The sequence below is a fragment of the Candidatus Zixiibacteriota bacterium genome (assembly GCA_026397505.1).
GTDB lineage: Bacteria > Zixibacteria > MSB-5A5 > GN15 > PGXB01 > JAPLUR01.
Genome location: JAPLUR010000053.1, coordinates 1 through 51,606 on the forward strand (window position 1 = coordinate 1; position 51,606 = coordinate 51,606).

50 protein-coding genes are annotated in these 51,606 nt (G+C 50.0%); 13 read left to right on the forward strand and 37 right to left on the reverse strand.

Features of this window, described 5'->3' with window-relative positions; all coding sequences use genetic code 11:
* The 22 genes from NT002_04850 to tilS form a co-directional block, all read right to left on the reverse strand.
* The coding region (locus tag NT002_04850; protein ID MCX6828592.1) for an adenosylhomocysteinase at positions 1-398 on the reverse strand (398 nt) is incomplete at its 3' end.
* Between the two features lie 3 nt (positions 399-401).
* Positions 402-1,565 carry a methionine adenosyltransferase gene (metK, locus tag NT002_04855; GenBank protein ID MCX6828593.1) on the reverse strand — a complete coding sequence of 388 codons (1,164 nt, stop codon included), beginning with the start codon at positions 1,563-1,565 and terminating at the stop codon, positions 402-404.
* A gap of 25 nt (positions 1,566-1,590) precedes the next feature.
* On the reverse strand, positions 1,591-2,577 hold the full coding sequence (locus NT002_04860) for a sugar phosphate nucleotidyltransferase (protein ID MCX6828594.1): 987 nt from the start codon (positions 2,575-2,577) through the stop codon (positions 1,591-1,593).
* A gap of 133 nt (positions 2,578-2,710) precedes the next feature.
* The gene (locus NT002_04865; protein ID MCX6828595.1) at positions 2,711-3,349 is read right to left on the reverse strand and encodes a hypothetical protein; all 639 of its coding nucleotides are present in this window, start codon (positions 3,347-3,349) and stop codon (positions 2,711-2,713) included.
* Positions 3,346-4,182 carry a hypothetical protein gene (locus tag NT002_04870; GenBank protein ID MCX6828596.1) on the reverse strand — a complete coding sequence of 279 codons (837 nt, stop codon included), beginning with the start codon at positions 4,180-4,182 and terminating at the stop codon, positions 3,346-3,348. Before NT002_04870 ends, NT002_04865 begins: the two co-directional genes overlap by 4 nt.
* Position 4,183: 1 nt before the next feature.
* The gene (locus NT002_04875) at positions 4,184-4,894 is read right to left on the reverse strand and encodes a hypothetical protein (GenBank protein ID MCX6828597.1); all 711 of its coding nucleotides are present in this window, start codon (positions 4,892-4,894) and stop codon (positions 4,184-4,186) included.
* Between the two features lie 3 nt (positions 4,895-4,897).
* Positions 4,898-5,704 (reverse strand): hypothetical protein, encoded by an 807-nt coding sequence (locus NT002_04880; protein ID MCX6828598.1) that lies wholly within the window; start codon positions 5,702-5,704, stop codon positions 4,898-4,900.
* A 139-nt stretch (positions 5,705-5,843) separates the two neighbouring features.
* Positions 5,844-6,647 carry a hypothetical protein gene (locus NT002_04885; GenBank protein ID MCX6828599.1) on the reverse strand — a complete coding sequence of 268 codons (804 nt, stop codon included), beginning with the start codon at positions 6,645-6,647 and terminating at the stop codon, positions 5,844-5,846.
* A gap of 99 nt (positions 6,648-6,746) precedes the next feature.
* Positions 6,747-7,595: a pantoate--beta-alanine ligase gene (panC, locus tag NT002_04890; GenBank protein MCX6828600.1), complete on the reverse strand. Its 849-nt coding sequence runs from the start codon at positions 7,593-7,595 to the stop codon at positions 6,747-6,749.
* Between the two features lie 12 nt (positions 7,596-7,607).
* The gene (locus NT002_04895; protein ID MCX6828601.1) at positions 7,608-8,324 is read right to left on the reverse strand and encodes a UDP-2,3-diacylglucosamine diphosphatase; all 717 of its coding nucleotides are present in this window, start codon (positions 8,322-8,324) and stop codon (positions 7,608-7,610) included.
* Between the two features lie 131 nt (positions 8,325-8,455).
* Positions 8,456-9,520, reverse strand: a complete 1,065-nt coding sequence (locus tag NT002_04900) for a bifunctional phosphoglucose/phosphomannose isomerase (GenBank protein ID MCX6828602.1) — start codon at positions 9,518-9,520, stop codon at positions 8,456-8,458.
* 9 nt (positions 9,521-9,529) lie between these two features.
* The gene (ptsP, locus tag NT002_04905; protein MCX6828603.1) at positions 9,530-11,278 is read right to left on the reverse strand and encodes a phosphoenolpyruvate--protein phosphotransferase; all 1,749 of its coding nucleotides are present in this window, start codon (positions 11,276-11,278) and stop codon (positions 9,530-9,532) included.
* A 60-nt stretch (positions 11,279-11,338) separates the two neighbouring features.
* A complete protein-coding gene (locus tag NT002_04910) occupies positions 11,339-11,614 on the reverse strand; it encodes an HPr family phosphocarrier protein (protein ID MCX6828604.1) in 276 nt (91 codons plus the stop codon).
* Positions 11,615-11,623: 9 nt separating this feature from the next.
* Positions 11,624-12,733 (reverse strand): DNA-processing protein DprA, encoded by a 1,110-nt coding sequence (dprA, locus tag NT002_04915; GenBank protein ID MCX6828605.1) that lies wholly within the window; start codon positions 12,731-12,733, stop codon positions 11,624-11,626.
* Positions 12,693-13,694: a GTPase ObgE gene (obgE, locus tag NT002_04920; GenBank protein MCX6828606.1), complete on the reverse strand. Its 1,002-nt coding sequence runs from the start codon at positions 13,692-13,694 to the stop codon at positions 12,693-12,695. The genes dprA and obgE overlap by 41 nt, the downstream gene beginning before the upstream one ends.
* A gap of 114 nt (positions 13,695-13,808) precedes the next feature.
* Positions 13,809-14,570 (reverse strand): diadenylate cyclase CdaA, encoded by a 762-nt coding sequence (gene cdaA, locus NT002_04925; GenBank protein ID MCX6828607.1) that lies wholly within the window; start codon positions 14,568-14,570, stop codon positions 13,809-13,811.
* A 1-nt stretch (position 14,571) separates the two neighbouring features.
* The gene (gene folP / locus NT002_04930; protein ID MCX6828608.1) at positions 14,572-15,408 is read right to left on the reverse strand and encodes a dihydropteroate synthase; all 837 of its coding nucleotides are present in this window, start codon (positions 15,406-15,408) and stop codon (positions 14,572-14,574) included.
* Positions 15,409-15,886: 478 nt separating this feature from the next.
* On the reverse strand, positions 15,887-17,077 hold the full coding sequence (locus NT002_04935; GenBank protein MCX6828609.1) for an ATP-binding protein: 1,191 nt from the start codon (positions 17,075-17,077) through the stop codon (positions 15,887-15,889).
* A gap of 432 nt (positions 17,078-17,509) precedes the next feature.
* Positions 17,510-18,067, reverse strand: coding sequence for a GTP cyclohydrolase I FolE (gene folE, locus NT002_04940; GenBank protein MCX6828610.1), 558 nt, complete (start codon positions 18,065-18,067; stop codon positions 17,510-17,512).
* Positions 18,057-20,033: an ATP-dependent zinc metalloprotease FtsH gene (gene ftsH, locus NT002_04945; GenBank protein ID MCX6828611.1), complete on the reverse strand. Its 1,977-nt coding sequence runs from the start codon at positions 20,031-20,033 to the stop codon at positions 18,057-18,059. The genes folE and ftsH overlap by 11 nt, the downstream gene beginning before the upstream one ends.
* Before the next feature lie 69 nt (positions 20,034-20,102).
* Positions 20,103-20,627: a hypoxanthine phosphoribosyltransferase gene (hpt, locus tag NT002_04950; protein ID MCX6828612.1), complete on the reverse strand. Its 525-nt coding sequence runs from the start codon at positions 20,625-20,627 to the stop codon at positions 20,103-20,105.
* Positions 20,614-22,014, reverse strand: a complete 1,401-nt coding sequence (gene tilS / locus NT002_04955) for a tRNA lysidine(34) synthetase TilS (GenBank protein ID MCX6828613.1) — start codon at positions 22,012-22,014, stop codon at positions 20,614-20,616. The genes hpt and tilS overlap by 14 nt, the downstream gene beginning before the upstream one ends.
* A gap of 104 nt (positions 22,015-22,118) precedes the next feature.
* Between tilS and purL the strand changes: the two genes are divergently transcribed.
* From purL to NT002_04970, 3 genes are all read left to right on the forward strand, one after another.
* A complete protein-coding gene (gene purL, locus NT002_04960) occupies positions 22,119-24,350 on the forward strand; it encodes a phosphoribosylformylglycinamidine synthase subunit PurL (protein ID MCX6828614.1) in 2,232 nt (743 codons plus the stop codon).
* Between the two features lie 500 nt (positions 24,351-24,850).
* A complete protein-coding gene (locus NT002_04965) occupies positions 24,851-25,471 on the forward strand; it encodes a hypothetical protein (protein MCX6828615.1) in 621 nt (206 codons plus the stop codon).
* Positions 25,472-25,735: 264 nt separating this feature from the next.
* The gene (locus NT002_04970; GenBank protein ID MCX6828616.1) at positions 25,736-26,524 is read left to right on the forward strand and encodes a hypothetical protein; all 789 of its coding nucleotides are present in this window, start codon (positions 25,736-25,738) and stop codon (positions 26,522-26,524) included.
* A 297-nt stretch (positions 26,525-26,821) separates the two neighbouring features.
* Here the strand turns inward: NT002_04970 and NT002_04975 are convergent, their stop codons facing one another.
* A complete protein-coding gene (locus tag NT002_04975; GenBank protein MCX6828617.1) occupies positions 26,822-27,721 on the reverse strand; it encodes a hypothetical protein in 900 nt (299 codons plus the stop codon).
* Positions 27,722-27,861: 140 nt separating this feature from the next.
* Between NT002_04975 and NT002_04980 the strand changes: the two genes are divergently transcribed.
* Positions 27,862-28,026: a hypothetical protein gene (locus NT002_04980; GenBank protein ID MCX6828618.1), complete on the forward strand. Its 165-nt coding sequence runs from the start codon at positions 27,862-27,864 to the stop codon at positions 28,024-28,026.
* 109 nt (positions 28,027-28,135) lie between these two features.
* Positions 28,136-29,248, forward strand: a complete 1,113-nt coding sequence (locus tag NT002_04985) for a hypothetical protein (protein MCX6828619.1) — start codon at positions 28,136-28,138, stop codon at positions 29,246-29,248.
* Between the two features lie 241 nt (positions 29,249-29,489).
* Here NT002_04985 and NT002_04990 read toward each other — a convergent pair whose 3' ends face one another.
* Both NT002_04990 and NT002_04995 read right to left on the reverse strand, forming a co-directional pair.
* The gene (locus NT002_04990; protein MCX6828620.1) at positions 29,490-30,293 is read right to left on the reverse strand and encodes a metallophosphoesterase; all 804 of its coding nucleotides are present in this window, start codon (positions 30,291-30,293) and stop codon (positions 29,490-29,492) included.
* Between the two features lie 95 nt (positions 30,294-30,388).
* The gene (locus NT002_04995; GenBank protein ID MCX6828621.1) at positions 30,389-30,781 is read right to left on the reverse strand and encodes a DUF2007 domain-containing protein; all 393 of its coding nucleotides are present in this window, start codon (positions 30,779-30,781) and stop codon (positions 30,389-30,391) included.
* A gap of 216 nt (positions 30,782-30,997) precedes the next feature.
* Here NT002_04995 and NT002_05000 point away from each other — a divergent pair, with 216 nt between their 5' ends.
* The 6 genes from NT002_05000 (at position 30,998) to rho (ending at position 34,964) form a co-directional block, all read left to right on the forward strand.
* The gene (locus NT002_05000; GenBank protein ID MCX6828622.1) at positions 30,998-31,345 is read left to right on the forward strand and encodes an aspartate 1-decarboxylase; all 348 of its coding nucleotides are present in this window, start codon (positions 30,998-31,000) and stop codon (positions 31,343-31,345) included.
* 12 nt (positions 31,346-31,357) lie between these two features.
* Entirely contained in the window at positions 31,358-32,104 is a 747-nt protein-coding gene (locus NT002_05005; protein MCX6828623.1) for an NTP transferase domain-containing protein, read from the forward strand.
* Between the two features lie 147 nt (positions 32,105-32,251).
* A complete protein-coding gene (locus NT002_05010; protein MCX6828624.1) occupies positions 32,252-32,731 on the forward strand; it encodes a hypothetical protein in 480 nt (159 codons plus the stop codon).
* 42 nt (positions 32,732-32,773) lie between these two features.
* Complete coding sequence (locus NT002_05015; GenBank protein MCX6828625.1) at positions 32,774-33,280, forward strand: hypothetical protein; 507 nt, start codon at positions 32,774-32,776, stop codon at positions 33,278-33,280.
* Between the two features lie 18 nt (positions 33,281-33,298).
* Positions 33,299-33,646 carry a ribosome silencing factor gene (rsfS, locus tag NT002_05020; GenBank protein ID MCX6828626.1) on the forward strand — a complete coding sequence of 116 codons (348 nt, stop codon included), beginning with the start codon at positions 33,299-33,301 and terminating at the stop codon, positions 33,644-33,646.
* Positions 33,647-33,713: 67 nt separating this feature from the next.
* On the forward strand, positions 33,714-34,964 hold the full coding sequence (rho, locus tag NT002_05025; GenBank protein ID MCX6828627.1) for a transcription termination factor Rho: 1,251 nt from the start codon (positions 33,714-33,716) through the stop codon (positions 34,962-34,964).
* 168 nt (positions 34,965-35,132) lie between these two features.
* Here the strand turns inward: rho and NT002_05030 are convergent, their stop codons facing one another.
* From NT002_05030 to NT002_05085, 12 genes are all read right to left on the reverse strand, one after another.
* The gene (locus NT002_05030) at positions 35,133-36,755 is read right to left on the reverse strand and encodes an aconitase/3-isopropylmalate dehydratase large subunit family protein (protein MCX6828628.1); all 1,623 of its coding nucleotides are present in this window, start codon (positions 36,753-36,755) and stop codon (positions 35,133-35,135) included.
* The gene (locus tag NT002_05035; GenBank protein ID MCX6828629.1) at positions 36,719-37,240 is read right to left on the reverse strand and encodes an HIT domain-containing protein; all 522 of its coding nucleotides are present in this window, start codon (positions 37,238-37,240) and stop codon (positions 36,719-36,721) included. The genes NT002_05030 and NT002_05035 overlap by 37 nt, the downstream gene beginning before the upstream one ends.
* Before the next feature lie 463 nt (positions 37,241-37,703).
* Positions 37,704-40,589: a sigma 54-interacting transcriptional regulator gene (locus tag NT002_05040; protein MCX6828630.1), complete on the reverse strand. Its 2,886-nt coding sequence runs from the start codon at positions 40,587-40,589 to the stop codon at positions 37,704-37,706.
* Positions 40,590-40,657: 68 nt separating this feature from the next.
* Positions 40,658-41,014, reverse strand: coding sequence for a hypothetical protein (locus NT002_05045; protein ID MCX6828631.1), 357 nt, complete (start codon positions 41,012-41,014; stop codon positions 40,658-40,660).
* A gap of 182 nt (positions 41,015-41,196) precedes the next feature.
* Positions 41,197-42,345 (reverse strand): DUF362 domain-containing protein, encoded by a 1,149-nt coding sequence (locus NT002_05050; GenBank protein MCX6828632.1) that lies wholly within the window; start codon positions 42,343-42,345, stop codon positions 41,197-41,199.
* A gap of 261 nt (positions 42,346-42,606) precedes the next feature.
* Positions 42,607-43,401: a hypothetical protein gene (locus NT002_05055; protein MCX6828633.1), complete on the reverse strand. Its 795-nt coding sequence runs from the start codon at positions 43,399-43,401 to the stop codon at positions 42,607-42,609.
* Complete coding sequence (locus NT002_05060) at positions 43,402-43,965, reverse strand: GNAT family N-acetyltransferase (protein ID MCX6828634.1); 564 nt, start codon at positions 43,963-43,965, stop codon at positions 43,402-43,404.
* Between the two features lie 59 nt (positions 43,966-44,024).
* Positions 44,025-44,495: a hypothetical protein gene (locus tag NT002_05065; GenBank protein MCX6828635.1), complete on the reverse strand. Its 471-nt coding sequence runs from the start codon at positions 44,493-44,495 to the stop codon at positions 44,025-44,027.
* 367 nt (positions 44,496-44,862) lie between these two features.
* The gene (locus NT002_05070) at positions 44,863-46,593 is read right to left on the reverse strand and encodes a P-loop NTPase fold protein (GenBank protein MCX6828636.1); all 1,731 of its coding nucleotides are present in this window, start codon (positions 46,591-46,593) and stop codon (positions 44,863-44,865) included.
* An 80-nt stretch (positions 46,594-46,673) separates the two neighbouring features.
* Positions 46,674-48,251 (reverse strand): OmpA family protein, encoded by a 1,578-nt coding sequence (locus NT002_05075; GenBank protein ID MCX6828637.1) that lies wholly within the window; start codon positions 48,249-48,251, stop codon positions 46,674-46,676.
* Between the two features lie 107 nt (positions 48,252-48,358).
* Positions 48,359-49,222 (reverse strand): DMT family transporter, encoded by an 864-nt coding sequence (locus NT002_05080; protein ID MCX6828638.1) that lies wholly within the window; start codon positions 49,220-49,222, stop codon positions 48,359-48,361.
* A 2-nt stretch (positions 49,223-49,224) separates the two neighbouring features.
* Positions 49,225-50,106, reverse strand: a complete 882-nt coding sequence (locus tag NT002_05085) for a DMT family transporter (GenBank protein MCX6828639.1) — start codon at positions 50,104-50,106, stop codon at positions 49,225-49,227.
* Positions 50,107-50,152: 46 nt separating this feature from the next.
* Between NT002_05085 and NT002_05090 the strand changes: the two genes are divergently transcribed.
* Together NT002_05090 and NT002_05095 are read left to right on the forward strand one after the other, a co-directional pair.
* Positions 50,153-51,043 (forward strand): DMT family transporter, encoded by an 891-nt coding sequence (locus NT002_05090; protein MCX6828640.1) that lies wholly within the window; start codon positions 50,153-50,155, stop codon positions 51,041-51,043.
* 131 nt (positions 51,044-51,174) lie between these two features.
* Positions 51,175-51,606 (forward strand): hypothetical protein (locus NT002_05095; protein MCX6828641.1); only part of this gene is annotated, 432 nt, incomplete at its 3' end.

Genomic DNA, 51,606 nt, shown 5'->3' on the forward strand with positions numbered 1-51,606 from the left:
ACCAGATCGGCGCCGTCATCCATGGTGATATGCGGGTGAAAATCGAGCGCCTGATGAATATGCTTATAGTAAGTTGTTTTTTCTTCGGCGTTGATTGCGAAAACGGGAATACCAAAATCTCTCACCAGCGAGGCGGCCACATCATCCTGAGTCGAAAGAGGGTTCGAGGCGCAGAGGGCGGTATTGGCCCCGCCCGCTCTCAGCGTCGCCATCAGGCCGGCTGTCTCGGTGGTCACATGCAGACAACAGGCCAGATTGATCCCCTTCAGCGGCTTCTCTCTGGCAAACCGTTCCCGTATCAGCCGCAGCACCGGCATATTGTGCTCGGCCCATTCGATACGAAGTTTCCCTTCGGGTGCCTTTTTTGGATCGGCAATATCGCAATTGACCTTACTCATGTTTTATGCGTCCTTCAGTAGATCTTTAACCTTATCAGTTTTTTCCCAGGTATAATCGGGGTCACTCCAGCCGAAATGACCGTACGCCGCCGTCTTACGATATATCGGGCGAAGCAGGTCCAGAGAGGCAATAATCCCGCGGGGCGTCAGGTCAAAATTCTTCCTCACCAGTTCTATCATATGCTTATAGTCGATCTTATTGGTTTTGTCGGTGAAGATCATAACGGAAACCGGCTCGGCCACGCCAATAGCATAAGCCAGCTGGATAGTGCACTTCTCCGCCAGTCCGGCGGCCACAATATTTTTGGCGATATAACGGGCCATGTATGAGGCCGAGCGGTCGACCTTGGTCGGGTCCTTGCCTGAAAAAGCGCCGCCGCCATGGCTGGCCATCCCGCCGTACGTATCGACGATGATTTTCCGCCCGGTCATCCCGGTATCCGACTGCGGCCCGCCGATCACAAACTTGCCGGTCGGGTTGACATAATATTTCGTATCGGCATCGAGCATTTCCGCCGGAATAATCGGCTTGACCACCTGGGCGATAATTTCCTGGCGCGCCTTCTCGGTGATTTTCCTTCCGGTTTCATCGAGTATATCTTCGGTGTGATGGGCCGAAACCACGATAGCTTCAATACGCACCGGCTTCTTGTCGCGATATTCGACCGTAACCTGCGACTTTCCATCCGGACCGAGATACGGCAAAATCTTTTTCTTGCGCACTTCGGCCAGACGTTTGGTCAGTTTGTGGGCCAGCATGATCGGAAGCGGCATCAGTTCCGCTGTCTCGCGGCAGGCATACCCGGACATCAACCCCTGATCTCCGGCGCCGCCGATATCCACTCCCTGCGCAATATCGGGCGACTGCGACCCGATCGCATTAAGTATTCCTATCGAATTATAAGCAAATCCAAATTTGGGATCAGTATATCCGATATCGGCTACCAGACCGCGCACCAGTTTTGGTATATCGGCATATCCCGTGGTCGTGATTTCACCTCCCACAATCGCCAGACCAACCGTGACAAAACATTCACAGGCCACTCGTCCCTTCTTGTCCTGCCTTAAAACATCATCCAGAACGGCGTCAGAAATCTGATCGCAGACTTTATCCGGATGCCCCTCGGTTACCGATTCGGAGGTAAAAAGGAAGTTCCCTTCAGGCATGAAAGTGCTCCTTCTTCAGATATTCTTAAAAATTTCCTATTTCCGCATATTTGGCAATATTGATATGACTGAAAGTTCCCCGCACCGTCGCTTTCTCCCCCACCAGCGACTGCTCGAGCAGACTGAACTCGACATGAGCCCTTTTTCCAATTATGGAATCACGGATTATCGAACGATTTATTCGGGCGTTATCTGATACCGAGACATAAGGACCGATGATCGATTCTTCTATGATCGCCGATTCCGCAATATGAACCGGCGGGATTATGATGGAGCCGGGGTAGTCGGCCGACAGATTCGATTCCGTTAGAAGCAAACGGTTGGTTTCGATAAAATTTTCCCGGTTGCCGCAATCATACCAGCCATCAACAACAAATGGGGCAAATCCACAGCCATCGACTATCATCGCCTCCAGGGCATCGGTCAACTGTATTTCGCCGCTGGTTTTTCTCCCCTCGGCAACAATCTCTGCCAGGTGTTCCCTGAGAATTTCCGATTTCTCAAAATAGTAGAGTCCCACTAGGGCCAGATCCGATTTGGGATTCTGCGGCTTCTCCTCCAACGCCAAAACCCGGGCTTCCTCCACAACCGCCACGCCGAAACGTCGCGGGTCGGTAACCTTTTTCAAGCCTATAACGTTGGAGCCAGACTTAATAAATTCCTTGAAATCAGTGCGGGCAATTGTATCCCCCAGAATTATCAATACCGGGCCGCCTTCGGCCTTCTGCAACGCCAGATAAATGGCATACCCCAGCCCCAGAAGCTCCTTCTGCTCCACAAACGAGGTCTTGACCAGATAGTTGCTCTGAACATATTCAACAATATGATCGCCCAGATGCCCGATTACAAAGATTACCTCTTCGGGATTTAACAGCAGAAGCGGATCCAGAATATGCGATAGAACCGGCTTCCCGGCAATCGGCAGAAGCGCTTTCGGCACGGCATAAGTGTGCGGGCGCATCCGTGTCCCTGCGCCGGCGACTGGAATGACAATTTTCAAACCTTTTCTCATGGCAGCTAATAACCTGCGCCAATATAGGGCTGACCGGGGGAAAAAGGCAAACCATTTTTGCCACAAAAATCAGTGTCCGGGAATGGCGTCGGAAATAGGAAGAAAATTCCCCTATTGAGGAGCGAAACGCTCGCTAAAAGAGTTGCCTGATACTGCCCAGCCAGTCAAACATAAGAAATTGAACTTGGCCGATAAGAAGCGATATCCGGGCCATGACCGTATAACCGAAATGCGCCCCAAATGAAATCATGATGAACCAGATTCCGACCTGGGCGGTGACTCCCAGCGCCCCCTTATGTTCCTTGGAGAAATAGAAATATATCAAGGTGGAAATGACCCCGATAACGATCACCAGCGCCAGCAGGGTGCCGGCAAATCCCTGACGCGGGTCGAGCGAAAGCATGGTCGAGCGAACCTGCGGCAGGATAAGCCCGTGCAGTTGCGAAATAAGAAACACTCCGGCCGTATTCCCCATAACAAAGGCCAGCGAGGCGCGACTGATCCAGGACCATTTGGCAAAAAACCTCGCAAACATCAATACGCCCAGCATGGCCGGGAAAAGAAGCCACCAGCGTCCATCATCAAACATTGGGTTGACCAATTGCTGGATAATCACCGCCTGCCAAACCAGACCGACATAATACCCGGCCGAAAGCCCCGCAAAGACATGCTCGGCCAGCTTATAGAACGGATTATCCTTGTAGAGAAAAGAGAATAGGGAAAGAACGAGGAACGCTCCAAGCCATATCTGGAGATTTTCCACCAGACTCATTTCCTCACCCCTTTCCCGTCCTTCCGGCTGACAAAGAAACCGATATTGCCGATTACGACCAAGAAGATTATCAGCAGATGCACCATCGACTGAGCATCCATCCCGCGAATGGCATTACCCTCGTGCTTGACCAGCAATTCATATTCGGCCGCCCCTTTCATTCCACCCAGAAGGCCGGTCAGCTGCTTGGCCTCCAAAAAGGAATACATCTTCGGCGCCATGACCGCCGTCACACCGGCCCCAACCGGAACACCAAACTGGGCGTTGACTATCGAAATCCAGTAATCAACGATACCGTTATCCGCCACGACATATATGAATTTTACGTCATTATAGTTTTTCACCCGATTCATCAGGGGCAGCTCTTTCAGCGGGGTTCCGGAATTATCCGCCGGATAAATAGACTCGATCGAGTTGCCCATCCCTTTTAAGACCGCCACATAGTTGGCCTTATATCCCAGATTGACATAGTCGATCCCGTAAACCTTGTTGTACTCAGCCGCCAATTTGCGGGTCACCCGTTCGGCAATGGAGGGGCCTCCCAGCGGGATCGTGGTCATGGTGATGATCCTCATGTTCTTTCGAAACATCTGGTTGAGCGCCGCTATCGACATCGGCTCGGTTTCTGCCAACGTTGAGGGATAATAGTCGAAAGTAAGGAAAACCTCCGAGCTGTCGGGGAGTGATTCGACCGCATCATAGAGCTGCTGGGCCTCGGGGCTGATTTCGACCGGAAACTTGATAATCACCAGCATCGGGACAATGACTGATATCGCCACCAGAAGATATATCCAGCGGCGATCCAGCCCGGCCACTCTTTCCCAGAAACCCATCTTAACTCTTCCCCATATAGGTGCGCTCGATACCAAGCATGATTCGCAGCGACATCGAGGCCGCGCCCAGCGCCGCGCCGATTATAATCCCGCGCTGCACCGCCACGTTGACGCCGTTCATCACGAAAGTATTTATATAACCTGGAACATTATCGCCGAAAAGCCGCAGGAACGCCTCCCCCATCGGGATACGCCAGAGCATCACCAGCACGGCGGTCACCAGAAGCAGTGTGGCTTCGGCGTTGCGAGCCCGAAACGCTCGATATGCCGCCGAGGCGATATAAAACGCCAGCATGGCGAACATCGTCGCCATCATCGGCGCATCAAGATAATTGAATAGCCAATCATAAATAGATCCGTTGCCGGTACCAAATAGCGGCCCCCAGCTTTCGGGCAGAATACTGTACATGACTTTCCCGACCGCAGATTTCGCCGAAACCGGCATCACGGAAGGAATCGCCATGGCAAAAATCGATATTAAAGTGGCCAGATTGAACAACCAGCCGCTTTTCCTCTGACTTACGGTACGGGAATTCACCCTGACAATCGATACGACCCCAAGAAGAAGGGTAAAGCCGCCGACAATGGTCACCCACTGAAGAACCTCTTCTTCGATATTCCCCAGCACCGTCCTGGCCGGATTGAAAAAGAAGCCGACCACCATAATCAGGCCGGAAAGAAATGCTACTATGACCGGAACCGTCGTTTTCATTATCTAACCTGTTTTCAGAAGATCTTTAAATCCTTCGCCAATCCCCAGGGTCAACAGTATCACCCCGATAATAATCATAACCACCAGAATAATTTTGATGAAATCCTGCCCCTTCAATCCGCCCAGCAGAAGGGGCTCATGGCTGAGATAACTCGAGGCGGCATACAGTTCCTCTCCCATCAGGGTATAATCACAGGCCGCTACGAAAAAAGGCAACTGCTCGGGGCGGGCCGTTCCGGCAATCTGTATCGAACCGGCGGCATTGCCGGTCTCGGCCAGAAGCAACGACTCGGCAAAAAAGGCTCCCATATATATATTGGCGGCCGGACGGTCACGCATCATAATGCCATTGACCGTGGCCGTGAATGCAAATTGCTCTCCCGCGACATATTTTACCGTATCCCGATCATAAGCATCTTTCTTCCCCATCGAGGCATATGCCTGCTCCACTACTTCCTGTCCGGCTGCCAGCACCATCGGATACCGCACCGGCACGATTAGCGGTGTCTCGTACTGAGCGGTTATTCTGGCCACCCGCCCCAGTATCGAAAGGCCGGCAATCGTCTCGATCTCGTCAATCTCCGAAATGCCTGGAATGAAGAGCACCGGCTTTCCCATCTCGGTGGCCCGTCCGACCGCCTCCTCGATTGCGTCCAATCCCGAAATCTTGCGGACAAAGAGGCTCTTTCCTTGCCGCGCCCAATGGGTGTAAAGAAGAATCAGCGTCGTGAACACCACAGCAAAAACCAGAATCGCCGTCCGATCGACCCGGAATATCGAATCGGGGATATTCTGGGCCGATGCCGGCACGGTCAAACAGCCAGCCAGAAAAATTGTGAGGGAGAATATTCGCAATGAGGATAATCCGGGCACTCTATACACGATCCTAAGATAACCCTTTCGCGCCGGCGATGTCAACCGAGAACGAGTGCTCATAAGTAATTAATCATTATCCTGTCACAAATAACGACTGGAACCAGTCTCCTATGTTGAATGTCGTCAGAATTGTCCCGACCAGAATGGCAATGACAAGGATGATCTTTATCAAATCCTGCCCCTTCAATCCGCCCAGCAGCAGCGGTTCGTGACTCAGATAGCTGGAGGCGGCATAAAGCTCCTCCCCCATCAACGTATAGTCGCAGGAGCAGATGAAAAACGGCAATTGCTCCGGCTCGGCGGTGCCGGCGATCTGAATGGAACCGGCGATATTCCCGGTTTCGGTCAAGAGAAGCGATTCGGCATAAAAAGCCCCCATCAGAATATTGGCCGCCGGCCGCTCCCGTATCATGATACCGTTGATCGCAGCCGCCAGCGCAAACTGCTCCCCCGCTACGTACCGCACGATATCTTTATTATAGGCATCTTTCTTCCCCATTTCGATATAGGCATTTTCCACGACTTCCTGTCCCGCCGCCAGAATCAGGGGATAGTTGACCGGCACTATTAAAGGGGTATCATACTGCGCGGTTATTCGGGCAATCCGCCCCAGTATCGAAACCGCCGCCACCGTCTGAATACTGTCAAGCTCTTCTATTCCGGGGACAAAGAGCACCGGCCGCCCCATCTCGGTCGCCCGGCCGACCGCCTCTTCAACCGCATCGAGCCCGGGAATCTTCCTTATGAAAAGCTTCCGCCCCATTCTCGCCCAGCGTGTATAGAGAACAATAACCGCCGAGAAAAAAATAACAAAGATAAGAACAGCCGTCCGCTCGGTCCGGAAAAGAGAGCCGGAAGAATTCGCTGCCAGCGCCATCGAATGCATTCCATTTATTAAAATAAATGCAATGGGAATTGCGCCTGCAAACACTCTCATATTAATTCCCTGAGTATTAAGGTGTCCCGTCTGTAAAAATCATAGCAGCCTCATGTTGTCAATCAACCTCACTCCATACAATCTCACCGCCAGTGAACATACGCAATCGGCATCAATCTTCATTACCGGCTTCAGGGTTTCAAAATCAGTGAAAGCGATATAATCTATTTGGGCGGTCGGGCAGAAACTCTTTATGATCCGTTTCATCTCATTCCTTACAAGCTCTGGGTTCCTTGCCCCTTTTACCTTTATCATCTTTCGTGCGGCCTCCAGCGCCTGATAAAGGCAAACCACCTCTTTCCTCTGCTCCGGGGAGAAATATTTATTGCGTGATGACATCGCCAGGCCATCCTTTTCCCGCTTGGTCGGCGCAATAATCATCTTGATGGGGAAATTAAGATCTCTGACCATCTGCTTCAGCACGATCGCTTGCTGATAATCTTTCATCCCGAACAGCGCCACGTCGGGGCGGGTAATATTGAACAGCTTGGCGACAATCGTGGTTACCCCGCGGAAATGACCCGGCCGAACCGCCCCATCAAGGCTCTTCGTTATTTCTTCCGCCGTCACATAGGTCTGGAAATCTTCCGGGTAAATATTTTCCGCGTTCGGAATGAATACAATATCTCCACCCGCACCGCGGATTTTGGCCAAATCCCCTTTCTCATCCCTGGGATAGCGGCCAAAGTCTTCATTGGGTGCAAATTGGGTCGGATTAACAAAGATGGTCGTGATAACAATGTCGGATAATTTCTTCGCCCGCCTGATGAGAGAGATATGCCCCTCATGCAAGAAACCCATCGTGGGGACAAGGCCGATTTTCTTTCCCGCCGCCGCCAGCGCTCGGGCGCGCCTCTGCATCTTCTTTATATCACGGATAATTTCCATTTCATTATTACTTTATACATATTCAAGAGTTAGATTGCCGTTTTCCAGCCGGCCATAACTGAAATGGTCGATAAAATCGCCGGTGTTGAAATAAACACCCCCTTTCATTTCTTTTAAGATCGGCAGATGCAGATGGCCGATAACGACAATATCATTCCCCTCGGCAATCTTCTTTTCCGCATACATCTCATAATCTTTGATAAACTTCGGTTCTCGACCCGCCGTATAGCCGCGCGATGAACTCGAGACATACTTGGCCAGCGGGATACCCCAGTCGGGCGGAATCTTCCGGTAAAGCCAGATATTGAATCGGTTGCGCAGGATCTTTTTTAGAATCCGGTAACCCCGGTCGGAGGGTGACAGGCCGTCGCCGTGAATCATGAATATCTTCTTCCCTTGCTCGGTAACTGTGAAACAGTCACGATGAATGGTGATTCCCGCCTCGCGGCTCAAAAACTCCCCCAGCCAAAAATCATGATTGCCGGTGATATAGTGAACTTTCTTTCCCTGCTCCACCAGCGAGGCCAGACGAAAAACCACTTTGACATGCTCCTTGGGGATGGCATGTTTGTACTCAAACCAGAAATCAAACAGATCCCCCAGAATAAAGACCTTGGTGGCATCGTTTTCGATTCTTTCCAGAAATGAGTTCAGTTTCTTCAATTTGACATCCTCGCCGGCCGCGTCCGAGGCGCCCAGATGCACATCAGAAAAAAAATAGATCGCCATAGAAGATGATTATAACACAAGTAACGGGAATTGTCAAAAACGGATCAACTCCCGCTCGGGCCCGTCCTGCTCGACAGACCCCGAACAGTCTTCACCCGTAATCCCATTAGGACGAAATGATAAAAGTGCCCCTACTTTTCCAGCTCTCCTTTTAGGAAATCGATCACCTTGACCGGGGTCGGGTCCACATTATTGAGCACGGCCAGATAGAACGAGGTAAAATCCCCCAACTGTATCAGCGAAAAAATCCTCCCCAGGGCAAAATCGCCGTGAGAAAAAATATCGACCACGTCAACATTCAGTTTTTCTATTATGGTGCGCACGATTTCCATGCGCCGAGTAATCCGGGGGTGGTCGTCATTATCGCGCAAATAAATGACAATAATCCTGTCGCGATACGCTTCAATCACATTCCAGCCGACCAGTTCGTTATGATTGAATTCGGCAAACTGATTGTTAAAAGCCAGGCATTTGGCATTCTCGCAGATTTGCCCTTTCCACCTGGTGCCGACCGCATCGGTCAATTCCGGGCCGGAATAAATTATGGGAATCTTCTTGTATAATCTTAGTGCCAGTGTTTTGGCGGGGTTATTTTCCGCCGACGTGTCATCGGCAAACCGATCGCGATAAGCTTTAAGCCCCAAAATCAACTCGGAGATATCATTTTCGACTTCCCCGATCAGCTTCAGCCTGGATACCAGCATCAGAAGCGGCACAAAAGAAAAACCGAGCGCGGCCCGCGGCGGAAATCCCTTTGGCAACTCGACCAGCAGGAAATTATTGGCCCGGGCAATATCGGCCACTTTACCGCCTGAACTGATACAGGCCACCCTGGCTCCGCGACTCATGGCATCGCTCAAAGCCGAGAGAGTTTCCTCCGTATTTCCCGAATAAGATGATACCACTACCAGCGAATCCCGGTCGACAAATTCCGGCAGACGATAATGGCGGCAGACATGAAAGGGAATCTTAATAGTTCCGGCCAGATAAGAGCGAACCAGGTCTCCCCCTATGGCCGACCCCCCCATGCCGGCGACAATGATATTCTTGATATCCCGGTAATGACCGAGTTCGGGATTAATTCCCTTTCCGATCGCCAGCGCCTTTTCAAGCTGCTCGGGGAAATGATAAATCTTGTCATACATTCCTGAAGGATCCAAAGCCTTCATCTTATCGACCGCGTCAAGTGTGTTCATATTCTTCCTCTATTTCAACAGCATGTTGTAGTCCAGCAGGCGTGCTTCAATTTCCTTTAAGGTCTTCATTTTCATTATGGCCGCGGCCAATTCCACCGTCTTTTGATAATTTAGTTTGGTAATCAATCGGCAGGCCGCCGGCAGTTTCGAGGGATTCATGGAAAGTTGCGTTATCCCCAGGCCGATCAAAAGCGGGATGGCGATAATATCGCCCGACATCTCGCCGCACATGGCAATCGGGATATTTCTTCTGCGGGCCGCCGCGATGGAAATCTCTATCAATCGCAGCACCGCCGGATGGAGCGGATTGAAAATCCGCGCCAATCTTTCGTTGTCACGGTCAGCGGCCAGAGTGTACTGAGTCAGGTCGTTGGAACCGATCGAAAAGAATGCAACCCGCTCGGCCATCAGCTCGGCGGCCACGGCGGCCGAGGGTACCTCGATCATCACACCCACTTCAATCGCCCGGTCAAACTTGATACTCTTCTGCCGCAGTTCCACCATCGCTCTCTTTATCAGATCCAGGGCCTTTTTGAGTTCCGAAATATCGGCCACCATGGGGAGCAATATTTTTACATTCCCGCGATGTGACGCTCTCAAAATGGCGCGAAGCTGGTCTTTGAAAATCTTGGGCATATCCAGCGCCGCCCGAATCCCCCGCCATCCCAGAGCCGGATTACCCTCCTTGACCTGATGCTCATTCATGAAGTATTTATCCGATCCGAGATCGAAAGTCCTGATAACCACCGGCTGCGGATAATACTTGCTGACCACCGCATCATAGACAAGAAATTGCTTATCCTCCGCAGGAAAAGAACCATTCTGAAGATAAAGAAATTCCGTCCGGTACAAACCAACGCCAACCTTATGCTGAGATAAAATCTGATCGACCGGACCGGGAAGGTCGATATTGGCGGCGACATCTATGGCCACGCCGTCGGCGGTCCTGGGCGGAAATTCCGGCAGATTCTGAAGCATCGATATATGACGGGTGGTCAATTGAGTCTTATGTTTGTGAAGCTCCTTCCACTCGGCATCGCCCGGATTGATGCTCACCGTCCCATTATCACCGTCGATCACCACCCGGTCGCCCGATTTTATTTTCAGATGCGATTGCACCGCGCCGACCACGGTCGGAATCAGGAGCGAACGGGCCACCAGAGCCATATGCGAAATGGCACTGCCCCCCGAGGTGACAATCCCGGCGGCATGCCTTTCGTAAAGACTTAATACTTCCGCCGGAGTGAACTCCTGCGCCACAAAAATGCACCCGGGCGGAAACTGTGTCTCCGCATGTTCTCCCAGCCCGATCAAATGACTGATTATCCGCCGCGAAACCGCTTCGATATCATATACCATCTGCCGCATATAATCATCGCCCGACATCCGCAGCGGCGTCAGCGAATTCTCCACCAGCATGCTGTAAACATACTCGGCGTTCTTCCGGCTGCTTTTTATCTCGTCTTTAACTTTATTGAGAAAATCATGATCGCAGGCAATCATTACCTGGGTATCGAAAATCTTGGCCACCGGGCCGCCGATCTTCTGGCCGGCCGATTTGCGCCACCGCTCCAACTCGACCAGCGTCTCTTCCACCGCCTTGTCCAGCCGGGCAATCTCGGCATTCACCCCGGAGGCAGGAACAATCCGTTCTTCAATGGAATGCTCCCACTTGAAAATAACCCTCGCCTCACCAAACGCCAGACCCGGGGAAGCGGCAATGCCTTTAATCAGGGGACTCTTTTTCCGGGTTACCATTTAAATCTTTCTGCTCGTTTAAGCCAATAATATCGTTACACCGGAAACTATGCAATAAAATTATAAATTCTTCAAATCACCGAAACCGGAGCTGATTAATTCCGCCAGACTCGCCACCGCTTCATTTTCGTCTTCACCCTCGGCGGTGATAATCAATTCCGAGCCTGCTTCCGCCGCCAGCATCATCACCCCCATAATCGATTTCCCGTTAACCTCCAACCGGTCTTTCTCCAGAAATATTTCCGCTTTGAATTTGGAGGCGTGGCTGACAAACATCGCCGAGGGGCGGGCATGCATTCCGAGACGATTGACCACTTTAACCGTTTTCTTGACCATGAGGCGATTTCAGTTGAGAATATATCGCTTGCCGGATAATTCTTTCACTATTCCTTTCAATTCCAAAGCCAGCAAAACCTGCATCAAATCCGGAATCGGGGTGTTCAGCTTCCGCGAAAGACCATCTATATGTATCGGCTCATCGGCTATCGACTGAACTATCAGTTGCTCCATCCCTGTCAGGCCCTCCGCTTTCCGCATCTGTTCCACTTTAACCTTCCCTTTTAAACGCGGCAATTCGGAAAAAATGTCATCAACCGTGGTGAGAAGCCTAGCCCCCTGTTTAATCAGCTTATTCGTCCCCCTGCTCATCTCCGACCGGGGTGAACCGGGCACCGCAAATACCTCGCGGTTCTGGATCAGCGCATGACCCGCCGTCGAAAGAGCCCCCGACCTTTCCGCCGCTTCGATTACGACCACGCCCTGCGAAAGACCCGAAATAATTCTATTTCTCTTAGGGAAATTCGGGCCGTAAGGAATCGTTCCCGGCAGAAGCTCGGAAAAAATGGCTCCCTTTTGAATAATCTTGCCGGCCGTCTCACGACCTTCCGGAGGATAAATTATATCAAGAGAGGAACCGAACACCGCAATGGTTCGGCCGCCTGATTTCAGGACACCCCGATGCGCGGCCATATCAATGCCGCGGGCCATTCCCGATATAACCGTTACCCCGCTGGCCACTAACGCTGCGGCCAGGCTCTCGGCGAAATGCCGCCCATCTTCTGAAGCCGTGCGCGAACCGACGATAGCGATAGCATTGTGATCGGATTCACAATATTCCCCCATATAAAATAATACCGGCGGACGATCATCCACATCCTTAAGCGGCAATGGATAATCCGGGTCATCATAGAGAAAATATCGCCAGTTCCTTTTGTATATCTCCTCGACCGCCTCTACGGCCTTTTCCCGATTCTGTTTCTCTTTGATTTTCGAAGCCGTTTCCCGGCCAATTCCCGGTGCGTCGGATAATTCACTTACCGAAGCGGCGAGAATCCTCTCCGGCTCCGGGAATGTCTGAAGCAACTGGTAGAGACGGCCGACACCAATCCCTTCAACGCCCAGCAACGTAATCAGGTCAATTAGCCTGCTTTTCCGGTCTCCGGCGGTCAAGTTCATTTTCGATTCGTTCCAACAATTCCTTAATTCCCAGCCCGCTCTGGGCCGAGCAAAGAATATAGTCAGGATTAATTTTCGCGTAAATCTCTTTTAGCTTTTTTTCTTCCAGCAAATCCCCTTTGCTCAAGACCACAATATGCGGCTGTTTGGCCAAACGCGGATCGAAACTCTCTAGTTCGTGCCGCAAAACCGCCAGTGTCTTCTCTACATCATCAGAGGTGAAAATATCTATCATAAAAACAATCACCCGCGTCCGCTGGATATGTTTCAGGAATTGGATGCCCAACCCTTTCCCGTGTGATGCTCCCTCGATGATTCCGGGGATATCGGCCAGAACAAATGATTTCATTTCCCGCAGTCGAACAATCCCCAGATTGGGAATGAGCGTCGTGAACGGATAATCGGCAATTTTGGGCCTCGCCGCGGAGAGGCGCGCCAGCATCGTTGATTTTCCGGCATTGGGAAGCCCCACCAGCCCGACATCAGCCAGCAACTTCAATTCCAGCGATAGTCTTAATGACTCACCCGCACGCCCCTCTTCGGCATATCGCGGCGTCTGATTTGTGGGAGATTTGAAATGGTTGTTTCCCCGCCCCCCTCGCCCGCCGAGGGCCAGTACGACCTCGTTTCCTTCTTCATTGAGGTCGGCCAACGTCTGGCCGGATTCCAGATTGATGATAATCGTCCCCACCGGCACCCTGATAATAATATCCTCACCGGCCTTCCCTGATTTGAGCGACCCCTGTCCCGGATGGCCGTTTTCAGCCCTATATGCCTTCTTATAGCGGAAATCTAGCAGGGTAGCCAGATTGCTGTCGGCCCGGAATATTACACTCCCGCCTCGGCCGCCATCACCGCCATCCGGCCCCCCCTTGGGAACATACTTCTCATGGCGAAATGCAACACATCCTGGGCCACCATCGCCCCCCTTGATTTCAATCTCGGCGTAATCGATAAACATCCTGCTTCAATTCCGTATCAAAAGTGCTTTAAAATTAAGGATTTATAATATACAAAAGATGACCGAATAGAGCCAGATTTAACTGCATTGACCTGATTAATCTATCGGAAACGGCTATTTCTTGAAATATGCGATAAGTTTCTGTGCAACTTCGGCGCGGTCGATATCTTTTTCCATCCGGCCGTCATGAGTTATCGATATCTCGCCCGTCTCTTCCGAAACCACCACCGATATGGCATCGGAAACCTCCGTAATACCGATCGCCGCCTTATGCCGCATGCCGTACAGTTTCCGAAATTCAGGCGACTGTGTCAGGGGCAATGTACAGGCCGCCCCGGCAATCGTGTCCCCGGTGACTATAATCGCACCATCATGAAGCGGAGTATATGGGGTGAACAGATTAATGATTATCTCCCAGGAAATCTGGGCGTTGATTAATTTACCGGTTTCGATATAATTGCGCAGCCCTTCCCCTCTTTCCAGCACGATGAGCCCGCCATAACGTAGTTCCGAAAGGCGCACCGCCGCCCGCGAAATCTCCTCCAGCGATTTCTGTTCCTCCACCCGCATCAGGTATTGGAATAGCCGGGAGTGGCCCATCCGAGCCAGCGCCGAGCGAAGTTCCGGCTGAAAGACGATGACCAGCACAATGAATCCGACCGTGGCCAGATTGGAAAAAAGCCACGACAACCCCTCCAACTGGAACCAGAAAGCAATAAAAGCCACCACAAAAATAAGGACCAAACCGGTCACCATCTGCGCCGCCCGTGTCCCTTTCATGAGCGCCAGAAGCTGGTAAATGATGAGTGAGACTATCAGGACATCAAGAAGGTCTATCAATCGGAAAGAAAGAAAACCGAAATGAAACAACTCCATATCACTCACTCTCCTGCAGGGCCTTCCAGACTTTTATCGCCTCAACCGTCGCCGCCACATCATGCACCCGGATAATGTCCGCCCCACCCATTAATGCGACCAGCGCCGAGGCAATCGAGCCACCGATACGTTCCTCCGCTTCATTTGCGCCGCCGGTAATATGTCCGATAAATGATTTCCGTGATGTTCCCACCATGATCGGACAACCTGTCTCTTTGAATTCGGCAATATGCCTCAGAATCGCCAGATTATCCTCCAGCCTCTTGCCAAACCCGATTCCGGGGTCGAGAATTATCTTTTCCCGCTCAATGCCGTATCTGCGACACTGCTCCAACCTCTCACGAAAAAAATCCTTTATCTCAGCCACGCAATTCTCATAAATCGGATCAACCTGCATCGTTTTGGGAAGCCCCCGCATATGCATCAGAATCACCGGCACTCCCGATTCCATAGCCACTTCCGCCATTTGGGCGTCGAAACGAAGAGCCGATATATCATTGATTATATCAGCGCCTGCTTCAATGGCCTGGCGGGCCACCTCCGCCTTGGTCGTGTCGATCGAAATCGGTATCTCGCTGATTTTCCGAACCGCCAGAACCACCGGAATCACCCGCTCCAATTCATCTTTGAGAGCCACAGGTTCCGAGCCGGGTCGGGAGGATTCCCCGCCGATATCAATTATATCTCCCCTTTCTTCTATTATCCGGCAGGCCCGCTCGACCGCTGCGTCCAGCTCCGCATACCGCCCGCCGTCCGAAAAGGAATCCGGCGTAACATTGAGTATTCCCATCACCATCGGTTTTCGCATTTCGAGCTGTCGATTTCTCGGAAGCGGCATTTCTATTATCCTGTGATTCGTTGAACTAAACATGGATGCACTTTTTATTATTCCAGGTTATCGTAGGGCGGAACCCCGGACGAAGTCTTGCCGTTCCGCCATCGTCATTCCACTATCAACTTGAATCCAATATAGAAACCGACGCCTTTAAGGGCAATATAAATTTATTGGATACGACAGGGACGGACTGGAATGTCCGATTTATAAGGTTCCAAATAGGTGCCGCCTCCAAACTTTTCAAGTGACGGCAGGCGTCTTATCTGACGGAATTCTGCGCACGGTGTCAGGTACTTTGCCCGCCTTCATTTCATTCGGGTAGTGGATTTGAGTAGAGCGAAGCCCTTGCGGTTCTGTGCCCTGTCGCCGCTATGTGATTTGTTTCGCCTGAGGACGACGGAACATACAGGTCGTCAAGCTATTATTAACGCCAAATCAATTTGTCGCAAACGTTGGCCTCTTAACCTATTGCAACCACTTATTAGGAAATACTCCCTTTCTGATAAAGCCTTAAGGTCACAAATGCTTTTAGCAAAGGATTACGAAAGCGATATCTATAGCGTTTCACCTGCCCAATTTTCTGAATAATCGCACCCCGCTCTTCTTGACACAATTTGCCGAGATTATAAATATAAGCATTAAGCCCTACTGGCTTTCCAGTGAGTTTCTGAAGCGGCAAAGCCAAATCAAGGGCTCTAAATGTGCCATATTCATCCCCGCTTGCTAAAGCACATGCATAGATTACATTTTCAAACATGCTTCTCTCCTTAGATGTAAGGATCGCTTTTTGAAAATCGCTACGGACGCTTTCCTGCACATTGTCAATGGCATCGGACACTGCAGCATCAAAATGTATATCGTCAATCACACTTGCGCCAGACTCAATTGCAATCTTTCCAGCGTATTTTGCCAGCAAATGAGTATAATGCGGGAAGCCTTGCGAGAATCTTATTATTTTGCTCCGTATCAGAGGATGAACACTCATCTCTAATACTCTAAGACCATTATCAATGATTTCCCCCAACTCAGCATCAGACATTCTTGGTAATTTAACCTGCTTTAGGCAGCGCTCTATAGATGGATGCTCTCCTATTAATTCAGTTACGCTTTCCGCAATTCCAACAATAATAATCGTGACATTAGATGCGTTGTCTGATAAGGCCTTGATTGTATCCGTAAATCTTGTCCTGATTTGGGGGCTTTGCATACTATCGAATTCATCGAAAATGAAAATTATTGGATTCTTCACATACTCAAATATGTCCGCAATGTCATCAGGCTTAACTTCGTTTCTGCCATCCAAGAATAGGTCCAACTGCACTTTCTTTTCAGATTCTACAACCTCAAATCCTATTCCAGTGCTCTTTTGAATAAACGAAATCTTCTTCAGAATCTTCCGCCATATGTTGTCGTAAGTCTCATTCCTATTGCACGTGACTTTCGCTATTAGTACTTTACTAAACCTAGATTCAATAATATTTGCTAAGGATGTCTTGCCAACACCTCTTTCTCCATATAAAACGACATGTTGACCACGTTCTTTTGCAGCCTCCAAGATTTGATTAAGATGATCCAGCCGTCCAAAGAAAAGGTTGCTTGATATTATTGGTGCAGTTGGTGAAAATACATTGGCTAGACGCGACAATTTCTCTTGCCGTATTTGTTCATCCATAGTGAATAATCCTTTCAATCCAGTTACCCACCTCCCGTCAATTGGGTCATGGGTATGCTGACTTATGCATTGAGCCACTATTGCCCGAAATCAGTGCCACTTCAAAGTTAAATCGGGCCCGTCCCAATTAATAAATGAATAATATTATGTATATCAGAAAAAATCAACTCAATTTGATGGCTAGAAGCCACAGGATAGCGGGCTATCCCGATTCAATGAAAATAGACGTTACCGTAATTTCACTCGCTCAATCGCCGCATTTCCTTATCCCCGTATAACTTGCGATCAAGAATCAAGAAGGAATTCTTTTGAAATGAAAGAAACGCATCATATCATGCTCCGCTGCGCAGGGCATCTGCGCAATTCGGTTGATGCGTGGGTTGACAAAGGAGCGTATTGCCATACGCCCCTGCCACAAAGACAATATTTCTTCTATTGCTTGATCAGCGCCATCGCTTCGGCGCGCGTGGCATCGCGGCGCAAGACGCCCCGAATCGCCGAGGTCACCGTCCTCGAGCCCGGTTTTTTGACCCCAATCATCGTCAGACAGAGATGCTCCGCCTCGATAATCACCAACACCCCCTTGGGCGTCAGCACGTCGTTGATCGTATCGGCTATTTCCGAGGTCAGATTCTCCTGTACCGTCGGCCGGTGCGATAATACCTCGACGATATTGACCAGATTGGCAAAACCCGTGATTTTATTCTGCCGTGGAATATAAGCCACATGCACCTTCCCGAAAAATGGCAGAAGATGATGCTCGCACATCGAATAAAAAGAGATATCGCGGACAATGATCAATTCATCTTTATTGGAACTGGAATAATGTTTCAGAGTCTTTTCCGGACTGGCCTTGATACCGTCCAAGACCTGCTGATAATACTCATAGACACGTTCGGGAGTCCTTTTTAGTCCCTCCCGATCCGGATCCTCGCCGATTCCCTCAAGAATCAGCCGCACACCTTTTGTGATTTTTGCCTTATCCATCAAGCTTCGGCGCCGGCTCCAACGAGGGAATTTCCTCCGGCCCGGTGCGACCGATCAAAACATCAATTGCGTGGCCGTCAAGAACCTCTTTTTCCAGAAGCGCTTTGGCGACAATATCCAGTTCATGACGATGCCTTGTCAGAATATCATAGGCGGTCTTTTCGGCCTTTTCCACTATCGAGCGAACTTCCTCATCAATCAGACGCGCCGTATCATCCGAATAATCCCGATGCTGGGCTATTTCGCGACCCAGGAATATCTGTTCTTCTCTCCGCCCGAATGTGAGCGGCCCCAGCTTCTCCGACATCCCCCATTTGCAGACCATATTCTGGGCGATTTCGGTGATTCTGCGCAGGTCATCGGCCGCGCCGGTCGAGACCTGGTCAAATACGACCTTCTCGGCCGCCCGCCCCCCCATGGCATAAACCAGCCTGGTCTCTATGCGCACCTTGGAGTGCGTATGCCGCTCATCAACCGGCAGGAAATGGGTGACACCAAGCGCCAATCCGCGCGGAATGATAGTGACCTTATGCACCGGGTCCGCATCCGGCAGGAATTTGGAAACCAGCGCATGTCCCGCCTCGTGATAAGCCACCATCTTCTTCTCTTCCTCCGGAATCACCATGGATCTCCTCTCCGTTCCCATCATCACCTTATCCTTGGCCTCTTCAAAATCCTGCATCATAACGGCGTCGCGGTTCCTGCGGGCCGCCAGAAGCGCCGCTTCATTAACCATGTTGGCCAGATCGGCCCCAGAAAGTCCCGGCGTTCCGCGGGCAAGGATATCCAGTCTGATATCCTCTCCGAGCTTGATTTTCTTGGTATGGACTTTGAGAATCCCCTCCCGTCCGCGAACATCGGGGGAATCGACTACAATCTGACGGTCAAACCGCCCCGGTCGCATCAGGGCCGGATCAAGAATATCAGGACGGTTGGTGGCGGCAATCAGGATAACACCGTCGTTGGACTCGAATCCGTCCATCTCAACCAAAAGTTGGTTCAGAGTCTGCTCTCTTTCATCGTGGCCGCCCCCCAGACCGGCGCCACGGTGACGCCCCACCGCATCAATCTCGTCTATGAATATGATACAGGGCGCATTCTTCTTGCCTTGGTCAAATAGGTCGCGGACGCGGCTGGCGCCGACACCCACGAACATCTCTACAAAATCAGAGCCGGACATCGAGAAAAACGGCACCCCCGCCTCACCGGCCACAGCTCGCGCCAGAAGCGTCTTCCCTGAACCCGGGGGACCAAGAAGCAGGGCCCCTTTGGGAATTTTCCCGCCCAATTTCTGAAACTTTCCCGGATCTTTGAGAAACTCAATAATCTCGCCTAATTCCTCTTTGGCTTCGTCAACACCGGCAACATCATTGAAAGTAACTTTCGGGCGTTCATCGGTAACCAGTTTGGCGCGGCTCTTCCCGAATGAAAAAAGCCCTTTCGGCCCCGAGGCTCCCTGCATCTGGCGCAGGAAAAAAAGCCATACAAAAATCAATAGAAACCACGGCGCAATAGATATCAAAACCGAAAGATAATTGAGCCCTTCAGTCTTGGCCGTGATAATGACCCCCGCTTTCTCCAGACGATCAACCAGGCTGAAACTGTTATCATCAAAAGGTATCCTGGCTTTGAACTTGGCAAACTTGCCGGTCGTGTTGCCCGAGACCAGGACGGTCTCAGTCTTCAACTTCCCCTCAATCTCCTTTTCTATGAAGGTAACCGAGGCAACATTCCCTTTCTCCAATTGATTCAGAAATTCGCTGTAGGAAATTTCGGCCATATCTTTGCTGGCCGAAGAATAGAGGCTGTAAGCAAATATAAAGGCCAATATGATTACTACCCAGAAAACCAACGATTTTGCCGGCCCTTTCCAGGAAAAAGACTCATGGCCATCAGGATTGGTTTTCCCCGGACGGTTCGGCCGTCTACCGGGTCCCTGTGATAGATTCTTATCGTCGCTAAATTTCATCAATCTTAAACTCCTGCAATAATATACAATATTATCGGCAAAATGGTCAGAAAATATCAAGAATTGTCTCTAACCTATTACCTTCCCTATGAATGGAAGGTTGCGATATTTTTGCGCCGCATCCAGTCCAAAACCAATTACAAAATGATCGCCGGCATCGAAACCCTTATAGGCAATATTCACTTCAACCTTCCGACACACCGGCTTGTCCAGAAGTGTAACAACCGCTATCGAGGCCGGTTCCTGAAGTTTCAACCGGTCGATTAGAGCCCTGACCGTATGCCCGGAATCAACCACTCCCTCGACTAACAATATATGCCGCCCCTTTATCGAAACCTTCGGCCCGCCAACCATTGCCACCTGATTTTCGGCTGTCATATTCCCGTTGTAGCTGGAGGCGGATATGAATTCCACCTCAATGGGAATATTGATATTCCGAATCAGGTCGGCCAGAAAAATCACACACCCCTTGAGAACACCGATAAGTATCGGATCCTTCTCCGCATAGTCGCGGGATATCTCCTCCCCCAGTTCCCTGATTCTGCACGCAATCTTGTCCTGCGTATAAAGCAGATCAAATTTATGCACTTCCATCGTCTCTCCCATTAATAAACTCTATCATCAAAACCTTCCTGGTACTACTGTCAATCTTACAGCGGTCCGATATTTGATACCCGACCAGCCAGATAATCCCTTCTCTATCATTGATTACCGGGATTTCATCCCGAAAATATCGCGGTACTTTTCTGTCGGTCATAAAATTCCCGACCTTCTTGCTTCCCTTCATCCCCAGCGGAACAAACCTGTCCCCCGGTTTTATCCCTCTTATACGAAGAGGCGGACAGATGCTCTCGAAATCAATATTGATTCGCCGGCCTTCTGCTTGAATCTCTGCTTTTGCCCGCGCGGTGGGGATCAGTCGGCATCTAATCCGCGCTTTTAACTCCGGTACTTCGGTGATTCCTCCCATCCTGATTTCCTTTCCGGCTATAACCCTGCTTTTTGGCAGGAACAGCAAAATCTCCTTTTCTCTTATGACTCTTATTCCTCCGCCGACATTTGCACTTTTAAGCTTTCCTTCCGCGGTCTGGAGTATCCGCTCCACTTCCTCAAAACTCCCGGCCCCAGCCCGTCCGGTCATTTTCTGAAGTAATATTCTGACTATCCGTCTTCTTAACCAAACATCATAAGAGCCGAACTGCTTCAAATCAACAATAATTTTCCCCGCCGGGGTTCCATATGATATCTTCTTGACCGCCCGCTCCGCGATACCTTTCAGATATTCCTCTTCCCCGGAAATGATGCCGGCAAAATTGATAACATTCCTGCGAAACCCACTTCCAAATTTCCTCTCCAGCATCGGCATTACTTTGTTTCGCAGGAAGTTGCGGCTGTACTCGGATTTCAGATTCGACCGATCGAGCAGATAATCAATTCTGTGCTTCCGCAGATAAGCTTCAATTTCAGCCCTTGAAATATTATGAAGAGGACGAATAATATTTCCCGAAAGAGGCTTAATCGGCTGCAATCCCTGCGGCCCGGTGCCGCGCAGAAGGCGGAAAAATACCGTTTCTACAATATCATCCTGATGATGCCCCAGTGCAATTCGCTGGCATCCTTCTTCCCGGGCAATTTTGCCCAACATCATGTAGCGGAACTCCCGCCCGGCCTCCTCCAGCGAAAGGCGCGACTCTCGGGCAAACCCCGGAATATCGCCCTCAGCCACCACCATGGGAATTTTCAACCGATGGCAAAAATCGACGCAGAAATCAATCTCTTTTCTGACCGCCCTCGGCCGGATTTTATGATTGATATAGCAGGCGGCCAGCCCGAATTCCATTTTTTTCGACAATTTATTGAGAATGTGCAGCAACGCGGTCGAATCCGGCCCCCCCGAGAAGGCAACCAGAACCTTCATCCCGGAAATCACCAGCGATTGTTCCCTTATATTTCGCTCGACCGATGCCGCCAAATCTCGCATACGCCAATGATATTCTGCCGGAGCAAATAATTCAAGAAAAGAATCTCTGATTGACTCAATTTCTCATCATCGTTATATTCGGGGTTTAACGGTTTGGAGGAACGATGGAACAACCGCAAGTTACCCCCGGCATGGTTAAAGACCACGGGCTGAATGATGAAGAATATCGAAAAATCATAGAAATACTGGGACGCGAACCGAATTATACTGAGCTCGGCATATTCTCGGTCATGTGGTCGGAACACTGCTCCTATAAAAATTCCATTGCCCTGCTGAAAACGCTTCCCCGTGAGGGCGAGGCGCTTCTGACCAAAACCGGCGAGGAAAACGCCGGTGCCGTCGATATCGGCGAGGGCCTGGCGATAGTCTTCAAAATCGAATCGCACAACCACCCCTCTGCGGTCGAGCCGTTTCAGGGTGCCGCTACCGGGGTCGGCGGAATTCTGCGCGATATTTTCACTATGGGCGCCCGCCCTATCGCCTCCCTCAACTCGCTCCGCTTTGGCTCCCCCGATAATCCGCGCGTGCGGTATTTGATCGATGGCGTCGTGCGCGGCATCGGCGACTACGGCAACTCCTTCGGCGTTCCGACCGTGGCCGGCGAAACATATTTTGATGAGGCCTATACCGGCAACCCGCTCGTCAACGCCATGGCGGTCGGCATTGTCAAAACCGACCGAATGATTTCGGCGGTCATTAAGGGCAAAGGTAATCAGGTGATGATTGTCGGTTCTAAAACCGGCCGTGATGGCATTCATGGTGCCACTTTCGCCTCTGAGGAAATTTCGGAGAAATCGGAATCGAAGCGCCCCTCGGTGCAGATCGGCGATCCCTTCACGGAGAAGCTTCTTATGGAGGCGACTCTGGAAATAATCGACAAGAATTTGATCATCGGCGTGCAGGATATGGGCGCCGCCGGCATTACCTGTTCCTGTTCCGAGATGTCGGCCCGGGGAAATTCCGGCGTCACCATCGATATCGACAAAGTGCCTGTCCGCGAGGAAAAAATGACGCCCTACGAAATTCTCCTTTCCGAATCGCAGGAACGGATGCTGGTCTGTGTCAAGAAGGGAATGGAAGAGGAAGTCCGGAAAGTATTCAGGAAATGGGAGCTTGAATCGGTCATTATCGGCGAGACCAATGATACGGGGATTTTCGAGGTTCGCTTGCATGGCAAGACTGTCGCCAAAATCCCTTCGGAATGCCTGGTTTTGGGCGGCGGTGCGCCGGTCTATCATCGCGAAAAGCGCAAGCCGGAACATATAGAGCAACTATCGCAACTCGATTTATCGCAATTCCCGACTGACCGGGACTGGAACATCGACCTCCTGATGCTCTTAAGCTCTCCCAATATCTGCAATAAGGACTGGGTCTACAATCAGTACGATTCCATGGTGCGTACTAATACCGCGGTCGGCCCCGGCTCTGATGCCGCGATCATCCGTATCCGCAAGACCAGAAAAGCGATTGCCCTTACTACCGACTGCAACGGAAGGTACTGCCATCTTCACCCGCGTCTGGGCGCGCAGCAGGCGGTAGCCGAATCGGCCCGCAATGTTGTCTGTTCCGGCGCGCGGCCGGTGGCGATCACCAACTGCCTCAATTTCGGCAATCCCTACAAACCGGAAATCTATTATGGTTTTGCCGAGGCGGTCGCAGGAATGGGCGAGGCCTGTCGCGTATTCGGCACACCGGTCACCGGCGGCAATGTCAGTTTCTACAATGAAGACCCCGAGCATGCGGTATTTCCTTCACCGGTGATCGGAATGCTCGGCGTTGTCGAGGATATTTCCCATATTACAACCCAGTGGTTCAAAGACGAGGGTGACATCATCTACCTCATCGGCGAAAACGATGAGGAACTCGGCGCCTCGGAGTACCTTCATACCATATTCGGCAAAACCACCGGCCCGGTTCCCGCGCTTGACCTGCAGTTTGAGAAAAGACTGCAGGAGACGGTACTATCGGCCATACAATCGGGACTGATCAAATCGGCGCATGACTGTGCCGATGGCGGCCTGGCGATTGCTCTGGCGGAGTGCTGTATCTCCAATCGCGAAAAAATGATTGGCGCGAAAATATTCCTTGGCGATACTATCCGCCCCGATTGCCTTCTCTTCGGCGAGGCACAATCGCGGATCATCGTTTCGACATCGCCCTCTGACGGTGAGAAACTGGTAGAGCACTGCATGCAAAGCGGCATTCCGATATCAGCCATTGGCAGAGTTGGCGGCGAAAATCTATTAATCAATGACATGGTTTCCCTGCCGCTTAAGGTCATGTCCGCCGCTTATTATACCAGCCTCAAGAAGCAGCTCGAACGCCTGGCGCAATAGCAAATATTTTGAGGTAGGTCAGGAGCTTTACGCTCCTGACAAAATTGTGTCAGGTCTGCAAGAGACCTGACCTACGAAGTTTGCAGAAGCGGTTAAATTTGGTGCAAGCTGCATGTATAGCAATACGTTAGACATTAGATGGACGACCGGCAATTTGGGTTTGTTTCTTCGTTTTTTAAAATGTTCGCGGCAGTGATCCGGCATTGAATTCTAATGGTCCTTTACCTTTCCGGTGCCAATTTCTGACAGTGGAATTGGCGGATGATTGTTTTTGGATGGAAGACATACTCATAATCATGCTTTCATATAAAGGGTCGGGTGCTGAATCACCATCGATTCGATGTGGATTTTGCAGTATGGGCGGGGGAATGCAACCCAATCGCAAAACCCTTTGGGATTTTGCGCTACAAAGCTGGCTAGCTCATTTGCGTATTGGCTGGCGAAAGTTAGACATTGGAAATAATTGTTGAATTATTATATTCCAGATTGGAGGTGATTGTATGATAGATGATCAGACACTTTACGAAGAGGATAATACCGAAGAAAATCCAATCCATTTGGAATGCATGTATAGGCCGGAAAAATCCATTAAAAGGCTCGCGTGGATTTTTTTGGGCATAATACTTGGTGCAATAATAGGATTTCTTATATCCGAATACAGGGGCAGGTTGGAATTCGAAAAGAGCAAAAGACACAAGACGAAATATTTAATGGAGTCAGTCATAAAGGAAATTGATGAAAATGCAGAACAAAGGACTGATTCACCCATTATTAAAATTGAAGGCGACACTATTCCGGTCATGGCATATCTCAAATATACTGCACTTGAGGCCTTCCTTAATTACATCCCAGAATTGACATTAGAAGACACAGACATTATAAATACAAGTACGCTCTTGCGTGCGACAATTTATACTTGCAATCAGATCATAGATATACGGAATGCGCAATATAATGAAATACTAATAGCTAAGACGCCTGCAAGCTTGCAGAATCTAGTGCGAGGTAGAAAGGCCGAAGTGGCAAAAACCAATGAAGTCATAGCTAAAATAGTGGCAAATGCTATCAACCAAGGGTCTTTTTTGCGCATAAAACTGCAATCCGCGATAAGAAGATTATAGAATAACAATATATTTGAGATGTTGCTCATATGAATTAAGCGATAGAGAAATTGAATTTGGAGGCACCCTCTGCTAGATGGTTATTAAGGCAAATTGCGGTTATCTTAAAATATGAGGAAATTGTTCAATAGATTCAGCCGCCTTAATGTATGGAATAAGGTGGCATTCTTGGGCGGAGTTGCATCGATAATCGCTCTTTTTTTAATGTGCGGGCCGTCAATCTACCAACTGATTCTACCCCAGCACCCTATCACAAAAGAAGAAATGAACGAACTTTTGTGCGCTTGGGCCCCATATGAAAGAGACTTAATTGCATTGCCCGGTAAATCCCTCTATTCCGAAAATGAATTAGAATCACTTCGTCAGCAAGCGATTTGCCTGGCGCGTACGGCTGCTTCGGCATATGAAAAGGGACTTGTCGCAATCGGAATTGGGGATTATGAGGAGGCGATTGTTCACTTTGGATATGCATTGGCCCTTTCGCGGTCTGACTCAATGAAAACTGCCCAGATATTTCTATACAAGGGGATTGCGGAACTCGAGATTTGTCCAAATCCACTAAAGAGGATTAATTTCATCTATTTCGGCGAACATAGCCAGTCGCAAGAGCTCATCTCGTGCTACGAGCGTGCATTGCAGAATATTGATAGCTCAATTTCCTATCATCATTATCTCGGCGGTGCTTGGGCAGTCCGTGCTTTTGCGCTGCTCAACATGAATAGGTTTAGACAGGCGATACAAAACATAGATAGTGCAATGTCATTTGGAGAAGACGATTATTATGTGTGGTACATTAGAGGCTATTTATATGGCATTAATGGCAATTATGAAGCCTCCATTGCGAGTTTCGATAGTTCAATAATACGTAGACATAATAATACGGAAACCTGGTTAGTGCGTGGACTAATTCATAGCCGTTATCATCAATATGATCTAGCTTTGGCCAGTTGTGACTCGGCATCAGTCTTCGATCCTAATGATCCGGAAATTGTGCGGACGCGCAAATTTATCAGCCACCGCAGATTTTTTATCGGCGGTTTTATAAAAAAATGAATTCTTTGAAGTTGCGTCGGGTCTTGCCGAGTACAGAGTGCGAGGTGTGACCCGGCACTTTCTTATATCGCAGGGTCACGCATTCCCCACTTGACGTGGGGAATGCTAAGACCCTTCGAAACTCCGAATATGGATTGTCGAAACCCCCGCTCATTCCGCTGACAGCGGAATTCGGGGGGAATTTCGACCTACTTTAGCTTTCCAGCGCCGTCAGCAACGCTTTTCTGATCAAGCTATTGACATCCCACCTACGGTGTCTGTCCACCATTCGCTTAAATAATTTATCAATTAGCTATCCTAATCCTTGACACAGCGAACCGAGAAACCAAATTGCATAAAGAGGTTGTAGCGGCTGACTTCTGAAATATTGGAGAACAGGTACCGGCTCCATGCGAGATAAGTATCATATTCCGTAGAAGACCAAAAGTAGGCGTTGATACCCATACCTTGGTAACTTCCAAAGCCGCCACGGTTCCCGGCAGGCAATGCGGCAAAACCGCTTTCATTGGTTGCGCCAGTATTGGGACTGTCCCAATGCGTTGTGCCGATTTCTTTTAGCCTACCGCCTACATCAGCGCCACGCCAGCCGTCTGCATCGGCTTCGGACTGGCTCATGCCAAGATACATCTCCAATTGTTTCCACTCAGCATCACTTGGCACATGCCAGCCTACTGGCGCTAAATTCCGGCTGTCGTCTACCGCGTACCAGTTATATAAGCGGCCATAAACAACAACACTATTTATATCGTTATTGTATTCGCAATATGCTCCAGAGAAGAGATTTCCCCATGGGCCATCGTCGGTTACGTTGGGTATGGCATCGCCATTACGGTAATGGGTTACTTCCAAATTCTCTGCCATCCACCATTGATTACATACTTCTATTGTTTGATAGATATTGCCATCAATATCTGTTATTGTTCCTGTGGTTGGCCCACAATCCAAATCCGCGCCGTCTTTATAAAGAAAATTAATCAAATATGTAATATCCTGAATATTGACTATGCCGGAGTTGTTAACATCGCCCAACGCACAGAATGGCGCCGGACCGCCTTTGTATAGAAAATTAATCAAGTATGTTATATCCTGAATGTTGACTGTTTCGGATCCATTGACATCCCCGCAATCGCCGGCAAATGATGCTGCCGTCGCGATTAGAATGATAATGCCTGATAGTACCATTAACGTTCGTCTCATAATTTTACCTCGTCATCAATTGTGGACATGACCCCAAAGGCCTTGATTTACACATGTCTTCGCTCGATTCCCTAAATGCCGGTAATTTGTTGACTTCATAAGTAATATAGGGGGAATATAGAATTGAACAAGTGGTTTTTATGGGAAAAGAAGGTTGGAATAGTGGGGTTTTCCCGCGCGGTCAGCCCGCCGTGGCGGGTGGGTTACCCGTTTTCGGAAGAAATTTCGAAGCGAAATATGGATTGTCGAAACCCCCGCTCATTCCGCGGATGGCGGAATTCGGGGGGAATTTCGACCTTCTTTAACTTCTCGGATTTCAATTGCCCTTGGCCTTCCCAGTCCGTATATTATGGATATAAAATCACTTTAGTCAGACAATGCCAATTTCAGTGCATCCATTATGGGAGGTTGCCGATGAGAAGATTCAAGATTTCACTTGCCATTCCATTGTACATCATGATAATTCTCAGCGCGCTTCTTGCAGGCTGCTCTAATGATAATAATCCCGCTCAACCTACCGGCACTTGGTCATGGGCCCCGGTCGGCTCGGGATTCGATAGCGCCGTACAAGCACTTGTCGTTTACGACGACAAACTGGTTGCCGGCGGATCTTTTACGCAAGCAGGTGCTGTCAGCGTCAACTATATCGCCGCCTGGGACGGTTCCAATTGGTCTTCTCTGGGAACAGGTACCGACGGCCCTATTTCCGCGCTTGCTGTCTTTGATAACAGACTGATCGCCGCGGGCCAATTTGGCACCGCCGGCGGAGTTAGTGCCAACAGAATCGCCGCCTGGAATGGTTCTTCCTGGGTTCCCCTGGGAACGGGAATAGACGGATATATATCTGCACTTGCCATATATGGCGACAAGCTGATCGCCGGAGGCTATTTTTCGACCGCAGGGGATCTCGCTGTTAATAATATTGCCGCTTGGAATCGGACTACATGGTCGTTCCTGGGATTAGGAACCGATAACCGCGTTAATGCCCTGGCCATTTATAACAGCAAGCTTATTGTTGGAGGCCTCTTCGGCGAGGCCGGAGGAATTCACGCCCATCGTATAGCCTCTTGGAATGGCTTAAATTGGGAACCGCTGGGCGCCGGGGTAAGCGGGGAGAATTGGTTGCCCTGGGTCTTTGCTCTCACATTGTTCGATAGTAAGCCTATTGTCGCGGGGCAATTCGATACTGCCGGAACGACCTTTGCCGACCATATTGCCTCCTGGAATGGTTCCTCCTGGTCGCAATTGGGACCTCAGACTTTTAACGGAACAATACAGACTCTTGCTGTCTACAATAACAGACTGATCGCCGGCGGGTTCTTCACTTATATCTCCGGCGAATCCATGAATGATATCGCCGCCTGGGATCGCTCTTCTTGGTCACCATTGGGAGCCGGTCTTTCCGGCAGTGCCTTTAATAAGGTGAATTCACTTGCAGTATATAAGAACAAACTCTATGCGGGAGGCGATTTCAAAATGGCCGATACTATTGCGGCCGCTAATATCGCCGAATGGGGTTTCCGATAACCGGCCGAATCAGAACCATCCGTGAAATGACCACACCTGCCTTTGAGTATGGAATTTATAATTTTGTGGGCGGCAGGCTTCAGCCGGCCCCGGTGTCCTTCATACCTCCATCATTCATCTCTTGCGTCGGGTCATGGATTCGGCAACGGCGGAATCGAGACCAGACGCCCCCACGGTTTCCTATAGCCTGATAGATCGCAACTGATCTGCCCCACCGATGTCGAAGCAATTTGACTTTTGGTCAAGGGAACTTGAATATTCTCTGGATTTTGGGGGCGCCATAGACGGCACCGCCGGTATAAGCTGTCAGATTTTTCAAAATCCTGACCTCACCGCTGCTGTGGGTGTGGCCACAGAGAACGATAAGTTTTTTGTCAGGACGCTCCTTCATAATATCAAGAATAACATCTCCAACCGCCTTACAGGAGAAATGGGGAAGATAGTCAGGGCCGGAAATTTCACCCTCATGCCAGCAGGCTTCGCGAAAAGGAGGAACGTGAGTTAATAATATGACCGTCTGCGAGATTTCAAGCGCTTTGGAGAGATTAATCTTCAAATATGAAGCAGCTTCATCGGCCAACGCCTTCATAACAGACAGGCGCTCCGTTTTGGATAAATCCCGGAGATCTTCAATCAGAAAATAATCATTCAACATGACCCTTGACAGTTCATAGTCGCCGATGCGACCATCAGCCCAGGAATCGTGGCCGATCAGAGTCGTTTTCTCCGATAGTCTGACGACTCCTGAAGCGGTCAAATAGTGCAATCTATCGGATGCAATGCAGAGCATCTTCATAGCAGCTCTTACCTCAGAAATGGAACTATGATAGAAATCATGATTTCCCAGGACGAAATGGACGGGTATTGGAAGCTCTCTATCTATTTCCCTCAATAAATTGACAAGATTATGAGACGTGCCAATGTCGCCGCTTATCAAAGCTGTGTCCATTTTTCTTGATTTCAAGGAAGTGAAAAACTCTTCTCTCTGGGGGGATTCCAGAAAATCGAGATGGATGTCAGTGAGCCAAGCGAGCTTCATTTTCATATTAGAAATTCTGCCGGCGATCTGCGGATTCTTGCCCCCGATCATGCCGCGGAGAGTGCCCCCGTATCAATCTTCATCGAAAAATTTGCCTCGCCCTATTCTTTCTCCTCTCCCTCTTCCCCTTCATAATCATCTTCCTCATCCCCCATCTCCGCGCGGCGCGGGTCGGTCGCTCTTAAGTCCCGCTTCATATCATCCATAAGCGGCCGGGCATCTTCAACGTCGTCCGGCCGAACCTGAATCTCAATAAAACCTGCCGCAAAAAGGGCGCGGGTGCTCTCCCCCTTGACATAATACTGGATCTCAGCCGCCTCGAGGATCGATTTCGCCATCGCGGCCACTCCGGCATCGCCGGTGGTCAAAATTGTCACCAGATCAACATATTCCGTTTCGTCTTCCGGCGGAAGTTCAGCCACCAGCCGCACTTTGCAATCGGGACAAATGGCTATGCCAAAATCATATTCATATCTGCATTTGGGACAAAACATCGCTTTTCCTTTCTATTCGGCCCGGAGGCAACCTATGCCCTTTCTTGTTAAATCAGAACCAGCCGCCAGACCATCGGTTCAATTTTATGAATATTAACACCTCCCGGCGCATCTTACAAGAGAAAAATCTTTCAGGCCAAAATCTGTTCTTGCCAGAATCTTGGAAACAATTATATTATAAGTTCGTTATAAGAGAAATCAGGATATTGAGATATTATGTTGATAACTGTTTGTAAATCAAAGATACACCGCGCCACCATAACCGAGGCGAATGTCAATTATGAGGGCTCGATTACGATCGATTCCGACCTCATGAAAGCTGCCGATATCGTCCCCTACGAAAAAGTGCAAATTGCCGATGTCACCAATGGTGAGCGGCTGGAAACCTATGTCATTGAGGGTAAACCCGGTTCGGGGACAATTTGCCTCAACGGCGCCGCCGCGAAAAAGGGAAAAGTCGGCGATGTCATTATCATCATCGCCTATGGCCAGATCGAGCGCGAAAAAGCAGTATTTTATGCCCCCAGATTTGTCAAGGTCGACAAGAACAACCGGATCGCCTGACCCATTTCAAATATGACCAGTAATTTTGCGGCCATAATCCTTGCCGCCGGCAAAGGAAAAAGGATGAAATCCGACCTGCCCAAGGTTTTGCATCGGATCAACGGCAAGTCTCTCATCCGACATCTCCTGGAAACCATGTCCGGTGTTGCCCTCGACCGCACGGTCGTGGTAATCGGACATAAAGGTGAACTTGTGATTGAAGAGTTAAGAGACTTCAAGGTTGAATTTATCTGGCAGAAAGAGCAGAAAGGGACCGGGCACGCGGTCATAGTGACCGAGGATGTCTTCCGCGGATTTGAGGGCACCATACTGGTCGCCAACGGCGATGTTCCTTTCCTGTCGGCCAAATCGATAAAGAGTCTCTTTGAGTTTCACACTCTCAATAATGCCTCGGCCACATGCCTCAGCGCCGATTTGGACAATCCCCGAGGGTACGGCAGAATTGTCCGACAGGATAACACCGATATCCTCGCCGCCATTATCGAGGAAAAGGACGCCGGCTCGGAAACCAAGAAAATAAGGGAAATTAACAGCGGTCTGTTCTGTTTCAACAGTCGCGACCTGTTCTGGGCGCTTCATCAGGTCACGGATGAAAATGTGCAGAAGGAATATTATATCACCGACTCGATTGAAATCCTTCGGAAAGCCGGCAAAAGATGCGCTGTCTGGAAAGTCTCCGACTCTCTTGAGGTTGAGGGTGTCAATTCGCTGGAACAGCTTTCATCCCTCGAATCAGCCATAAAGGCAAAAAAAATATAAACGAAACCGCTTGCTGCACGGTATTACCTATTGGAACTATTGTGCCATCCTGTCCCGGCCGATAATGTACACGGAGATAAAAATAGATTGACAAAGTTTTTAAAACAGATAACTTATTAATTGAACCTGCTTTTAAGCTGGAAATTTATGAACAAGACATTATTTTTCACGGTAATATTGGTAGTATTTTTATCGGCGACCTTGTCAGCACAATTGACTGACAAAGCCGAAATTCAATCAGTTAAGAGCGACTACCTGGGTCTCAAACCGGCCAGCAAGCCGTTTTCACTCATTGACTTGTCCAGAATAAAATGGTCCAATTCCTATTCTCTCAGTTTCTTCTCCGGTGGCGGAACCTCAGGTAGCCTGGGACTTTTAACATCTTCCATTTTCTATGAAATATCATCTTCGCTTTCACTCAATCTCAAAATGGGAGTTGCTCACAATCCCGGAAATCTTTTTGACCGCAACAACCACAATAGCAACGCCACTCTCCTGCCCGGTTTCAGACTTGATTATCACCCCTCCAGCAATATTAATATTTCGGTTGGATTCGAAACCGTCCCCGACCTGTATTACCTATATTCCCCTTACCAGACGATGCCGTGGAGGTCTGAAAACCAGTAAACCGCTCCTGCTGCTACCCACTTCATTTTTGACGATTAATAAATGTTTATAAGAAGATCCCAGAACAAACATATCAGCGTGAAACGGCGGACCCCGAAGGTCAAGAGAAATTCCCGTTTCCTGGAATTGGCCATTGTCGCCATTTTTGCCCTGGTGGTCGTCTACGGTGCCAGCTTCGCCCTTAAAATCACCAACGGCGTCTCCAAAACCATCGACTCCCCTGTCCAGGGCATCCGTCTGCAGATTCTTAACGGGTGCGGGATGCGCGGTGTGGCCGATAAAATCGCCAGGGGGCTTCCCTCGCTGGTCAAGCCACCTCTTGAGGTAAGTGTCCTGGAGGTCTTCGACTTCAAAGCCTACGATGTAAAAAAGAGTTTCCTGATTTCCCGGGAACCCGATCTCTCTATGGCCGCGGCTCTGGCCGGGCAGCTGGGACTGGAATCCGAAAACATCGTCTACGAACCGATCGAGAATAATTATCGAAGTATTACTGTTACTTTAGTACTGGGTACGGATTGCAGTAATCTGTTCCTTAAATCCACAAAATAGGAGTATAGAGAAAGGAATTTGAACCCAACACCCTTATCTGTTGCACGAACAGCAGGAAAACTGGCGCTCTCCAAAAAAGGTTACGACGTTAAAATCCTAAAATTAAAGAACCTCACCTCGATTTGCGACTATTTTGTGATAGTCAGCGGGGATGTTGACATTCACGTTCAGGCTATTGCGGATGCGGTCGATGAGGGTCTGCTTGCCAAGGGTATCCAGCCCTGGCATCGTGAGGGCGTACGGGGAGGCAAATGGATTCTGCTCGATTATGTCGATGTCGTCGTGCATATTTTCCACAAATCGGCCCGAGAATTCTATGCGCTGGAAAAACTCTGGGGGGATGCTCCCGTTGAAGAATTGAAATAACACTCCTTTACACTATAAAGAAAAGGTATTGAACGGAAAGTGAGTTACTATGAATAAGGTTAATGTGATCGAAAGCTCCGAACTGAAAAACAAAACCATCGCCGAGCTCCTGCAAATCGCCGAGTCGCTTGACATCCCCGGCGTTTCGGGACTGAGAAAGTCGGAATTGATCTACAAAGTCATGGAGGCAACCGCAGCCCAGCAGGAGGGATTGATCTTCGCCGAGGGTGTTCTCGAGATACTCTCCGAGGGATACGGGTTTCTGAGATCCCCCGACTATAACTATCTTCCGGGGCCCGATGACATCTATGTCTCCCCGTCCCAGATTAAGCGGTTTGACCTCCGCACCGGCGACACCATTTCCGGTCAGGTTCGCTCACCCAAGGACAGCGAACGATATTTCGCCCTGCTCAAAATTGAAGCTATCAATTTTGAAGACCCCGAAATCTCCAAACATAAAATCCTTTTCGATAATCTGACCCCCCTCTATCCCAATGTCTCTTTCAAGCTGGAGGTCAATCCTGAAGAACTGACGACCCGCATCATGGACCTGATGACCCCGATTGGCCAGGGCCAGCGCGCTCTGATTACTTCGCCCCCGAAGGCCGGCAAGACGATGATTCTGCAGAAAATCGCCAACTCCATCACCACCAATCATCCCGAAGTCAAATTAATCGTCCTCCTCATCGATGAGCGACCGGAAGAGGTTACGGATATGCGGCGCTCGGTCAAAGGCGAGGTGATTTCCTCTACTTTTGATGAGCCGGCCGAACGCCATGTTCAGGTGTCCAATATGGTCCTGGAGAAGGCCAAACGCCTCGTGGAGCATAAATACCATGTCGTAATTCTCCTCGACAGTATCACTCGTCTGGCGCGCGCACATAACTCGGTTGTCCCCCATTCGGGGAAAATCCTCTCCGGCGGTGTGGATAGCAACGCGCTCCACAAACCGAAACGTTTCTTTGGCGCCGCCCGCAACATTGAAGAGGGTGGTTCCCTGACCATTATCGGCACCGCGCTGATCGAAACCGGGTCGCGGATGGACGAGGTTATTTTTGAAGAATTTAAAGGCACCGGCAATCTCGAAATGGTGCTTGACCGCCGCCTCTCCGACCGGCGCATCTTCCCCGCCATGGACCTAAACCGCAGTTCCACCCGCAAAGAAGAGCTTCTCTTGCCACCCGACGTCCTTTCTAAGGTTTGGATTCTCCGTAAATTCCTCGCCGAAATGAACCCGATCGAGGCGATGGAATTCCTGGCCGACCGGATGAAAAAGAGCAAGACCAATGAGAAGTTTCTGCAGTCGATGAAAGATTAGCGCCCTTAGGAGAAGTGCTCCCCCTGCTGACTGTACCTCGATTGAAGGTCAGGCAAAATCCTATTAGAATGCGTGCCGTGGGCGTATCACGATCTGCAGTCAGTGTTACCCCATTCAGATAATGAATATCGAGGGAAGTTCAGAAATTCTCAATAGCGGCGGCACGCCTCATTTGACATACCCGGTCGGATCGGTCAGAACTCCCTTTATTGCCGATATGGCCGCCGTCGCCGGCGAGACCAGATAAACCTCTGGCCCGCCTGAATCCGCGGCCGACCCCGCCTTACGAGCCGCCGTGGAAAGACACCTTTCTCCCGGAGCCAGAATATCCTGATAATTTCCGGGACACGGTCCGCACCCGGGATTCATCACCAGTGCACCCGCCTCCACAAATGCCCGAATTAGGCCCTTCTTGAGCGCCTCCAGGTAAATCCCCCGCGAGCCCGGGTAGATCATCATTCTGATATCGGGATGAATCCGTTTCCCCTTGATGATATCGGCGGCAATACGCAGGTCGTCAAGACGGCCGTTGGCGCAGGAGCCCAAAATTATCTGATTGAGCGGCAGCCCTTCAAGACTCACAACATCAACCACCTTGTCAGCTTTATCCGGAAGTGCCACCTGCGGCTTGATTTGATTGATATTAAATTCGAAAGTCGCTTCGTATAAGGCATCCTTGTCGGCCAGGGCCGGTCGATAGGGCATCTTTGTTCTCCCCAAAAAATACCGCCGTGTCGTGGAGTCGAACGGACAGATCGCCGTCACCGCCCCCAGATCCATGGAAAGGTGCGAAAGGGTGAATCTTTCGGAAATCGACATCTGCGATACGATCGAACCATAGAATTCAATCGCCGTCCCTTCAACTCGTGATGCCGTCAGATTCCGGACAATAAAAAGGATAACATCGCGGGCATATACGCCCCGCGGTACTTTTCCGTTGATGGCAATGCTGATAGTCTGCGGAACAGTCATCGATAGCCGACCCGATGACCATAGAGCCGCCATTTCGGCCATACCTATGGTCGCGGCAAAAGCGCCGATACTGCCATAGGAAGTTGTATGAATATCGGTCCCCACCGCCAGCTGCCCCGGCAGAATGTCCCCATTTTCAACAACCAGTTGATGACAGACTCCTTCGCCAACATCATAAAAATGCTTGATATTCTGTCGCTTGACAAATTCCCGTATTTCCTTATGAGCGACCGCAGTTTCGGAGCTCGCTGCCGACGACGCTTGATCGAGCGATATAACAATCCGGTTCGGGTTCCAGACATAACTGAGACCCGATTCCCGAAATTGCCTCAAAACAAGTGAAGCCGTGTTATGGGCAAGAGCCAGATCCGGCTCCACCGTAACCGTCTCCCCGATTTCCACCTTCTCTTGCCCCGCTCTCTCGGCAATTATCTTTTGCGCGATGGTTCGTCCGCCATAATTGAACTTCTTCCCCACCCCGCGACTTGGCCCACCAAGATTCAATTCCAGCTGCTCCAATTTCAGGAAGGCCGGTTTATCCTTAAGATTGTATTTGCGCCGCCAGTTGTAAAAAGCCGCTTTCGAAATCCCAAGTTCCAGGCCGCAACGATAATCATCGCCGAACCGTTCCCACACCTCTTGTATTTCCGCCTGAGAAAACTTGGGAAAAGAATTCCGGGCAATATTTTTTTTGCGCCGCCAGTAGGCGACCAACTGAGCCGAGACCCCCCCCAGCCGCTCGGCTATCTTCTCGTCGGTCTTGTATAATCTCTGAAGCTGGATCAGCTCCGCTTTGGTCGGGATCTTCCCTCGGGGCATAGAGTATCAAACCCTTCTTTCAACATTCGGTAAATCATACCCAGGTCAAATGATACTACTCTTGTCTTGCCGATAACCGGCATGAAACTTGTATCCTCGCTCCAGCGGGGAACAATATGCATGTGCAAATGGCTCGGCACTCCAGCTCCTGAACCCTTGCCGAGGTTCATCCCCAGATTGAAGGAGTGCGGATGCAGCGTTTTCTTGATGACTTCAACCGTTTGCCGCGTGAGTTCGAAAAATTCCCGCGCCTCATCCCCGGTCAGATGATTCAATGACCCGATATGTCGATACGGTACCACCATGACATGACCCGAATTGTAAGGAAACCGATTCAGGATGACGAAGACCTTCTTCCCCCGATGAACTATCAGATCTTTGACATCGCTCTTCCGTTTGATGCGGTTACAGAAGATGCACCCTTTTTCTTTCGGACCCAGAATATATTCGGAACGCCACGGCGCCCAGATGAACTTTTCACTCATAGGTTGGGAATATACAAAAATTCTGACACAGGACAAACGGTTTCTGAAAAATCATAAGCTAATTTTCGGCCGCCGCAGCCTGGCAAAAAATTAGGGCTCCACCGGGGGAGCCCATAATCTGATTGGAAAAATAACGAAACGGCCTTATTTCTTTTTTGCCTTTTTGGGTTTCTTCTTTTCCTTCTTAGTCGGAGTCTTTCCTGCCATCAGCTTTTTCACCTCCCGATGGATTGATGGATAATCAATCGATTTTAGTTAAAGTGGTTATCGAGCAGTCGTCTTGGATTCTCCACATTCTGTTGTCTACCACATATTTTCGACAATTTTAAGAAACTCTTAAATATATTAGCAAGGATTTTTTTGTCTTTTATAACAATTTATTCCAAATTTCAAATTCTCCGGGAAAACCGAAAACAGCCGCCGGTCCCGGCAAAACCAAAATCCCATTATGTCGGGGGATTATTTAATTGATCGAATTAATGCTGCCAAGGTCGATATTATACTGCTTGATTTTCAACCTCAAGGTCGATTCCGGAATATTAAGCAGCGCCGCCGCATGCTTCTTTATACCGCCATGCTCACGCAGAGCCTTGATGATAAATCGCTTCTCATATTCCGCCAGATAATCGTAAAGCGTGAACTTGTCATTGAAATCGATATCAATATTGAGATCAAGTTCGCCGCTTTCCTCCGGCTTGTGAGTCGGAATGATTTTGTCGGAAAGAAGGGAAATATCGATGATACCATTCTCTCCCGCAAGAAGAATCAGCTTCCTTACTTCATTCTCCAATTCACGAACATTTCCCGGCCAATCAAAGGCCACCAGTGCGCGCAATGCATCGGGAGCAAAGCGGGCTTCTTCACCGGCGAAATGCCTTATCAGAAGAGGAATGTCCTCGCGTCTCTCTCTTAAAGGTGGAATCCTGAAACAGAGCGCGGTCAGACGGTAGAACAGGTCCTGCCGGAACTTCCCCGCATCCATCTCCATCCTCAAATCTTTATTGGTCGCAGAAATAATCCTCACATCGACTTTCACCGGCCGGGTCTCTCCCAGGCGCACAATCTCCTTTTCCTCCAGAATGCGGAGAACCTTGGCCTGAATCGAAAGGGGCATGTCGGCGATTTCATCCAGAAAAAATGTGCCGCAGTCAGCCTCCTCGAAAAGACCTGCCTTATCGCGATCGGCACCGGTAAAAGCTCCCTTTTTATGACCGAAGAGCTCCGATTCCAGAAGCGTTTCGGGTAGCGCGGCACAATTGACCGAAATAAACCTCTTATCGCGGCGGTCCGAATTATAGTGAATGGTCTTGGCCAGCAAATCCTTCCCGCAGCCGGTCTCACCTTCAATCGAAATGGAAATACTGGAGTTGACAACCTGCTGCACCCGCGAAAGCATTTCAAACATCTGCTTGTTCTGGGTTATGATATTGGGAAAGGCCGCCTTTTCAAGCAGCTGAGCTTTCAGACGCTTGTTATCCTCCTCAAGCAGAACCCGCCCGTATTCGGCCAGCTTGAGCGCAATTAGATCGGCAAAGCCGACCGTAAAATTCAGCTCCTGCTGACCAAACGGCGACAGAGTCCCGTTGGAAGATAGACGGTCAAGATAAACATAACCCGCGACTTCTTTCCCCAGCAGGAGAGGCGTCACTATCACGCTGGCTATCGATACGCCCTTTTCCGTCTGGAGCAAATCATTTATGAATGGATCCCGGCGACTGTCGAGCAGCAGAGTCGGTTTATCGCTGTGGAATTCCTCCCCCAATAAATCGGTAAACTGCTGGATAAATCTCTTCTTTTGAAAATCGGTCAAATTCAACGTGGAAAATATATCCCCCCCATTCTGATTATAACTGTACAGAATCACCCGCCCGGCCCCGGTGCGCTTTCCGAGAATGTCGATAATTTCCTGAATGTGACCCGATTTAAGGTTCAGATACTCTTTATCCGTAAAATAATTCCCGAAGATTTTAAATTCATTGTCATTCGAAAGCGAGCGGGCCACCGCCTGACGCGAAAGCTCCTGCAGAAAAAGATGGACACTCCTTATTTTTGCTTTCTCCGAAATGGTTTCAAATATTTTCTCGGCTTCATGCAAATTTTTGAATCCGCCCGAAATATTGGCATTCTGACACCAAAATACCCCCTGGCGGAACCGGGTCTCTGCCGACCAATAAAATATCTTGAGATTATTGAAAATCCGAAAGGCCTCATCGAATGATTTTTCCACGGCGCCGCGATGTGCTTCGGCCGCCCGGATATAAATGTCAGCCTTGGTCAATAAAGCCCGCGCAATGTCATACGGATCGCCCACTTTTCTCAGCACTTCCAGACCATTCTGCCCATATTCGATAGCCGCCGCCGTGTTTCCACGCGCCGAAAAAATCTCAGCCATAACCATCTGGTTGAGCCCTATCTCCGTTTTCTCGCCCACCTTAACTGATAAATCATACGAGCGCTGGGCCAGCGTAAGAGCTTCATCAAGATTATCAAGGGACAGCTCAACCTGCGCCAGACGTCGCGTGACCTGCGTTATCAGCGATGATTCCGGGGCCAATTCCCGACCCAGAGTATAGGCGTCATTAAGTTTTATCCGAGCCTGAACGATATCACCCATTTCAATGGCCAACTCTCCTTCATACTCGCCCATAATGACCCGCTCCCTGCGGAAATCATTCTCATTGATAATGGCCGCGGCCGATTTAAACTCGCGGCCGGCAAGGATGAATTGCCGCTGCCTTAAATAAAGATAACCAAGGGAGAGATGGTTCCTGGCCACGGAAATCTTCTGCCCCAGGTCGCCGGACAGTTGAAGTGCTGTCTTCAGGTTACTTTCCGCCGAACTCCAGTCACCGTTTAGAATCTCAATTCGACCCAGGTTTCCGATTAAACGCGCCATTCTGACATTATCGCCCCGGGAAAACTCGATCGCGTCTACCACATAGTCGATCGCCTTGGAAAAATCGCAACGAATGAACGCCAGCTGACCCAGGCCGTTCAGCGAATCAACAATACCATTACGATCATCCGCCCGACGATAAAACGCATAAGCATCGTGCGCATAACGCTCGGCTGTCTTCAAATCACCCAGAGCAAGATAATCTTTGTGAAGCAGGAAAAGGACGCTGGCCGACCGAACATGAAAAGCCGAAGATGCCAGCAAACGATTGGCCTCAAGCCCCAAACGAATTGATTCTCGATATTTACCGGAATTGAAATAGTCCTGTGCCCGTAGCGATTTGAACAGGCCCAGCTCATAACCCTCGGGCTGATAATCTGAGGACGCCAGGGCCCTTACCATCTCGCCGGCGATATCAGGCTTTCTTTGGCGGTACTGCTCTTCAATTTCCAAAAGCCTGCTATCAAAAACTGAGTTTTGATGTGAGGTAAGGCTCATTTTTTTAGGTTCTTATTAACCTGTCATCTTGTACCAATACAGGTCGTTGTTATCCTTGCTTCCTTGTCAATACTCCTCGACTGAATTCGGCTGAAAGTCGGAATGTCACGATACCAGACTACAAAATTGATCGTCACCATGAGCCGCTCATATGTAGTCAATGAACCGGTAAACTTGTCTATTGTTTCACGCGGTCCATAAGATGTGGTAGGACTGCCTCCGGTTCTCACAGTGTCGGGATTCAATCCGCCGCCAGTGGTTCTGCCGCCGCCCCCCTCCTGATCCCATGGATGTTCATCACCGGAAAATACAGCAGGAGCATTGAAGCAAATAACAACCATGACCAGGGCAATTAATGCCAGAGTCTTGGTCAACTTCATAATGCTTGCCTCCATAAATTACCCTTGGGGATGCTAGGTCTCTCATCCCCGATATCTCTCTGTTTATGCCTTCTTTTACCTCGACATAATTCGTGTCGCAGTTTCTGCTACTCCTATTCTATTAAATAACAACAGATTTGTCAAGCACAAATTTTGGCGACGCAAATTATGCGTCGCTACCCCTAACGTATGAATTTCTTTGCCAACCACGATTGATTGACAAAAACCGATTTCGATGGGCACAGTTCATGGCAGCACCAGCAATTTATGCATTTTTCGTAATCAAAAGTGGGAACGCCATTTACATGCTTGCTTAAGGCCCCCGTTGGACAGGAATTGGCGCAAATATCACATCTTGTGCAAGAATTCTCCGAAATCGCCGGCCTCACCCAGATATATCGCCCCAGCAATTTCGTTAAAATTCCGGGTATCAGTTCAATCTTCCGGTTAGATGTCAGCTTGAAATCGGAAAATCTTATATCTACTACCTTCTCCCCCACAATATCCAGCGCTTCCGGCCAGGCAATCCCCAGACCCGCCTCTGAGGCAATCCTGGTAGTCGGCACGCGATCCGGTTTGAGGCCGATGATCTCCGAGGCGACCGCGTCAATGGCAACCGCATCGGGTGAAGCCAATAAGAGATTGGCCCACCGCGGCGTCCCAGAAGAGGGGCCGTCCCCTTCCATTGCCAATACTGCATCCATTATGGTCAGCCCCGGCGGCTTCAACGACAAAATATCTACCAGAATTTGGGCAAAGTCGTTCGGCTTGGGCGCTTCCTTATGATACTCCCCTTTTCTAAATCCCGGTATCAGTCCAAACATATTCTTGACCCCGCCGGTCATCAGGGTCAGCACATGCGTCTTAAGCTTGGGGAGACTAATTATAAAATCAGCTTCAACGGCATGTTTGGCCAGATGGTAACTCTTCCCGTTAATTTCAAACCTGACCACCCCGCCCGATTCAAAATTCACCAGTCTTATATTCTCTCGCTCCGCCATCGCCAACATGCCGGTATTCTCCCATACTCTCTGGACACCTCGTTTGGCGCCCCCGGGGGAATCGCCGACAATGACTTCCGCTCCCAGCTCTCTGACTTTCCGCGCTACGGCGGCAACTATCTCCGGGTGCGTAGTTATCGCCCGCGCTGGCTCCTTGGCCGAAAGGAGATTCGGTTTGAGAAGAACTCTCATCCCCGGTTTGATATACTTATCCAGGCCCCCGAGGAGATCGAGAAGCTCTTCAATCTTTTCGTCAAGAATATCCTGCTTGTAACTGTCGCAGGCTACTATGGCAACTCTGGTCTTGGGCAAGTCAAGCATGTTGCACATAATACGCTGTCATTGACAGAAATGAAACCGGGATTTTGTACGAAGAAAATGCTCCCTTGAAATTTACGTCTGAATCAAACGGGACTGAGAATATTCAATTCTGAATAAGTGTTGAAAAGCCGCCCTAAAAAGGCGTAAGCTTGCTCTCGGCAAAAAGAAATGGGGATTATCATCCTGAACTTGATCCAGGATCCGAAAAGTGGGAAATTGAGTGCGAGGTAGTTGCTAATTTGCAGCGCGCCCCAAAGCCTGACTCTTTCCTTAAGACTGGGATAGAGTCTTCTTTATGGCTTCATTGATTGCGTCACGGATCCCTTCCCTCGGCGCCTCATATCCCCAGCCGATTTCGCGGCCGTTCACAAAAATCCCCCGGGCGAGATGATAGCGGGCCAGAACTGAGGCCTCATCTGCCGGATACTCATTAAGGACAACTTTGGAACCGAACTCCGCTGCTACCTCGCGCACCCGTCTGGCTTCGATACAACTGGTCAGGCATAGCCGGTTCCAGAACAGGTCCACCACTATTTTATCCGCGACCGGTTTAAATTCATATTTCTTGGTCATGAATTGCGGTGGTTCGGCTGAAGGGTCCAGAACTTTCCACATAAGTGCCTCATTACCTCGTCTCTGAACCGGCGCGAACCCGAGCTTTTCAAAATATGATGCCGGCATGAACCAGAAATCATGGTAATAACCATAGATGACAACCCCCTTTGCCCCGGCCCGTCGCGATTCATCTTCGGCCGCAACCAGTAACGCCCGACCGACCCCCTTACCTTTCCCCCGCTCAATGACATAAAGACAGGGGACAACATTTAAATCCTTCCCCAGCGGCCCCCATGGAGAAATTGCTATCGGCAGTAGATAAAGAAATCCGACCGGCGCCTGATCGAGAAAGGCCACTTTCACCCGCAGCCCCTGTCTCCATTTGCACTTGAGGTAATCGATCCGCACGGCAGCGGAGGCATCAATTTCGCCCGATTCCCCTACGTGGGAGCAGGTTCCCACAAAATGCTCGGAGTTTTCATCCATGTCACGGATTACAATGGCCGCCATCTACCCCTCCTGCATACTGAGTTTTCTGCCATAAACAGGATGAAGCGGGTCATCCCGTTCAAGTTCAAAACCGGCCTTCCGGAAAATCGCCTCCGGGCCGGTCCAGACATCGCCCGAAGTGAGATTTGCACCTCGCCGGGGAAACCCCTGAACATACTTGATCCCCTGCCGTGTCAGGTCCTTGATAATTTCGGTTATGAAAAAATGCGCCAGCCCGATTTCGCGAAACTCCGGAGCAAGGTAAATACAGGTAATCGCCCAGGCCTGTTCATCGGAAATCAAATTATATGTCTGCGCCACTTTGGGAATTCGATCCCTCGGCCCGCATTGGGACCAACCGACCGGGCGACTGTCGGCATATAGGATATATCCGTCATATACGGCATCACGAAAAAGGTCCTCCCGTAGCGCATGGTTCTGTTGCGGAGTGCGGCTCTCCCATTCTTCCCAGGTCGGCACCCACCAGGCGGTGCAATAGCAACCCGACATTTCGCACCCTTCGCAATGAATGCGATAGAAATCATCGCGCTGCTCATGGCCCAGGACTGTTACTTGAAAATTCATATCTCCCCGATAATATATAGGCTCTCAATCATCGGCAGCCTTATGGCAAAATGATTCCCCTACGATTCTTCCCACTCCCGGTACCAGTACCCGTATCCTGCCGGGATATCGCACCAGAGTGAGAAATTGCGCGGCTTGATAAACCTCGGGTCGAATGGTGTGCCATCGGCATTGGCGAAACGGGAGCTGTCCAGCAACATCGTCTTCCCGGCCCCGATCTTCCTTGTTCTCAGAACATATCCCCCCTCCTGCAAGCCGGTATTGACCTGAAGTTTCACAAAAGCCCAGTCGTAGGCGTCATGGTTGACAATGACAAACTCCCGACCGTTGAAATTGACTTCGGCATTCAGGCGGACAGTCGCCACAAAGGGAAGAAAGTCTCTCTCCCACAGCTTTTCATCAGACCGCATCAATAAACCGGCCGCCACCATCATCCCCAGCAGAATGCTGAGTGCAAAATAATCATAGCATTTGAGAATAATCCCCCGCAGCCTGCGGCTGTTTTTTTCAACTGCTATCACATCATTCACAGCTATCTCCTCTGCCTCATTTCAATTCCAGAGCACAAAACTATTCATTTTTCATTTGCTTAAAGCCGGCCTAATTTCAACCGGCCCATGATGTCAGACGAGGTATGCCCATCAAGCCTGTATTTAAAAATAAACAGTTTCTCCCGAAAACCAAGTATAATAATTTGCCTGAAATCCAATATAGATTTATACGGAGACGGGTCGACCCGCTTCACTGTTAAGGGCGAATCACTCGCACGCGTGACTTGCTTGCCCTTTAGTACGCGGCCTAGACGAGGGAATGCCACCCGGCCTTCAATTGCATCGGGCTTGTTAGCCATATCGTTGCGCCGGTGCCAGCTAGCCACAAGAGCGCTGCCGCGACACTCTAGCGGGTCTCTGTGATCAGCCGCACGATCGAAGACAATGATTCCCGGCTAATTTGATTCAACCCGAACGCTATTTTGGGTCGTAGCTCGGAGGGCAGCGATTCTATATCCACACCGGGAAGAAGAACGGTAATAACTCGCTTCTTCTGCAATAACGACAGATCAATCTCCCACCTCAGGTAGTCCCTCGACTTTCCTCCCCCGCCGATGAGATAAAGCACGAAGCGAGAAGAAGAAATCCCAGACGCAGGAACCCCCTGCAGCATTATTGCGGTGCTCGATTTCATGTTTATGTCAAAGACCTTTAGTCCCTCTTCAGCGAGTATCCGCCGCACTAGCTCGGCCGAATCCATATCCCCCCTATCATAACGGAGAAACACATCGTATATTACAGTGGTATCGGATGTATCCTCCGGTACCCATAAACGCTCTTTTTGCAGAAAATCGATTGTCGCACTCCTGCGAGCATGGTCAGTTAGCCAACTCAAGCCATACTCTGTCTTCAGAAGACCAACTAGTTCATGGTGAACCTTGAGAAGGCCCGCGGCCTCCTTAAACGCAGGATCGTCAATACTGTCAACTTCAGGGATTCCTATGCTCAGCCATTGAGCCACCTTCTGACATATTTCGTCAGAGCGGGCAAGTGCCACATACATCGCCGGCCATCGCTGCTGCATACTTCTGGAAACAGCAAAGAAAGAAACGGGCATTTCCCTGAAAGCTTCGTCCCCGGCAGTGGCCCTGAATATAGCTCTATCGACCAGCAGGTTATTTACAAACCGGACTGCAGTACGTGGGTTACTACCTGATGCAACGTCTATGATTGGCACAAGCTCCTTGAAACTCTTGCGGTCGCCCGCGGTCAAACGAGACATCACGCTGTCCCAGAAAGTTGACATTCGATTCCTATGGGGAGGGATATGGAATGGCAACTGAACAATCTTATCGAGGTACGCATAGCCCTCGAATCCGGAAATACCATATTCCTTTTCGTAGCGGTGTTGCAGGTACCCCTCAATGACCCTCCTTGCAACGCCGAGAAAGAAAATGAAACCCGGTTGAGCCAAAACCAATTTGATGCTCTCAAGTAATTTGATAGCCCTGTCTGGGAAACAGCGATCGAGGTCGTCGATCAAAACGACGACTCTCGTCTTGCTTGGCACGCGAGCGCGCGACAGTTGCTGGAAAGCATCGAAGAAAATGCTCCGATCGAGAAGTGGGTCTGGTGCGATGGCCTCCGACCTTTCAATCATATCCTTTGCGACAAATGACGCTTCGATTTCGGCGAAACCGGGGATCTTAACTTTCGATTTTGCCGAAAATCCGTACGCGACCGCCCGAAGACTACGAAGGAAGGTCCTACCGCCGTCTTCCAGTGTGGCAAGGAAGTCCTTGTTCCGCTCGATCTCCCGCACGATTGTGGCAACTAAGGGAACAATGGGTTGTTCATCACTCTCAAACCGCCAGGCGTTGAACCAAACCGTGATGACGTTCTTCCTCGTGGCGAGGTATTCCTCCACAAGCCGCATCAAACTTGTCTTTCCCGTCCCCCATTCCCCGAAAACGCCAACAGTGAAGGGTCCAGGGGTCTGTATTGCCACTTCCGCCAGTACACGAGAGTACATTTTAAAGCCGAGACCATCGGCAGTGGTCGGTGTGCCTTCGCCTATCGGCTGGTCGCTAAGAAGTGCAAGGGCTTCTACTGCGTCGTCGGATGCTTTCTTGGCCATATTTCACCTGCCTAACCTATTATATACAGCATCAAAGCAGGGACCGTCCTGTCCCTACATCTTTGTCCGGCTGTATGGTACTACTGCAATATAATCATATCTATCCTTCTATTCTTGGCTCTTCCGTCCGGCGTGTCGTTGGTCGCCACCGGTTTGTCCGAGCCGTAACCGGCCGCCTGAATCCGGTCCGCCGGAATCGCCATCGTCTGCCTGAAATACTGCATCACCGAAAAGGCCCGTTTCTCCGAAAGGCGCGTATTGGCCACCGCATCTCCCCTGTTGTCGGTATGCCCTTCGATCATGATCTTCGATTCCGGAAACATGCTGAGAATCTCCTGCACTTTTTTCAGAAGCGGGACATGCTCGTCCTTGATATCGCTCTTGCTGACATCAAACGACATCCCCGGCAACCGCAGCACCAGATCGTTGGCCGAATTGAGAAATACCTCTCCCTCGGAGGGATTAATCAGCGCCTTGGCGGCATTCAGTTTTTCCTCCTTGGCCTGGCGTAACGCCAATTCCGCCGATACTTCCGCCTGCGATTTGGCCAACTCGTCCGCTTTGGCCGTGGTAGCCGCGATTACGCTATCCATGGAACCCTTGTTCTTCATCAGCTCGGCCACTTTCATATCCAGCTCTTTTGCCAGAACCATCGGGTCTTTCGATTCTTCTCGCGAGCCGAACCTCGTCATAGTTGCGCTCAACTGCTCCACCAGCGTGGTCGCTTTCTCCTCCGCCTGTTTTCCCTGCGCCTCTGATGCTTGTGCCAGAGAGGTTGTCTCCCCCTTCAGGCTTCTGATCGCCGCCGTCAGGCTGTCCGCCGCCGCGGTCGGGCCGTTATCGAAATGAAGCAGATCAATTCCCGCCGCGGTCGCCGCTTTTTGCATCTCAATTTCATACCCCAGCATCAACTTTTCCCACGCCTGGTCATTTCGCGATAGAGCACGCACCGACATGGCGATATTCGAGGCGTGACGCGCCTCATATTCGGCCCGGGCGGCAAGTTCGAGCGATTCCTTACGGTTGTAGCGATCCTTGGTCAGAACGTCATTGGCTTTCTCGCGAGCCGTACGGGCTTTATCGAGCGTAGTGAGCGCATGCTTGGGCGCTTCATCGGCCACCGCCGTCGCAATCAGCTTATCGGCGCTTCCCAGAATATCGACCCGGATAGCCTCCAATTCGGCATTATCAAAGAACGGCCCCGCCTTTTCCGCCTCTTTAAGCCCGCCCTTGACATTGCCCGACTCTACTTTCTCGGTTGCCTTCATGAATTGCGTTTCGGCGGTCTGATAGAGGGTCGGCACCAGCACCGGCGCCTTCGCTTTGAGCGCCTTGTTGCGCGGCTCCATATATTCCGAGAGCGACAATTTAGCCACGCCCGATGCCTTGATCGCATTCTCGGCGTAACTGCGGAAATCAGCCACAAGATTATCAATCGACTGCTGCTTTTTCTGCAATTCCACCGCCTGCTTGATTTCCGCCATTTTGTTTTCAGCGTTGAGATAAGTTTTCGGGGCAAATACCGGCGCTTCGACCGCCTTGGCCGAATCGAGAAGCGATTCCAGCTCCTTCATCGGGGCTGTCCCCTGCGCCATAGCCGGGCTCTGCATGATTATCACACACAGCAACCCCAGCACAAACGTCATCGAGGTTTTCATATATTTCTCCTGTAAAAAAATTCCTTCCGACCCGAAAATATTGCGAGTTTTAAACAGAAATCGCAATAGAAAAGAATCGGTGTGAACAGCCGAACCGCCCGGCGCTCTCAGACGCCCTTTTTCTGAACCAGATATACCCCCGCAACAATCATCACCGCTCCGATAATCGTGATAAGAGTTAATTTTTCATCCAGAAGCGGAATCGCCGCTATGGTGGTCACGACCGGTTCGATATATATATATACCCCTACTTCCGTCGCCCCTTTGCGCGAAAGCCCCTCCAGCCAGAACCAGTGCGCCAGCCCGAGACAGAATACCCCCAGGAAAATCAAAGCCAGGATTATCCCCGGAGGCAGACTCAGTATTTTCGAGACCGGCGTAGTAAATGCCGCATAACCGTTCAGTATCAATGCCGGCATTATCAGTATCGCCATCGAGACCGCCAGCGGATTATTCCGCCGCGTGATATTACGGGTCATGATCGTATAAATTCCCCAGGTGATACTGCTCGAAAGTATAATCCAGTCCCCGACTGAACTCAGCCACCCCAGGCTGTCGAGCTTCCCTTTTGATATCAGTAGCACCACGCCCAGCGTTGCCACCGTTATGCCGACCAGTTTGATTGTCGAGAGCTTCTCCTTGAGAAAAACACGCGACATCATGGCGATAAATACCGGTATGGTCGCTACCAGCCAGGCGGTATTGGTGGCGCTGGTATATATCAGGCCGAAAGCCTGAATGAGAAAATGAACGGCCAGAACGACAGCGGCAATCAGAATAATCAAATAATCCGCTTTCTTGAAACTGATATCTATTTTCTTGAAAAGTATTACCAGATACAGGACAGGCGTTCCCAGAAGCAGCCTCAATGCGATTATTTCCACCGGCGAGAGATACGCCAGGGCCATCTTGGTCGCCACAAAGGAAAGCCCCCAGAATATGACGGTCAGAAGCAGCAGAAGATTAATCATAATCAGACATCATGCTCGTTGACTCTTATGCGGCCGAATTTCTCGGAAATATATACGGCCGCAACTATAAAAAGGGCGCCCAACACCAGCCAGAAAGTAATCGCTTCTTTCAGAAATATTGTGGCCCCTATCATGGTGAATAGCGGTTCCAAATAGAGATATATTCCGACCTCGCCCGCCGGCTTCCGGGCCAGCCCCTCCGACCATGACCAGAACGAAATCGCCAGACACCCCACGCCGAGAAAAGCGACTGCCATTACACCGTCCCCGGCCATTCTGGAATAAACCGTGGCGCCGCTTACTATCAGACTGTATGGTACAATCACCATCCCCGCCAGCGCAATCAGCCAGAAAGTCGCCACCAGAGGGTCAAGCCCCCGGGCGAGCTTCCGATTGACAATGGTATAAAGCGCCCAGGTGACACAACTCCCCAGTACAATCCAGTCGCCGACCGAGGAAATCCACTCAAGCGACCCCAAATCTCCTTTTGAAACCAGGAAAATCACTCCGATCGTCGCCAGAATCACACCAAAAATCTGGTAATTCCCGAATGACTCCTTTAGAACGAAAAAGGAAAGAATGGCGATAAATATCGGCGCTGTGGTCAAAATCCAGGCGGTATTGGTGGCCGTCGTCGTCATCATCCCGGTTGCCATCACCCAGAAATGAAGGAATAAAATCCCGGCGGCCAGAATTAGATATTTCAGCTGCCCCTTAAAATTGAACGAGAGCCTTTTGAAAAGGATAATTATGAACAGGGTCAGGCCGCCAAGTACAAATCGGGCGGCGATGAGCTCTACCGGGGTGAGATATTTGAGTGAGACCTTTATGGCAATATACGAAAACCCCCAGAAAAGTACTGCAATCAGTAAATATATCGACATAAGGCCTATGTTTCCATATATTGAATGGCCAATATACGATAAATTTATGGTAAACCAAGGTACTTTATATCTGTCGCTCTTAGTCGCCACTTTCGCGGTCTCCTGGGCGGCGGTGCTGATCAAACTGGCCGATGCTTCTCCTCTGCCCATCGCTTTCTACCGGATGGGCATGGCGGCACTGATTCTGGCAATCCCCGCTCTGCCCAAAATGCGTCAGACTTTCCGCATTCTCACCCGCAAGCAGATTGGACTGCTTGTGCTATCAGGTATAGTCCTTGGACTCCACTTTGCCTTCTGGGTCACTTCCCTCTTCTATACCACTATCTCCAATTCAACCATTCTCGTCGCCACCCAACCGATTTTTATCCTGGCCATGGAGGCGGCGATCCTGAAAGATAAAATTCCGGTTCGATCCGTTGTCGGCATGGTCGTTGCAATCATCGGGATGGCCGTGATCTCGCGCGGCGACCTGCACCTCGGTAAAGAATACATCATCGGTGATATCCTGGCCCTTATCGGCGCCTTCTGCGCCGGAACCTACCTTTTCATCGGGCGGCAACTCCGCGCCCGCATCGACAACCTCGGCTATATCCTGCCTGTTTATACGATTTCCGCCCTGACACTTCTGATTATCTCTCTGGCTTACGGCGAGAATATGACCGACTACCCGGCCAGGAGCTGGATAATTTTTCTCCTGCTGGCCATCATCCCGACCGTTCTCGGACATTCGCTCTACAACTGGCTTCTAAAATATGTCCCGGCTCACATGGTAGCCACCACCATCCTGGGCGAGCCGATCGGCGCCACTATCCTGGCCATATTCTTCTTTAACCAGATTCCCGGCTGGTGGACCGTGGTCGGCGGGGCTTTGATTCTCTCTGGAATTTTTGTTGTTCTCTCCCGTGGGAAAGAGAAAATGGCAGTTATAGCGGAGTAGTCTCCTCTTAATCGGCTTTTCCGCAATATTCCATCGTTCGAGAAAGATCCCTCCGAATTGCCTTGACAATTAGCCGACAGGCAATATAATTGGAATTGGCAAGAATCATCATTGTAAATGACGGAGGTCTTATGTTCAGGAGTCGCCTCATAATTATTTTATTGGCCATCAGTACGCTAATGTTTGCTCTGGTTCCGCCTGCCTTTGGAGGGGTCAAAGCCAAACCCAAAGGCATATTTGCTTTGAAGATTGGACTTCTTGGTTCCGGGCCAGTGGGATTCGAGGAGGAAATAGGAAAGTGGATGAAAGAGAATGGACTTGCCGTGGGAATTGCCCTTGATTATCCGGTCACCAAACGGCTCTATCTGGGGATTTTTGCTGATGTCCACAGCATAAAAATCCCAAGAAACCTCCCGTTCTGGGTGAATTCAGGCAAAGAAGATACCAAGGACCTTCTCAATTTCGGTTTTTCATTTAAAATGAGGGCAACTGAGCAAGGCCGCGCGCTTGTCTTTCGCCCCGGTATAGGATTCGGATATGCCATTCTCAAAGATATGCCATAT

Bases quoted from the DNA above. Each gene is read 5' to 3' on its own strand.
- metK (MCX6828593.1), bottom strand. From the start codon at position 1,565: ATGCCTGAAGGGAACTTCCTTTTTACCTCCGAATCGGTAACCGAGGGG.
- NT002_04860 (MCX6828594.1), bottom strand. From the start codon at position 2,577: ATGAGAAAAGGTTTGAAAATTGTCATTCCAGTCGCCGGCGCAGGGACA.
- NT002_04865 (MCX6828595.1), bottom strand. From the start codon at position 3,349: ATGAGTCTGGTGGAAAATCTCCAGATATGGCTTGGAGCGTTCCTCGTT.
- NT002_04870 (MCX6828596.1), bottom strand. From the start codon at position 4,182: ATGGGTTTCTGGGAAAGAGTGGCCGGGCTGGATCGCCGCTGGATATAT.
- NT002_04875 (MCX6828597.1), bottom strand. From the start codon at position 4,894: ATGAAAACGACGGTTCCGGTCATAGTAGCATTTCTTTCCGGCCTGATT.
- NT002_04885 (MCX6828599.1), bottom strand. From the start codon at position 6,647: ATGGCGCTGGCAGCGAATTCTTCCGGCTCTCTTTTCCGGACCGAGCGG.
- panC (MCX6828600.1), bottom strand. From the start codon at position 7,595: ATGGAAATTATCCGTGATATAAAGAAGATGCAGAGGCGCGCCCGAGCG.
- NT002_04895 (MCX6828601.1), bottom strand. From the start codon at position 8,324: ATGGCGATCTATTTTTTTTCTGATGTGCATCTGGGCGCCTCGGACGCG.
- NT002_04900 (MCX6828602.1), bottom strand. From the start codon at position 9,520: ATGAACACACTTGACGCGGTCGATAAGATGAAGGCTTTGGATCCTTCA.
- ptsP (MCX6828603.1), bottom strand. From the start codon at position 11,278: ATGGTAACCCGGAAAAAGAGTCCCCTGATTAAAGGCATTGCCGCTTCC.
- NT002_04910 (MCX6828604.1), bottom strand. From the start codon at position 11,614: ATGGTCAAGAAAACGGTTAAAGTGGTCAATCGTCTCGGAATGCATGCC.
- dprA (MCX6828605.1), bottom strand. From the start codon at position 12,733: ATGAACTTGACCGCCGGAGACCGGAAAAGCAGGCTAATTGACCTGATT.
- obgE (MCX6828606.1), bottom strand. From the start codon at position 13,694: ATGTTTATCGATTACGCCGAGATTGAAATCAAGGGGGGCGATGGTGGC.
- cdaA (MCX6828607.1), bottom strand. From the start codon at position 14,570: ATGGAGTTGTTTCATTTCGGTTTTCTTTCTTTCCGATTGATAGACCTT.
- folP (MCX6828608.1), bottom strand. From the start codon at position 15,408: ATGCCGCTTCCGAGAAATCGACAGCTCGAAATGCGAAAACCGATGGTG.
- NT002_04935 (MCX6828609.1), bottom strand. From the start codon at position 17,077: ATGGATGAACAAATACGGCAAGAGAAATTGTCGCGTCTAGCCAATGTA.
- ftsH (MCX6828611.1), bottom strand. From the start codon at position 20,033: ATGAAATTTAGCGACGATAAGAATCTATCACAGGGACCCGGTAGACGG.
- hpt (MCX6828612.1), bottom strand. From the start codon at position 20,627: ATGGAAGTGCATAAATTTGATCTGCTTTATACGCAGGACAAGATTGCG.
- tilS (MCX6828613.1), bottom strand. From the start codon at position 22,014: ATGCGAGATTTGGCGGCATCGGTCGAGCGAAATATAAGGGAACAATCG.
- purL (MCX6828614.1), top strand. From the start codon at position 22,119: ATGGAACAACCGCAAGTTACCCCCGGCATGGTTAAAGACCACGGGCTG.
- NT002_04965 (MCX6828615.1), top strand. From the start codon at position 24,851: ATGATAGATGATCAGACACTTTACGAAGAGGATAATACCGAAGAAAAT.
- NT002_04970 (MCX6828616.1), top strand. From the start codon at position 25,736: ATGAACGAACTTTTGTGCGCTTGGGCCCCATATGAAAGAGACTTAATT.
- NT002_04975 (MCX6828617.1), bottom strand. From the start codon at position 27,721: ATGAGACGAACGTTAATGGTACTATCAGGCATTATCATTCTAATCGCG.
- NT002_04980 (MCX6828618.1), top strand. From the start codon at position 27,862: ATGGGAAAAGAAGGTTGGAATAGTGGGGTTTTCCCGCGCGGTCAGCCC.
- NT002_04985 (MCX6828619.1), top strand. From the start codon at position 28,136: ATGAGAAGATTCAAGATTTCACTTGCCATTCCATTGTACATCATGATA.
- NT002_04990 (MCX6828620.1), bottom strand. From the start codon at position 30,293: ATGAAAATGAAGCTCGCTTGGCTCACTGACATCCATCTCGATTTTCTG.
- NT002_04995 (MCX6828621.1), bottom strand. From the start codon at position 30,781: ATGTTTTGTCCCAAATGCAGATATGAATATGATTTTGGCATAGCCATT.
- NT002_05000 (MCX6828622.1), top strand. From the start codon at position 30,998: ATGTTGATAACTGTTTGTAAATCAAAGATACACCGCGCCACCATAACC.
- NT002_05005 (MCX6828623.1), top strand. From the start codon at position 31,358: ATGACCAGTAATTTTGCGGCCATAATCCTTGCCGCCGGCAAAGGAAAA.
- NT002_05010 (MCX6828624.1), top strand. From the start codon at position 32,252: ATGAACAAGACATTATTTTTCACGGTAATATTGGTAGTATTTTTATCG.
- NT002_05015 (MCX6828625.1), top strand. From the start codon at position 32,774: ATGTTTATAAGAAGATCCCAGAACAAACATATCAGCGTGAAACGGCGG.
- NT002_05030 (MCX6828628.1), bottom strand. From the start codon at position 36,755: ATGCCCCGAGGGAAGATCCCGACCAAAGCGGAGCTGATCCAGCTTCAG.
- NT002_05035 (MCX6828629.1), bottom strand. From the start codon at position 37,240: ATGAGTGAAAAGTTCATCTGGGCGCCGTGGCGTTCCGAATATATTCTG.
- NT002_05045 (MCX6828631.1), bottom strand. From the start codon at position 41,014: ATGAAGTTGACCAAGACTCTGGCATTAATTGCCCTGGTCATGGTTGTT.
- NT002_05050 (MCX6828632.1), bottom strand. From the start codon at position 42,345: ATGTGCAACATGCTTGACTTGCCCAAGACCAGAGTTGCCATAGTAGCC.
- NT002_05055 (MCX6828633.1), bottom strand. From the start codon at position 43,401: ATGGCGGCCATTGTAATCCGTGACATGGATGAAAACTCCGAGCATTTT.
- NT002_05060 (MCX6828634.1), bottom strand. From the start codon at position 43,965: ATGAATTTTCAAGTAACAGTCCTGGGCCATGAGCAGCGCGATGATTTC.
- NT002_05070 (MCX6828636.1), bottom strand. From the start codon at position 46,593: ATGGCCAAGAAAGCATCCGACGACGCAGTAGAAGCCCTTGCACTTCTT.
- NT002_05075 (MCX6828637.1), bottom strand. From the start codon at position 48,251: ATGAAAACCTCGATGACGTTTGTGCTGGGGTTGCTGTGTGTGATAATC.
- NT002_05080 (MCX6828638.1), bottom strand. From the start codon at position 49,222: ATGATTAATCTTCTGCTGCTTCTGACCGTCATATTCTGGGGGCTTTCC.
- NT002_05085 (MCX6828639.1), bottom strand. From the start codon at position 50,106: ATGTCGATATATTTACTGATTGCAGTACTTTTCTGGGGGTTTTCGTAT.
- NT002_05090 (MCX6828640.1), top strand. From the start codon at position 50,153: ATGGTAAACCAAGGTACTTTATATCTGTCGCTCTTAGTCGCCACTTTC.